A 41,407-nucleotide genomic window follows, 5' to 3' on the forward strand; every position below is an offset into this window, starting at 1 on the left:
GATAAAAGACAATCCAATGGATTGTCTTTTTTTACGTGTATAAACAGTAAAGAGTCTTCTTCGAATAAGTCGATGGTAACGCTATGAGTAAACTTCTTCGAAAACTCATCATGTCCCCCTGTAAGACGATCTGTTTCTTTTCGTACTACATGAGTTGTTTCCGAGAAAGCGACGTGACTATCATCCCAGGACGTTGCCAGGCACCTTAAAGCAATCCATAATGGAGTTTTTTTCTTTCTATACATACAAAAAAAGTAGAATGCATCATGTTAAGTACCATAGCTACCCAATAGTAAGTCGACATCATCGACAAAATACGGATGGGGACACTATTTTTATTTAGTGTGCTTGGAGTGTCTACTATTAGAAACTATAATAGATCATTAACCATTTTAGCAAAAATGAATATATTGTATCCTGCAACAGGTAAACTACAATAATTGCTAAAAAGGAGTAAAGATGATACGTAAACTATTTTATGTTTTCATATACTTTACTTTCGTTGTAATGATTATGGTAGGGTTGTTATTGATTTGGGATTTCGATACAGATGAAACGATAGTTGCTGTATTGGATACAGGAGTCAATGCTGAGCATAAAGATTTAAAAGGGAATATGATTGAAGGTTACAATTTTTTGGATTTCAATAATGATACTACTGATGATGATGGGCATGGAACAGCAATGGCTGGGTCTATAGTTCAACGTGATAATAATATCAAGATCCTTCCTGTCAAAATGTTAGAGGAGGAGACGGAGAATCATGTTATATCTATATCAATTCTTTATGCAATAGTTAAGGGTGCAGATGTGGTTAACATGAGCTTTTCAACAAACACTCTTGAAAGTATATTCATTCGTCCGGTTATATGGTTAGGACAACAGAAAGGTGTTATATTTGTTGGTGCCACTGGAAACAACAGTAAAGATAAAGTTGCTTTTCCTGCATCTGTAGAAGGTGTGTTTGCCATAGGTAATGTAGATCCTTATGGAAGATTTGCAGAAAAAAGTAATTACGGAAAAAGAACCGATTTTGTAAAAGATGGACAATATGCTACCTTGCCTAGGCACGATGATAATAAAAAATATACGAATATGAAGGGAACTAGTGTAGCAAGCGCCAGGTTTTCTGGGAATATTGCTTATTTATTAAACATGGACCCTCTTTTAAATAAAAAGCAAATAGAACAAATAATGTCTGAATGCTCTCAGTCGGTTTCATATAAAGAGAGGGAATTTAGATTTGTGAAAATGAGATCGTTACATTTATGTAAAAAAGGTTCAGGATATGTCTATTAAGACAAGTAGGTAGTAAGAAAACAGTGAATCTAATCCTGTTGCTTCTCCCACTTATACGGTGGGTAAATGATAGTAAAGTTGGGTCGGGGGGACAGGTACCTCGGCCCACTTTTTTGCGTATATCATCGTCTCAATTGGGCTCACGTTGCGTAATCGTTAATCAATGTTTCAGTCTCAAAATAAGTGCTAAAGAAACTTGAATACTCAACACCTTACTTTTGATATATTCTCTTGATTTAAATCCAAGTGGCCTCTCGCTCCATTAATTAGCCATCGTAAAAGAAGCAGAGATTTCTCGCCGCTCCTATCTATATAGAGGAACTCACAAAGAGCGATGGCCCTGCGCAACAGGGAATTGTCTATTAATTTATGTAATTTCTCTATTTATTAGCCAAACTTTGTTATGATAGATAGTACATAAATCAAATCGAAGGAGGTATTAGTCATGACAGAGAGTGCGCTAACTCGAAACAATGTGACCATTATTGGAAAAGGGAAGCAGCCAGTGATTTTTGCATCAGGTTTTGGCTTTGATCAAAAAGTATGGGCGACTATTGCTGAATCATTTGAAGAGGATTATCAAGTGATTTTATTTGATTATGTTGGGTTCGGGAATTCAGATGTAACGGCTTATGATCCGGAGAAATATCGTACCATTTCTGGTTATGTAGAGGACGTACTTGAAATTTGTAACGAGTTAGATTTAGTTAATGCGATCTTTGTGGGGCATTCAGTTGGAGGTATGATCGGACTGCTTGCGTCTATCCAACAGCCCGCTACGATTTCAACATTGGTCATGATTGGATCTTCCCCTTCTTTTTTGAATGAACCCAACTATCATGGAGGTTTTGAAAAAGAGGAACTAGATGCTTTATTAGAGCTAATGGAGAAAAATTATTTTGAGTGGACGACGTTGATTGCTGAAACTATTATGAACGGGTCGAATCAACCTGAGATGAAGACAGGGATAGAGGAACAGTTTCGCTTCAATGCCGCGGATATTACATACGAATTTGCCAAAGTCTGTTTTTTTACAGACTACCGTGAATACTTACAAGACAACACCGTACCAACTTTACTTATACATAGTCATAACGATCTTTTTGTTCCAGAGGAAGTTTCTCAATACATGAAAGAGAAGCTACCAAATAGTACGATTTCCTACTTACCCACGACCGGTCACTGTCCGCATATTAGTCATCCAAAAGAAATTTTGGATACAATGAAAAGGTTTTTAAATGAACAATCGAAAAGTGTTATAAAAAGTACAGGTGCTCTATATGGAAAGTAATTTAAATACTTTACCTGGTGGCCTTTTAACGCTTTCGAAGGATTATGAGATTCTATCAATTAATCAAACATTATTAGATATGCTTCACTATGATAAAGAACAATTAATGGGGAAAAGTGTCCGTTCCATCCTATATAAATCTACTCAAGCATTCTTCCAATTTATTTTTCATCCACTTTTCATTCAAAAGCAAGAAGTAGAAGAGTTGCATTTACAGTTTATGTCTCAAAAAGGGGAAGAAGTACCGGTACTCATGTATGCTTCGGCTAAAGAGGATGAAAGCATCTCATGTGTGGTTGTCTCCAACAAGAAAAGAAATAATTACGAAAATCAATTGCTTGAAGCAAAAAGGATTGCAGAAGAGAGATTAGTAGAAAAAGAACAGCTTAATGCTGAATTAAAGCGAGTTCTAGAATATTTAGAAAAAAAGCAAGAAGAAATTCTAAGAATTAATAAACAAAATCACCAATATAAAATGGATACCCAAAAGGAACTGAAACTAGCTAAAAAAATACAAGAGACGATCTTAACAGAAGCAATTGATAATGAGCATCTTCAAATTGAGTCCTTCTATCAGGCTTCTAATGAATTGTCAGGTGATATTTATGGATTTTACCAAATAAATGAGAATCAGTATGGAATAATCTTGTTAGATGTTATGGGACATGGGATCTCTTCATCTCTTATTACGATGTCACTTGTTACTTTGTTTCAGCGATTAATATCAAAAGGAGTTCCATCAAATCAAATAATGAAAGAATTAGATGATCAAATGCATCATTTCTTTGAAAGTGACGATGATGCCTGGCATTATTGTACAGCTATTTACATTCTCATTGATACAAAAGAACAAACGGTTGAATACATTAATGCAGGTCACCCGCCTGCTATTTATCGAGATTCTACGGGGGTACAAAAAGAGCTGAAAACTCAAGGGCCACCTATTGGGTCATTCAAAGGGATCAATTTCAAATCTTCTCAATTCTCATACACAAGAGGAGCAAGGATTCTCCTATATACTGATGGGGTTTCCGATCCTCTTGAACAAGATTATTTGAGTTCATGGATAGACCAACATGCTTTTGATTCTTTACATGGATGTAAAGAAAAACTGTCGAAAACGCTACAAGAAGAGAGAAACAGTTATTATCGAAGCGATGACCAATGTTTTATTTTAATTGATTTGAAATAATAATGGTAATGGCTGCAATAGCATTGAAATTATGGGTCGGAGGACAGATACCTCGGCCCACTTTTTTTATGGAGACAGCATCCCAAGTGGACATGTGGGTCGCGGGGACAGGTTCCTTGACCCACTTAAAACCAGGGTTGAAACCAAATGATTTCTATTATTTTTGTTTTGGGAGATTTTTGAAGGGGAAGTAGTTGACCTGTTTTGTGAGTATATGGTATTATTAAAAATTTGTTAAAAATAATATCTGTGTTATACTTAAGTAGGTTGTACTATATGGAGGTGGATTTTTTGTTTCAAATTGGCGATAACATTTTTTATCCCATGCACGGAGTAGGTATAATAAAAGCCATAGAAGAAAAGGAAATCTCAGGGGAAAAACAACAGTATTATGTCATGGAAATGTTAATCAGTCATATGCAAGTCATGATTCCTACGAGTAAAGTATCGAGTTTAAATATAAGACCAGTTACGGACATAATTGAATTAAAAAACATCATTCACGTTTTTCAGCACGGAGAAACAGACGCATTGCTGCCGTGGAAACAAAGGTATAAACTGAACACGGACAAAATGAAAACGGGTAAGATACAAGAAGGTGCAGAAGTTGTACGTGATTTAAGGCGTATGAAGAAAGAGAAAGCACTTAATTCAAGCGAAAAAAAAATGTTCGATAACGCGCAAGAATTTTTGATTAGTGAACTGAGATTAATTAAAGGGATCACTGAAAATCAAATAAACAGTTTTTGTTAAGTATAGATAAGCATCACATCTTTTATGAGACTGGTATTTATTTCAAATTATGCACAGTTTGCTTTTCTGGAAATGATCTGTTAGTCTTAAGAAGAATTATTTTTGTTCGATCTCTAGGAATGAATAAGTGCTTAAACTTTTCGCCTTTGATAACTGAACATCTATAGTAATAAATTGGTGGACATCATCCGCCGTAGGAGGAAACAAACATGCAAGAAGGTACAGTAAAATGGTTTAACGCAGAAAAAGGATTCGGTTTCATCGAAGTTGAAGGTGGAGATGATGTATTCGTACATTTCTCAGCTATCCAAGGCGAAGGATTTAAATCTTTAGATGAAGGCCAAAAAGTTACATTTGATGTTGAGCAAGGTCAACGTGGACCTCAAGCTGTAAATGTAAACAAGGCATAATAAAGGAAAAAGGACTCTAGATTAGAGTCCTTTTTTTTGTGCAAAAAAGACAATACAAGAAAGGGCGGACTACTCTATAGTGCCCCTTTACAGCAGTTATTTTCTGTCTCGACTCAACATTATACCTTTGCAATAAATAATGACGGGCTATAGCAAATTATCGATGATATAGCTTTTAGTTATAGCTACCTATTAATTATAGCAGTTACGCTATACCCCAGCTCCGATGCTATGATACATATACAAAATAGCATACAGATAAAGGGAGATGAAGAGAATGACCGTAAAAACAAAAGTGCCGTTTCGTGCTGATCATGTAGGTAGTTTCTTAAGACCTGAACGTTTAAAAGAAGCGCGGTTAAAAAAGCAAAGAAATGAAATAACAGCTGAGCAGCTTCGAGCGATTGAAGATGAGGAAATTATTCGCTTAGTTGAGAAACAAAAGGAAGTTGGATTACAGGCAGTCACAGACGGGGAGCTAAGACGTGCATGGTGGCACTTTGATTTTCTTTCGGAACTAGAGGGTGTGGAGCTATTCGAGACAGATTCTGGTATTCAATTTAAAGGAGTTCAAACAAAGGCCCATGGTATCAAGGTCTCTGGAAAAGTGGACTTTACAAATCATCCAATGATTGAAGACTATAAGTTTTTACATAGTATTGCTGGTGAACATGTAGCGAAATATACAATCCCAAGTCCGAACATGTTATTTTTCAGAGGTCAAATTGAAGAATCTGCTTACACAGATGACGCTCAATTATTTGACGATTTAATTGTAACCTATCAAAAAGCCATTCAAGCCTTTTATGATGCAGGGTGCCGTTACCTTCAATTAGACGATACATCATGGTCTGTCTTCTTTTCTGAAGAGGGGCAAAAATTGATTGCGGCTAAGGGACATAAGCCTGAAACACTCGCTACATTATTTGCTCGAGCGATTAATGATCTATTGCTAAAAAGCCAGACGATATGGTGATTACGATGCATATTTGTCGTGGGAACTTTAAATCAACTTATGTGGCAAGCGGTGGTTATGATAATGTCGCTGAAATCATTTTTGGGGGTTTGAATGTTGATGGACTGTTCTTAGAGTTTGATGATGAGCGTTCAGGCGGATTTGAACCGTTACGTTTTGTAAAACGTGATGACCTTCAGCTTGTACTTGGCCTTATCACATCTAAATTTGGTGATTTAGAAAACCCTGAACATGTAAAAGCTCGAATTAAGGAAGCAGCTGAATATGTTGGTTTAGATCAAATTTGTTTAAGCCCGCAATGCGGTTTTGCTTCAACGGAAGAAGGTAACCTTCTAACAGAAGAGCAACAATGGGAAAAGGTTCGTCACGTTGTTCAGATCGCAGAGGATGTTTGGAAGTAAAAGAAAAAAGGGACTTCCTAGTCAATAGGAGGTTCCTTAACTAATAACCTTGAAAATTACGTTTAACTTGGAGAGTTAACAACCGAAATTATACATATACACGTATACCTATTATAAAAGCTTGGATTCAAAGCTGAATCCCAAATGGAGGGGAAAATCATGACGAAGTTCACTGATTTAGGGAAAAATTATATTAATGGGGAGTGGGTCGAGGGATTAAGTGAACGGACGTATCAAAATGTGAATCCATACAATCAAACGGTTATTGCTGCTATTCCTGTGGCGACCATTGATCAGGTTAGAGAAGCGTATCAAGCAGCAAGTACTGCTCAAAAAGAGTGGGCCAAGTCCACCCCTGAACGAAGAAAAGAAGTACTAGAGAAGGCAGCGCAATACATCAAAGATCATGCAGACGACATTGTTAACATGATTATAGAAGAATCAGGTGGGACCATTTTAAAAGGACGTGTCGAGGTGAAATTGGCTCTTGAGGAGCTAGAGGAAGCAACAAATATGGTTAATGAGATTTATACCTATCAAGAAGTTTCCTCGCATACACCAGGGAAAAGTAATCGTGTTTATCGACTTCCACTTGGAGTTATCACATGTATTACACCATTTAACTTCCATATGAATCTAGCATGCGAACAATTGCTCCGGCCATTGCATTAGGGAATGCTCTCGTTCATAAGGCTGACATTCAAACAGGGATTACAGGGGGCTCAATTATTGCAAAAGCATTTGAAGAAGCCGGATTGCCAAAGGGAGTATTCAATTCAATTCTAACAGACGTTGAGGAAGTGGGAGATGAGTTCTTAACCAATCCTCATTCGGACTTTATCAGCTTTACGGGTTCAACACCAGTAGGAAGATATATTGCTGGAATTGCAGGGCAACAATTAAAACGAGTTGCATTAGAATTAGGTGGAAACAGTCCGTTTGTTGTCCTTAGTGATGCAGATGTAGACCAGGCTGTAGATGCGGCTGTTTTTGGGAAGTTTGTTCATAATGGACAGATTTGCATGAGTATTAATCGGATCATTGTACAGAAAGACTGTTACGATGAATTTGTATCAAAATTTGTAGACCGTGTCAAAGCATTGCAGGTAGGAGATCCCAAAGATCCAGAAACTGTTATTGGACCAGTTATTAATGAAAAGCAAGCAGATAAAATTAATAACTTAATTACTCAAGCAAAACAAGAGGGGCTAAAAGTAGCTCTAGAGGGTGAGCGTAGAGGAAATGTAATCCCACCGCATATTTTTGTTGATGTGCCAAATGACTCAACCCTTGCACAAACTGAGCTTTTTGGACCAGTGGCTCAAATTGTTCCTGCCGAGACGGACGAAGAGGCCATTCAACTAGCAAGTGAAACTGAATATGGATTATCATCCGCTATTTTCACAAGGGATGTAAAAAAGGGAGAACAGTTTGCTCAAAAAATCGAAGCAGGAATGACTCATATTAATGATCAAACGGTAAATGATCAGGCAAATGTCATGTTTGGAGGAACTAAAGCAAGCGGCATAGGCCGTTTCGGAAATCCGTGGATTGTCGAAGAACTAACCATTAGTAAATGGGTTTCGGTACAGAGTGAGTATAGAACATTTCCGTTTTAGGAGGAGGCGCTATTTTTAGTAGCAGCTGGAGAAGGGCAAGGTCAACGTGGACCTCAAGCTGTAAAATGTAAACAAGACAGAATCATGGAAAAAGGACTCTAGATTAGAGTCCTTTTTTGTGTGCAAAAAAGGCTAACTAAGGAATGCCTGACCTCTTAACAAATCCGATAGCTAAACCCTATGGTACAAGTCTATATTTTCGAATTGTCGGTTCTGGCATTTACACGTAGTCAGCCTCGGGGCAAACATGATACAAGTGGTAAATGGTTAGATGAAGCATAACACACAATACGTAGAATACCTAATTTCATTATCATGAGTCTTCTTACGCATAAATATGGGTCAAGGAACCTGTCCCCATGACCCAAAAGAGAAGGAATGGTGCCCTTTTTGAGGAGGGTAGCATGAAAAAGGGAACGAAAGAGAAGGAATGGTGCCCTTTTTGAGGAGGGTAGCATGAAAAAGGGAACGAAAGAGAAGGAATGGTGCCCTTTTTGAGGAGAGCAGCATATAGAGAATCGCGGGCTGTGCTCACCCGCTTTTTTATTGAGGAACAGTGCTGTTTCATACTACAACGATTCTACTGGAATAATATCTGAAATGAGCGGAGAATTTAGTGAGAAAAGACAATACAAGTCAGGCCCTTCATTTTGTGCTTTGCCATTTTTTATGACAAAACCTTCATACCCCTCACGAATAAGGCTGTTACGGAAGTTTTCATTGGCTTCCTCCATATTTAAAAGAATTGCCTCATCTTTCCAGGTGAAGTTCGATTTTCTTGCATGAATATATTCACAATAATTATCGCGGTCATTCATAAACAGTTCATAAGGGGAAACGGTATGAGAATTATATATTTTAAGATGCGGTTCATCTAGAAATATTTTGTAAATAAAGCCAATTACCGGCTGATCAACTTGAATAACCTTAGGTGCTCCATCTTCCCAAAATTCTGTTTCAGACTTTTGAGTAACTTTTTTTGTTCCTATTGCATAAGGCTTAGCAGACGGAATGTCAGATGTAAGCCAAAAGCCAATTGTACCAATTACGTTATCGACGTTTTGAACCTTTGCTGTATTCGTAAAATCTTCTATTTTCTGCATAGCACCGAAATAAGCAATCATGTTCAGCACCTCCCATTTTTAAAATACCCAATTCTGATTTGAACATTAATGAAAAAAGTTAATTTAAAAATATTAGAGGCCCCGCTTGTCATTTAACACCCGTATCATCCAGTCGGAAAAGTAGGGTGAAGGGTTCAACGCTATTTGCGAAAGCTTTTTACTCGGTCGCTTCGGGCTAAATCATATGATTTAAAAAAAAGGATAAACTGAAGAAGAAACGAAGAAAGGAGTTGTGAAAAGATGACCAAAAAGTACAACAAAGGCGGTAGCCGTAATCAAAATGCACCAGAATTACACGGCAAAGAACCAGCTAGCGGTGATAACAATAAAGGAAATAAAAAGAGATAAGGTTGAAGTGGGTCATGGGGACAGGTACCTTGACCCACTTTTTGGTAAGTGGACACACGTTCCACTATTTCGTGATGAAGAGATGTCAAAATGGTGATTTTTAGCAAATAGTGGATTATGGAAAAGGGACTCTAGATTAGAGTTCTATTTTTGTACAAACAACCAATACAAACAAGGCTGACTAAATGAATGCCTGACCTTTTAACAAATTGGATAAATAAACTTATGGTATAAGTCTATCTCTATTCTCGAATTCGCGGTCTGGCATTTTCCTTAGTCAGCCTCATATGAATACGTAGAATACCCAATTTCATTATCACACTCTTATCCCACAAAAAGAGGTGGAACCTGTCCCCCTGACCCACTATTAATTAGATAAATTCTTTTTATTTATTGGTTGAGGGGGTTCTTCTAACCAGCTCTGGCCAATCATAATATTTATACCATCATTAGCATAGGTAGTGACTTCTGCTGTTAAACGCACGTATGTTGTCACGATATCGGTTCTTAAACTGGCTGCAGCCGCTGTTGAGTAGTTTGAGGTACTTGATTGTATCAGCAGTGCTGTATGGAACATGATTAGCTTGTCCGAGAATGGTGCAGTTGTTGAGTTAGACACTGTAAGGTCTGATGGCATCGGTACAGGAATGTAATCGTCTGTTAAAATGTTGGAGAACTGTTCAATATGTTTGGTAGCTATTTCTTTTCCTCTATTGCAATATTTACGTACTTCTTTTGCCTTGGCTACTTGGGCAAGTCCGGATAATAATATTTGTCCTACTAAATTGGTTTCAATATTGGCATAAACATGAGTTATTTCAATAACATTTATCGTTCTAGGATTCATCGTTAAAAGACCACGTTTATAATTTTTTTGATCAATAAAGTCTATTTCGTTATCCGTAATAACATAAGGTGGCCTGATAAATAAACCCTTCGACAATAGGGCATCACTTGTTTTGTTGTACATCTCTGTTGATGTTTGAATGGCTTTGCTTAGCCAATCACGCACACTTGTCTTTGCTGAAGTAGCTAGAGCCACACCGTAAACCGACAAACCTACCTTTGCCATATTCTTGATGTAGTTTAGGTAATATGTATCTGAATAAAGACGAGGAGCATTTACATTCACATCCTCATCTGAAAACCCAACAGGAATTGACTGTTTATCTTCTTTAAGAATTCTTTGCGATTCTTGCAAGTTTTCTTCTGACGTATGTAGTGCGTATGTGACCACTGATTTGATATCTTCATCTTCCACATGTTCTAGAAAGTATTTAAACACACAGATGGCCATGCTATTGTTTTGACAACTACTCCAAAGTGTTGCAATTTCAGATGCTGTTAATCTAGTTTGATGCTCCTTCATAAGACCCTCTCCTTATACCATATTAGTTATTATGATATACGCCTTTTTAATTCTCATCCTTATTTAGAATAAAAATTATTCAATGGGTCATGGGGACAGGTACCTTGACCCATTTATAGCGGATCATCTCAGTAAGTGAACTCGTTCAGAATGTTTAGGTTAAGGGTGGCAATGAAAAATTGCACCCTTATTAATCATTTTACAGATCTAACATTATTTTGAGGATTTTGTTACCTTAACCGTTGTTGTAGTTGTTTGTTGAGGGGAGCTACTATTTTGTAATTGTTGTGATACCTGTTGCTGTGCTTGTTGAAGCTGATTGTTTGTCTGTTGTAGTTCTTGAGTTCCAGATTGAAGTTGTTGCTGAGCTTGTAACAGAGATTGTTGAGCCTGTTGAATTTGTTGCGGATCTGCTGATGCCTGAGCAGCAGTAAGAGCTTGTTCTGCTTGTTGTAAAGCTTGTTGAAGTTGTTGTTGATTCATAAAATAAAACCTCCAAAATGATATTTAGGCTTAATCGCCCATTGATATAGTTCTCTAATGAGGTTAACTATATGTTGCTAGTTTAAATTTCCAAATTAGGAAGTGGATCAGAACTGGAGGCATCGTCTCAAGCGGATTTATGTCAGGAAATAAAAAGCTTTTTGTTTTGGTAGAAATTCCAAATGAATCACAGTTTGCTTTTCTGGAAATGATCTGTTATTCTAAAGAAGAATTATTTTTGTTCGATCTGTAGGAATGAATAAGTGGTTTAAACTTTTCGCCTTTGATACCTGAACATCTATAGTAATAAATGGTGGACGTATCCACCGCAGGAGGAAACAAACATGCAAGAAGGTACAGTAAAATGGTTTAACGCAGAAAAAGGATTCGGTTTCATCGAAGTTGAAGGTGGAGATGATGTATTCGTACATTTCTCAGCTATCCAAGGCGAAGGATTTAAATCTTTAGATGAAGGCCAAAAAGTTACATTTGATGTAGAGCAAGGTCAACGCGGACCTCAAGCTGTAAATGTAAACAAGGCATAATCATGGAAAAAGGACTCTAGATTAGAGTCCTTTTTTTGTGCAAAAAACCAATATAAAAAAGGCTGACTAATGAAGTCAGCCTCGGGGCAAACATGATACTGGTGGTAAAATGGTTAGATGAAGCATAACACACAATGCCTAGAATACCTAATGTTTCTTAAAATTTATCTTAATATGCCTCTCTCATAATCGTTAAAGGATTGTAGGGTGGAAACCTAAAACGTTATGTCGGTATTATTTTAATGTGGCTGACCTGAGTTTTTTGTAAAGGATGATATTTACTGAATGGGCATAAAGAATTAAGAGGAACAACTATACATATCGATTTTATAGCTACAGTTAAGAAGGAAGTGAACGTTCGTGATCAATATAACGATTCCAACACCGAATGTAACGATTGCTAAACAGGACCATCCAGAACTAAGTAATATCTATGGATTTACTGATTTTCATCTAATCCCTAGAGATAAGGGTGGCATTTTTATGTTTTATAATGAGAAGAAAGAGTTATTGTTCGTCGGTAAGGCAAGGAAGTTAAGACAAAGAATCAAAAAACATTTTGAAGATACGGTAGCGCCAATCAAAACGAATAGAGATGAAGTGACGAAAATTGAGGTTTGTGTAATCGAAGACCCTGTACATAGAGAAATCTATGAGACGTTTATGATTAATGAACTCAAGGCAAAGTACAATGTAGACAAAGTGTTCTTTAGATGATATTTGAATGGGTCAGGGGGACAGGTACCTTGACCCACCCTTGTTGGGCCAAGTGGCCTCACGCTTTCCGTGTTTAAGATGTTATAGTTGCATACAAAAAGGATTTGTCGTGGACAAATCCTTTTTTGCTGCTGATTCCTTAATGTTGCTTATGCGGTAATTTCTTTTCAGGATGTCCGTTTCCTTGACGCTTTCTATTTTGTTCATCCTTTTGTTGCTTGTCATGTAGTTTGTCGATAAATTGTTTTGTATCGTCCATCATGCATCGTCCTTCCTGATTTTATTTGCTTTACTAGGGTTTCCGGTGGAGGGGAAAACATGTATGGATTTGAGTTGAACTTGCAGCAAAGAAGAAGTGCTAAAAGTAATAACTGTAAGTCCTATTGGAGATAACTATCCTGAAACTCATGCAGCTTATATACTCCAAAAAAGGAATTAGGTGAAACCATATGGAGGTTCTAAAAGAGTCAGCAATTATATTAGTGAGAATTATTACGATCTTCCCGTTATTTTTATTAATCACACAGTATATGGGCAAACGATCCATTGGAGAAATGCCTATTTTTGATTTTCTGATTATTATGACCTTAGCCAATGTTGTAGGAGCTGACATTGCTGATCCAGAAGTGGATCATGCTTATACTTATTTAGCCATTATCGTTATTCCCCTGGTACAAAGATTAACTGCTTACTTATCCATTACGAATCGAAAAATAGGGAAAAAAATAACGTTTGAACCTACGCTAGTCATTCAAGATGGGAAAATCTTAGCGGGAAACTTAAAAAAGATTAGGTATAGCATTGATAACGTGTTGCAAATGTTACGACAAAAAAATATTTTTGATATAAGTGATGTGAAAATTGCCATTATCGAAGCAAATGGACAAATAAGTGTGTTAAAAAAAGAAAATAAATTGGGAGTAACCATTGAGGATATAGATGCAAAAAAGAAAAGCAAAAGTTTGTCTTATCCATTAATTATGGAAGGGAAAATTTACGAAGATATATTAAACTATTTAGGCTTAAATCGACAATGGTTAATGGCTGAATTACACAGAAGACAGGTTGCGCAACTAAATCGCGTCTTCTTCGCTTCCATTAATGATGACCGGGAACTTCACGTTTCCCTAAAAACTGAACAACAACAAATGCCACCTATTTACAATTAACGAAGGGTTTGTTTTAAAATCGTTGTAATGGCTACCTATGTTGAAAAGGTCAATGAATATTACTAAGTCATTTGCTACACTGTACAATGACACTGTTGAAAAATTATGGAGACGATGACGCTACTTAAGCGGTCGTCTCTTCGTCGTATTTTACCTAACGAGTTTCAAACTAGATTCTTATGTCAAAGTATAACTGGCTTTGTATGATTTTACGTAAAGTAAAAGGAGCAGGATTCTTTAATAAGAAAACGATTTGCACACGGATGCAACCTTTCAACTAAGTCATTTCATTTTAAAAACGTGTATTCTCCCTGTTATGATAAGAAGAAATTATGATCCAACAAAGTAAAGCTAAAAGAAAGAAGTGTATATTCCATGCCCATAACTAGACCAGCAAATTCCATCAACGATATATCTTTTTCCGTTCTTGATCTTGCATCGATCGTGCAAGGGGGGACGGCTAGCCAATCCTTTCAACATTCGATAGAGTTAGCTCAGTTAACGGAAAAACTAGGCTTTAAACGGTACTGGTTAGCGGAGCACCATAATATGCCCGGCATCGCAAGCTCTGCAACATCGGTCGTCATCGGTCATGTAGCAGCACATACGTCTACGATTCGTGTAGCTCGGGTGGAATCATGCTTCCCAACCATTCGCCACTTGTAATCGCGGAGCAATTCGGAACGCTCGAAGCGATGTTTCCAGGCCGAATTGATTTAGGATTAGGACGTGCACCGGGAACGGACCAACGAACAGCTCATGCGCTGCGTGGGGCAAACTACACGAATGGCGATGATTTTCCGGAGCAATTAGAGCAACTGCAAGCGTACTTCCAAGGTACGGCAGCGGTAAAAGCCATCCCTGGTGAAGGGGCGAATATCCCTATTTGGCTGTTGGGTTCAAGCGGCTTTAGCGCCAGATTATCAGCACAACTAGGAATGCCGTTTGCTTTCGCTAGTCACTTTTCACCAGAAAACACACTGCCAGCTTTGCAATTGTATTATGAGAATTTCCAACCGTCGGAGGAATATAAAGAGCCTTACGCCATGGTAGCAGTAAATGTCATCGCGGCAGATACAGATGAGGATGCAGAATTTCTAGCGACTTCCATCAAACAAAGCTTCCTAAACATGATGAGGAACACACCATCACAGCTGCAACCACCAATAAAGAATTTGAATGAGCTCATGACCCCATATGAAAAGGCAGTCCTAGAAAAACAACTAGCTTCCACCATCATCGGAAGTCCGAACAAAGTAAAGAAAGAGTTGGAATTGTTCTTAGAGGAGACAAGAGCAGACGAGATTATGGTGAGCACCATGGTCTATGACCACAAAGCCCGACTCTACTCCCACCAACTCGTTGCAGAAATCATGGGGTTATAGGAAGTGGGTCACGGGGACAGGTAGAGGCCATTGAAAAAGGTAAAAACCAACCTTTTTCAGTGACTTTTATTTAAGTAGGAATGGCTCCGCACGTTGCGCGCTTGTTATGAGAAACCCACTCATACCAAGCTTTTTCAAAAGACTGCAACGGCTTCGCGCATTCCTTCGAGGGCACTGAAAAAGGTGAAAGTCGACCTTTTTCAGTGCCCTCGGACAGGTACCTTGACCCACTTCCTAGCGGGACGAGGTGCCATCATGATCCCAGGCGGACTCACGTTCCGTTATCTGTGACAAAAACAGTGATTTTCGAGTGTTCGCGGACAGAGGTTCCGCTATTTCATCTTTGAGAGGTGTGAGGAAGGCGATTTTCAGGAAATAGCGGATTCTCTGTCCGCGAAACCTTTCAAAATGCTAGTTTTTGGTGAAATAGCGGAACCAGTGTCCGCTTACTTGGTATAAGTAGTGACAGGCACTAGTAGTTAGTTTTTAACCTAAACCTTTCGTTAGTCGATGACTTTTATTAATTCAATTTCATCGCGGATAGGGATCCCATCATTACCGATGAAGGGAATCTCTGGTTTGATCTTTCTTGCTTTCTCAACAGCGTTATTAATAACTTTGGACATGAAAAAACCTCGTTTTTGATAAAACTTTAATGCTACTAAATTATCGTTAGTTGTTATGAGTTTGACGAGTTTACATTTTCTTTGAAGAGCAAGATTTTCTACCTCTTGAACTAAGGTTGTCCCTATCCCTCTTCCTTCTTCGATACTATCTAGTGAAATGATTTCGCATTCGTTATCTTTAATGATGTAAGTAATTAAGCCAATCATTTTCTCTTCTTCATTTAGGATAGTAAAACCATCTAATGTACTGCAATCATAGGTTCCAGTAGATATAACCATTTCTGAACTACCCCAATGCAATTGGAGAAATTCTATTATCTTATTTTTAGACAACGCCTCAGTAGAGTAGATTTTCATGATATAGACACCACAATTTTAATATAGTTTTTGTTCCACTTTTTACAAGAATATTCCATATGAACATTCTTAATGTTAACATAAAAAATGGGTCACGGGGACAGGTAGAGGCCACTGAAAAAGGTAAAAACCAACCTTTTTCAGTGACTTTTATTTAAGTAGGAATGGCTCCGCACGTTGCGCGCTTGGTATGAGAAACCCACTCATACCAAGCTTTTTCAAAAGACTGCAACGGCTTCGCGCATTCCTTCGAGGGCACTAAAAAAGGTGAAAGTCGACCTTTTTCAGTGCCCTCGGACAGGTACCTTGACCCACTTTTTTTGCGGGTGCGTAGCAGAAAGTGCGTCGCGTCTAGTCTAGTGCTAACCATTAAACACGGAGGTCATGATGTATTTACTAGTATCCATTATTCTTAGTGTAATAGGATGTTCAATTTTACTTATGCTGCTCGGTCCACTTTTAGGTGGAATCATAGCTTTCGGGATTGTTGCTGGTTGTGTCTTTAGGGGGTTCTTTTTACTCTTAGACATACACAAACATCTTGTGCCAGAAAAAAACAAAGTTCAAGATGCTTACGATAATTATGTAAAAGAGAGGAATAAAACTTCCTGAAATAAGGTGTTGCTTTGGAAGAGCAATGGCCGTAAGTGGAAGATTACGTAACGGAAAATCAACATAAAGAGGTGAAAAGTTTGGGTCTGAGTTATCAAGAGCATGGAAATAAGAACGCTCCATTAATCGTGTTTTTACACGGAGGTGGAGTGAGCAGCTGGATGTGGGATAAACAAATTGAATATTTTCGTCATTATCATTGCCTTACAATCGACCTTCCTGAACAAGGAGCAAGTGAAGACACAGATCCATTTTCAATGCTAGTAAGTGCCCAAGAAGCAAATGAGCTTATAGAAAAAATAGCAAACGGTAAAAGCGTCACGGTTGTTGGATTTTCTTTAGGTGCACAAGTCACGATTCAACTGTTGAGTCTGAATCCCGATTTAGCTGACTATGCGATGATTAACAGTGCATTAGTAAGACCAAACTCCATTCTAAGAAAAATGATCAGACCGTCGATCAAATTGTCTTTTCCCTTAGTAAAAATCAAATCATTCTCAAAACTCCAAGCGAAAACACTCTATATCGGAGAAGAATATTTTGATACATATTACAAAGAAAGTTTTAAAATGAAACCCGATACACTCATTAGAATATTAGAAGAAAATCTGTCATTTACAATACCGGAAAATTTTAAAAAAGCTAAAGCTAAAATATTGGTGACTGTTGGAGAAAAGGAAAAAGCAGTAATGAAAAAGTCAGCGGTCGATTTAGTTTCAACCCATTCTAATTGTAAGGGGATTATCATTCCTCAAGTCGGCCACGGAGTCAGCTTACAAAACCCTATTTACTTTAATCAAATGTTAGAGAATTGGATAGAAGAAGGGATTTTACCTAAAAATGTAACAGTGTTATAGAGAATGAGTAGGGAAAAAGCGGAAGTGGCTAATGGCTTTATATGTCCCTTACGCAAAAGGATAAGTCCGTGCAGGTTAGGCAAGTGCCTGTCATGACCCGAGGGATGTCGAGATTAAATGTAATGTATTTTTACTGTAAAGTAGACAGATACTGCGCAAAAAAGAAACCCTAAAATGGGCCTCTTCTATGTTGAATGATTGGAAATGGAGGTGGCCAAAATGGCGGACGAGGTGGAAGTCCCCAGTAAGGTGGATAAAACCAAAAAGGTGGTGGATAGACATGGGGACCAGGAAATCTTCTGTCGTAAGGGTACATCTCAAACCCTCCTTTACTAGTTCTATTTTAAAATATGCAAGCTTTACACTTTGGTGAGATTTGTCCGAAAAAATAATAATCATGCACAGAACACCGTTATTTGCAATGAATCAAGTAATAAGGAGAAATACATATAAAGCATTCGTCTTTCTTATTTATTTTCTTGAATAGATGAATGGAGTAGTAGGCTCTCTGTTTTCTCTCGCTAATCAATTAGTGATATGATCATACTAAAAGGAGGGCTATGAGAATGGATACAATCATTTTTGATGTCGATGATACACTGTATGACCAGGCACAATCTTTTCATAAAACGGTGAGAAAGCTTTTTCAAGAGCCTTTTTCAGACGAAGAAATGGACCAATTCTATAAAGCAAGTCGTAAATATAGCGAGATTTTATTTGATCAAAGTGAAGCGGGTGAAATATCCGAATTTGAATGGCAAACGGGACGGATTATACATGCCTGTGAGGATTTTAACATCCCTATCGATACGGAAAAAGCGACTCTTTTTCATGAAACGTATGTGATCGAACAAAAAAACATTACCTTGTTTCCCGAAGTCGAAGAATTACTAAATGTGCTTTACAAAGAGAGAAAACAGCTTGGAATTCTGACAAATGGGGAAGAAACACATCAAGCAATGAAAATTAAACAGTTGGGTCTTAGTCGTTGGATTCCGGCAGAACTGACGTTTATTTCTGGAACGATTGGTCATGCAAAACCGAAAAGAGAAGTCTTTGATTTTATTGAACAGAAAATGAACCTAGACCAAACGAACACCGTGTATATCGGGGATAACTTTGAAAAAGATATAATCGGAGCGAAACAAGCAGGCTGGCAAGCAATCTGGATGAATCATCGTAAGAAAGATTTACCAGCTGATTCTCCCTATCAACCAGATAAAGAAGTGCATAGTGCCAAAGAGTTATTAGAGTTATTTGTGAAAAAGGCTTAGGTCATTATGATAGGAATCAGCGATTGTCATCCTGGTTCCTTTTTAATGTGGAAAATGTCAGGAAAAGGGATGTTTCTATATGAGGAAAATTTATGAATATATGTCTACAGATGATAAAGTTAGAGCATTAGAATTAGTAAGAGAAGAAATCATCGAATTAAAACAGGAATTGCAAAACGAGTATTCAAGGGTAGTTAAAGAGGCTATTTCAGAAGCCTTGAATAGATATCAAGCAGAAGAAGAATGGTTAAAAAATGAAGTTGATGAGAAATCGAGTTGTTGAAGTGAAGGGAGCGTTTCTTCCAAATAACAAACTAAAAAGGAAAAATATGTTAAAATTAATGCGATGGAAACTGAGGTCCACCCGATCAATGGAGGGGTCTTTTTGCATCATGCAATCATTTGGTTTGAGAACATAATTGAGTAGATGTCGATTTGACAAATTCTTATTAGGGGGGATGTAGATGAAATTATGGATGAAGATCATAACAACCATTTTAGCGGTTACGGTCATCTCTTTATCAGCTTACAGTCTAATAACGGGTGAACATGGAATGATGCCCCATACGCTATTACTCATAGGGATGATGCTTATTTTTATTGGAATTACTGAATTACAAGAGCAACGAAAAGTAACAGGAATTTTTTCGTTTCTTTCTTCTGGATTTGTGTTATTTGTTGGTATAAATGGTTTGATAAGCTAAGATAGATCCAAGTGGCTGTGCGTTAAGAAGGTTATTCACCTTAATTTGTCTAATGACGATTTAAAATACTTACTTCATACATAAAAAGTGGGTCAAGGAACCTGTCCCCATGACCCATTAATGAACAATGATGCTTTTGGGTGAGAATCAAGTATAATACTAAAGGATAGATTGAAATAGAGGAAGAGAGTGAGTTAAATGCTTTTAGCCATTATCAGTGGTGTCATTTTGTACATGGTAAGTGGAATGATTTATTATTCAATAGTAGGAAATCGTTGGATCGACTGGTTGAATATTAAACCTGAACAGCCGAATTATGGTTTGCTTTCTTTGGTTACACTCCTAACGTCTATCGTGTTGTATGGGTTTCTTTATCTATCACAGGCAGAATCCTTGCTAGATGGAGCATTAACCGGTGGGGCAGTTGGAGTCATTGTAGCTCTAGCATATGCGAAAGATTTTATTTTCGGCTTAGGAACAAACAGTAAAAAACCTGTATCCATTTATTTTATTGCTGTAGGATATCATATATTGGCATTAACGATTATTGGAGCAGTGATGATGTTTTTTATTTAGGTAATAAAGGTAAGGGACCTTCGAATGTTAAAATAGAAGGTTCTTTTCTGTTCATCTCCGCAAAGTCTGGTGTTTCTTAAATATTTTTATTTTTTCAGAAAATGATGTACGAAAACAAATTTCTATGTTATATTTACCAAAATTGCATATCGTGTAAGAGTTGGTGCCAAGCTGCGGTTTGGCTTAAAAGGGAAGAACGGTGTAATTCCGTCGCTGTCCCGCAACTGTAAGTCGGAGTGAATCACAAATGCCACTGTCGTTTGACGGGAAGGTGTGAGGAGCGTTGATGATAAGCCAGGAGACCTGCCAATTTCTAGTACACACCAAATACCTACGTGGAAATAGGTGGTGACATTCATTGTACGACAAACGAGTTATAAGTAACGGTGCTTTTGCACGTTTTTTAGTCATACCTTTAACTTGATTGTAAAGCCATTTCCTTTTCACGGATTTGGCTTTTTTGTATTTGGTCATTTGCAATGTAAAAGGAGGAGAAGAAAATGAATGTAGTGAGTACAGCCATTGGTTATCCGTACATTGGTGAAAATCGGGAATGGAAGCGTTGTGTTGAATCTTTTTGGAAAAAGAAAATTTCAGAAGAGCAATTTCGTTTAGAAATGAAGACGATTCGCTTGGATCACATGAAGCGCCAGCAATCATTAGGCTTAGAGCTTTTAACGGTTGGTGACTTTACATATTATGATCGGATGCTTGATCTGGCAGCGATGTTTGGATTGGTTCCAACTCGTTATAGCTGGACAGGTGGGGAGGTAGATTTATCTACGTATTACTCAATGGCCCGTGGGGCAAACGATGTAGTTGCTTGTGAAATGACAAAGTGGTTTAACACAAACTATCACTACATCGTGCCAGAGTATGAAGATCAGCCACTAACATTAACAAAAAACTACATCTTAGATTATTTTCTAGAAGCGAAAGAAGAGTTAGGTCTTATAACAAAGCCTACAATCATCGGGCCATTTACTTTTATCCAATTAGCGAAAGGATATGACGCCAAATCGAAAGCGTTGTTTATTTTAAAGCTTTTGCCATTATATGCACAAGCACTACAGCAACTCGTAGATGCAGGAGCAACGTGGATTCAAGTCGAAGAACCTGCATTCGTTCTTTCCTTATCAACGGAAGATGTGAAATTAGTACAAGAAATGTACAAACAATTGGCAGAAGAAGTACCAGATGCTCAAATTATGTTACAAACGTATTTCGAAGGGCTATCTGCCTATGAAGAGTTATCTCAATTACCTGTTGCAGGGATTGGCCTTGATTTTGTACATGGTAAAGAAGAGAACCTGGACTCCCTTCGTACATACGGTTTCCCGCCGGATAAAGTACTAGGAGTCGGAGTGGTGAATGGACGTGATATATGGATTGCAAATTTAGCTGAAAAAGCGGCTGATGTAAAAGCGATATTATCATTAAGTGGTGCAGAAGAAGTCTGGATTCAATCCTCGTGTAGTTTGCAGCATGTACCGGTCACAACAAAGTCTGAAACAAACTTAGATAGCACGTTAAGAAATGCTTTAGCCTTTGCGGATGAGAAAATTGTGGAGATCACACATATCACATCATATGTACGCGATGAGGACTGGGCAGGAAATAAAAGTGTGTCAAAAAGCATGCTCGCAACCGAAGCATTGGTCAATCACGAAGCTAGGCAAAACAGACGTGTGAAGGAGCTAGTATCGCAAGTTAAGCCAGAGCATTTTTTACGTCCAATTCCGTTTAAACAACGGCAAACGTTACAAAAAGAAGTATTGAAATTGCCAGATTATCCAACTACAACCATTGGGAGTTTCCCTCAATCAGATGAAGTGAAACGCACACGTACAGCCTGGCGCAAAAAGGAAATCACAGACTCTGCCTACGCAGAATTTGTAAAAATGGAAACGGCCCGTTGGATTCAGATTCAAGAAGAAATTGGGTTGGACGTTTTGGTACATGGTGAATTTGAGCGCACAGACATGGTAGAGTACTTTGGTGAGAAGTTAAATGGGTTTGCCTTTACCGAAAAAGCATGGGTAGTATCATACGGATCACGCTGCGTGAAACCGCCTATTATCTATGGCGATGTAGAGTGGACTGCCCCCATGACGGTAAAGGAAGTAGAAGAGGCGCAGCAATTAACGTCTAAGCATGTGAAGGGGATGTTAACAGGTCCGGTCACGATTTTAAATTGGTCCTTTGTCCGTGATGACATCTCACGTGAGCAAGTTGCCAACCAAATAGCTCTAGCGTTAAGAGAAGAGATTCAAGCGTTAGAAGATGCGGGGATTTCCATCATTCAAGTCGATGAACCAGCCTTGCGTGAAGGTTTGCCTTTACGTAAAGAAAATTGGAATGAATATTTATCATGGGCAGTCAATGCCTTTAAATTAGCGACTTCAAGTGTAAAGAATGAAACGCAAATTCATACCCATATGTGCTATTGCGAGTTTAATGACTTTATTGAACCCATTCGTGCCCTTGACGCAGATGTTATTTCAATTGAAACATCTAGAAGCCACGGAGAACTCATTCAATCACTAAAGAAAAATCCATATGAACTTGGTATTGGGTTAGGAGTGTATGATATTCATAGTCCGCGTGTACCGAGTATGGAAGAGATTGATACCATTTTAAATGAAAGCCTAGAAGTCATTGCAAAAGAACAGTTCTGGGTGAATCCTGATTGTGGGTTAAAAACACGACATGAAGAAGAAACCATCGCTTCTCTACGAAACATGGTCGCTGCCACTCAGAAACTACGCGAACAACACGAACTTACTAGATCAAATTAACGAATGTCGTTTTACATTAGATGACTTCATTCTTTTAAAGCTTTGTCTCGCTAATCACTTAAAATCAATAACGACACGAATTTGCAAAAGGCGTTATTCCTCTTTATAGGGATAACGTCTTTCTTTGAAATGAAAGGAAATAGGATTTGTTTAATGATTTTTTATACCATTATTGATCGGTATAAAGGGAAGATTGACTTTACTCGTAAAGAAGGAAAAGGAGTAACGTTTACATTCCATTACCTTTGATTAGTTGAGCAAAAAAAGAGATTCATAGAGGAATTGCAGATCACTCGTATATATGGGGTATGTATGTTACCATTTTACATATATCTGTTCATTATTCAAAAAGTGAAAAGCAGGTAGGGGGGGTAAACGATGATTCTAAAGAATTCAGAAGATTTTACTGAGGATGTTTGGCAACAAATGGATGCTGGATCTCATATTCTATACATATTCAATGAAAAGGATAAATATATTGAAAATGCTATTAGCTTCATCATGAATGGCTTATTAAAGAATGAAGTGATTTTATTTGTTGAAACGAAAGAAACGTTCGATCAAGTTCTAGATCAACTAAAAGCAAGAGACGATCATTCTATAGACTACCAAAAGCTACTTTTTGTTGATAGTGCAGAAACTTATCTTGTTGGAGATCAATTCCATCTCGAAAAAACAGGAAGTTTAATAGATATGCTAAATCCTTATTTGGATGAAGGATTTAGTTTGCGAACGTGGGGACATGTTCTCTTGACAGATGATGTATGTACTGTAGATAGACTTCGAATATATGAACATAATAGTGACCAGTTTATCCAAAAGAATAACTTGGTCTCAGTTTGTGCTTATAATGGCTTAACCCTCCCTGCCTACCTTCAAAATGAGTTAATGAGGATACACACGCATTTTATGACAGATCGTGAATTTATTACATCTCCTCTTTATGATAAAAGTTTTCTTGAAATCCCATCAATAGAAAAGAATGAACAGCTTCGGAAGTTTGCAAAAGAAAACAAAGAACATCGTGATCAGACGAATCGTCTAGAAAATGAGAAGAGAATCAGCGAAGTGATTACGGAAAGTCAGCAAAATTTCCAAACTGTTATCGAGCAATTACCGTATCCGATGATTATAAGAAGAGGTACGACAATCCTTTTCATCAACAACAAAGCGAGGGAACAATTTTTAAACAATGTTCAGAAAAATACGAACTATAATGATCACTTGCTTTTATTCTTTGAAAAGTATGATAGAGACCCGGTTGGAAAAAAGCAGTATCAAACACATGAATTCCCATTAAGTAATGAGAAGAAAAAATATTACATTGTCAATTCCATTGAGCTGTTATATGAGGGGGAGTCATCGACCTTACATTCCTTTATTGATATTAGCCAGGAGAAGGAAAATGAAAGATTGCTTATTCGTACAGAGAAACTGAACACTGCTGGGGAACTCGCTGCCGGAATTGCTCACGAAATTCGCAATCCGTTAACAGCAATCAAGGGGTTCTTTCAAATGATCAAACAAGAAGGCCATGCAAACAATTTTTATTATAGTGTAATTGATAGTGAGCTTTCTCGAGTTGAACAAATAACAAGTGAATTATTAGCACTAGCTAAACCTCACTCTGAAAATCGTCAAGATCTTAATATGGTTCAACTAATGGAGGAAGTTACATTGTTGCTTACCTCGGAAGCTAACAATAAAAGCATTGAGATGACCTTGCAAGCTACAAAAAAAGAGATTTACATAAGCTGTGAAGAAACCAAAATCAAGCAGGTTTTTATTAACTTGGTTAAAAACGCAATAGAAGCGATGGAAAATGGTGGACAAATTCAGATAAAAATCAGTGAGATGGATGGTAATATTGTCGTTCAATTGATTGATCAAGGATTTGGGATGCCGAAAGAAGTGTTAGAAAAAATTGGTGAACCTTTCTACACGACAAAAGAAAAAGGGACAGGTATTGGTTTAATGGTATGCTTTCAAATCATTGAAGGTCATGAAGGCACAATTCAAGTAGATAGCGAGAGCGGGGTCGGTACAACATTTACGATTGCCTTACCTTTATCAAAGCGACCGTTCCCTTCTTAGAATTTTGTTACTCGTAAACCAATAGATAAAAACGAACCGATGACAAGTTTATATGATTCGCAAATGCGATCAGAAACCTAATTACTCATAAACTACGAGAATTAGGTTTAATTCTATTGGTTCTATGAACGATTGTACTTAAAGTAATGGAGAAGGATACGAAAAAAGAGATATATTTTTTGATTGTATGTAATAAAGTGAGTAGTTTGATTGAGGGGGAGAAATAAAATGAGTAATTATTGGGTCATGGGGACATGGGTCATGGGGACAGGTACCGTGACCCACTTTTTGCTGGGAAATTCAGAGGCTCAAGCGGACTCACGTTCCGTTAACTGTGACAAAAACAGTGATTTTCCGGTGTTCGCGGACAGAGGTTCCGCTATTTCGTGTTTGAAGGGTGTTAGGACGGTGATTTTGTGCAAATAGCGGATTCTGTGTCCTCGAAGCTCTTCGATATGCTCGTATTTGAGGAAATAGCGGAACTGGTGTCCGCTTAGATTCAGTGCCTGTACGTTTAAAAGTGAATAACCTGTATAAAGAGGAATTTTTTGTTCTTATTTCACACCTCAAACAAACTGGGTCAAGGAACCTGTCCCCATGACCCATGTCCCCATGACCCACAAAAAACGAATTACTTGCTATTTTGAAACCGTTAACATATACTTAGTTCAATCGATAAACAAAGTGTGTAGAATTACTAGATGCTTACCATTTAGGAAGCACAGAGAGTCACGTTTTGTTATAGAATAGGGAGGGTTTGAAATGCAAAAGGTTGTCATAACAGGTGGAAGTGGGCTGCTTGGAACAGCAGTCATACAAGAATTTTTAGAACATGGTTACGAAGTCATCAATGCAGATATGAAACATCCAAAAGAAGCACTTTGCAAAACAGTTATTACTGACTTAACGAATTTAGGTGAAGTGTATGGGGTATTAGCAGGTGCGGATGCAGTTGTCCATCTTGCCGCAATTCCGGTAGCCTATTCTCATCCGAACGAAGTAACCTTTCAAAATAATACGATGTCCACGTATAACATTTTAGAAGCAGCAGGGAATTTAGGAATTAAAAAAGCGGTTATATCTTCAAGTGAGTCTTCCTATGGGATATGTTTTTCAAAGCAAGATTTACAACCGCAATATGTACCAATTGATGAGGATCATCCGCAATTACCGGAAGAAAGCTATGGTTTATCGAAGATTGTTAATGAGAAAACCGCTGATATGATTCACCGTAGAACGGGGATGCAGGTCGTATCATTCAGATTGGGAAATGTGATATCTCCTGAAATGTACAAGAATTTTCCTAGATTCATCCATAACCCTGAAGAGCGAAAACCAATTTTGTGGAGTTATATTGATACACGAGATGCAGCAAGTGCATATCGATTAGCCGTTGAGGCAGAGGGACTGGGATCTGTTGCGCTTAATATTGGAGCCGATGAAACAAGTATGGATATTGAGAGCAAACAACTTATGGAAACATGCTTTACGAGTGTTTTAGACTTTAGAAAAGAGTTAACTGGTTTCGCCCCGCTGTTAAATAATGAAAAGGCTAAGAAACTCTTAAACTGGAAGCCGGTTCATAAGTGGAGAAACTACGTAAATCTATAAATTTGTGTGGGTCATGGGGACAGGTTCCATGACCCACTTTTTTATAGGGAGGGAAGGTCAGCGCCTCAAGCGGACTCACGTTCCGTTATTTGTGACAAAAACAGTGATTCTCCGGTGTTCGAGGACTGAGGTTCCGTTATTTCGTGTTTGAAGGTGTCAGGACGGTGGTTTTGGGCAAATAGCGGATTCTGTGTCCTCGAAGCTCTTCAAAATGCTCGTTTTTGAGGAAATAGCGGAACTGGTGTCCGCATAGATTAAGTGCCTGCCACGATCCGAAGTATGTCTAATCTAAGACAACATCCGGGTGGTGGCAGGCACAATTAATTATTTGACTTTCACTTCTTTCACAGATTCAACAGAAGAGACGATCTCCTGTTCTTTCGCCATCTGCTTGACAACTTTTGGTGCACTCCATAGTGGTGGAAGGAGCAAGATCGATACGGGTACGGCTGTTACAACAATAAAGTTTTGTAATGCTGGATACTTCCTTCACCAATGGTGAGGAGAACGACCGATAAGATCCCGAATAGAACGACCCAAAAGACCCTCATCCATTTTTGTGGATGTTCTGTTCCTTGTAAGGTTACGGCTACTGTATAGGAAATGGAATCAACTGTCGTCGATACAAACACAATACTAACAATTAAGAATCCAATAGCCAACCATAATCCCATTGGTAGTTGGTCCATAATGGCCATTACGGTCGCGGGCATGCCGCCATCACTTAATGGTCCTGAAATGGAACCAGGATCATTAAGTTCATGAGATAAACCAGTGCCACCAACAACTGTAAACCAGAAATTACTAACCAATGGAGCGATAATCGACACGGCTACAATAAGCTCTCTAATCGTGCGACCACGCGATATTCTACTAATGAAAATAGCAACCATTGGTGCATATCCTAGGAACCAACCCCAGAAAAAGACAGTCCAATAACCAAGCCAAGCTTGATCTCCGCGATATAAATTCATTTCGAAAAAATGCTGTAATTGAAAAGCTTGAGCACCAATAAAAGAATCGATTAAAAACATGGTTGGGCCCATAATGAGAATGATAGCCGCTAATAAGACAACAAATATCACATTTAACCGACTTAAGAATTGAATTCCTTTGTCAACCCCACTTGCTACAGATATAGCTGCAATCAAGATGAGTGCTCCAACAACGATTATGTTTGTAGCTAACGTATTTGGAACATCAAATAAAACATGAATACCATATCCAATTTGCAAACCTAAAAATCCGATAGGCCCCATTGTCCCTGCAGCAACCGCAATAATGGAAACAATATCAGCCGTTGAACCAATGATACTTTTACCAAATATTTTTTCACCAAAAATAGGATATAAAATGGCACGTGGTTTAAGGGGATATCCTTTATGATAATGTGCATACATGAGGACAATGGTAGTTAACGTACCTAAACAAGCCCAAGCTAGGAAGCCCCAGTGAACAAAGCTTTGGGATAAAGCTGGTATAATTGCCTCTAGCGGTGTCATCCCATCATTAGCAAACAACGGTGGAGTTGTCACAAAATGATAGATTGGCTCTGATGCAGCCCAAAATACACCACCACTAGCTAGAAGAATACATAAAATCATCGAAATCCAACGGAAATACCCATTCTCGGGTTTCTCCATTTTACCTAACTTCAGATTTCCATATCTCGAAAAAGCTAATATCAGCCCTATCACAAAATTTCCTAATAATAATAACTGCCAATAAGCACCAAAAAAGGTGACCGACCAATTGAAGGATTCCGTTACCCACCCCTCAACCATATGAATGTCAATAAGTGCAAACATGACAAAGAGGAGTAAAAACCCTCCACTAACCGCAAATGTAGTCCAATCCGTTTTCAAATTCTTTCTTGTTTTCATTCTTTTCCTCCATAACGTATAACGAAGCGAGATCGTTATTGTAATCTTTTATTGATGATTTCTTCTTGATGTCTGGAGAAAAAGACTACGGAACAGAAGGGCCACTTGCTCTCTTTCTTAACTGTATACACCTATAATAGTCGTCTAGGATAATTTCACCTACCTTTCTACTCATTCATTTAATTCTAAAAAACCCATTAGCCGAATGTTAATAGTTTAATATTATAGTAATAAAATTTTACATAGTCAACTGGGTCATGGGGACAGGTTCCTTGACCCAGCTCTAATAAATGCTTACCTGACATGGCCAACAAAGAACGATGATAAATAAGGTAAAAGCTACAGTAATCATGTTACAATCTATTCTAATTCCATTTCTTCCATGAGATCTTACATCTGTAACAGGTTTCTTTAAAGGAAAGAGTTTGATTGAACTATGACACAAAACGGGTGAAAGAAAAAAAGGGTTACAAGACAGTAGCATTCTATTTCACTACGGTAAGAAAGAAGATGTAGGAGGAAAAATTTAATTGAGAAGATTAAACGGATTGGCTACTATATGTAAGGAATAGTCAAATCGTTTAAATAATTTAGGAAGTAGGTATTTGTTTGCTGAAAAGAAAATTAACTTTACGCAAAATTATTATTTGCCTCATTTTTATCGTTGTTCTCTTTTCTTTGCTTCTTACAGACCTTCTAGTTAGTAAATCCATTAATGAAAATAGTATAAGCAAGGAAGAAGAGAAGGCATTAGCCATTGCTCGAATTGTTGCGCAATCCGAAGTTGTACAAGTTGGTTTAAAGGAAGGCGAGTCTGAGGAAATTCAGCATTATGCTAATGAAGTTCGTGAATTAGCTGAAGTTCTTTTTGTTGTTGTTATGGATATGAATGGGATTCGATATTCTCACCCGAATAGAGAGTATGTAGGAAAGCCTTTATGGGAGGAGATGAAACGTTAGCTTTGGAAGGGAATGAATATAGTTCAATCTCTGAAGGGACGTTAACGACTTCACTTAGGTCTTTTACTCCTGTCATAAACGATAGAAATGAGCAAATTGGAGCGGTAGCTGTAGGGATTTCCTTAGAAAATCTTCAAGATATTATTAATCAAAATCATAAAAACATTGTTTTAGGATCCATTCTAGGTCTTCTTCTTGGATTAATCGGAGCCGTATTGATTGCTAACTATATAAAAAAGACATTATACGGTCTTGAGCCATCTGCCATTGCGAAGATATTGGAAGAGCGAAGTGCCATGCTTCAATCTGTTCATGAAGGGATTGTAGCAGTTGATAAAGATGGGAAAATTACGCTAGTCAATAAATCCGCTAAAAAAATGTTTAAAAAGGCAGGCTTGCCTGAAGAGCCGACTGGAATGGAAGTGAATAAATATTTACCTATGACAGGATTAGAACGAGTGTTAAAAACAGGAAAGCCAGAACTTGGTGCAGAGCTTTCCATTAATGGAATGACCTTTTTAGTGAATCGTGTTCCGCTCATAGTAGATGATCAAATTATCGGTGCAATCTCTACGATTCGAGATAAAACGGAGGTAAAAGAATTAGCCAAGCAATTAACTGGAGTGAAATTATATGTGGATGCATTGCGTGCACAATCACATGAAGTAAAAAATAATCTTCATGTCATTTTGGGAATGGTTCGAATCGGTGCTTATGAACAGTTAAAATCATTTATTCTTCAACTAGTCAATCATAAAAATCATGAAATTAGTCAAGTAACGGATATTAAAGACGCTGTTTTATCAGGTTTTTTATTAGGCAAATTAAGTTACGCGAGAGAATGCGATGTGAATTTAACAATCAAAAGTGAAAATGTTGTTCCGGAAACCAATTCAGCGGACACGATTCATGAAGTTATTACAATTATTGGGAATTTGGTTAACAATGCAATTGAAGCGACTGAAAATACGACCTTTAAAAAAGTAGATGTGCGTTTGTCGTTTGATCGGAATTTGCTGAAAATAGAAGTGAAGGATACAGGACCAGGTATTAAGTCAGAGGACATGGCTGATATTTTTGAAAAAGGATTTTCAACGAAGGGAAAAGATCGGGGATATGGCTTAGTGCTTGTAAAAAAGAGCATTGATCATCTAGGTGGAAATCTAACAATTGATACATTAAAAGGGTTAGGAACGACGGTTACCGTTGAAATTCCATATGAGGCAGAGGTGGATTCTATTGATTAACGTTTTGATTATTGAAGATGACCCAATGGTAGCAGAATTCAATAAGCGATATTTAAACGAAATCGAAGGGTTTCATTTAACGGGAATAGCCAAATCCTTTGATGAAGCCATTGAACTGTTAGGAAAAGAAGAAGTTGATTTACTTTTATTAGATATATTCATGGCAGGCAAAAATGGGCTGGAGTTAATACAATATATTAGGAACGTAAATAAATGGAAGGTCGATGTGATACTCATTACAGCAGCCGATGATGTTGATTCGATACAAATAGCTCTTAGGTGCGGTGCCGTTGATTATATGATTAAACCATTTGAGTTTGAGCGTTTTAATCAGTCATTAACGACTTATCGAGAAAAGCATAGGTTACTCAAAAAGCAACATTCATTAAATCAAGAAGAATTGGACCGTAAAATCTTTGCCCAGAATGAAAATCAATTTGTATCCCTACCGAAGGGCTTAACAGCCAATACACTACAGTTGATTACGGAAGCCATCTTGGAGAAGGGAGAACATCCTTTTTCAACGGATGAACTAGCGGCTGAAGTACAGATCTCAAGGGTTTCTGTTAGAAAATATATTAAATTTCTGAAGGAAATAGGGGTTCTTGCTGAGAGGATGACGTATGGCGCAGTAGGAAGGCCGGTCTATTTATACATCAATAAAGAGTTAACAAAATCAACCTTTCAACATTTTTATTAAGCGACTATACGTCGCTTTTTTTAATTACAAAACCTTTCATTAATTTCATAACCTATCACAATTTAGTCAAATTTAATAAAATTCAATTAGATAAATGAAAACGTTTTCTGTTAAGGGGGATATAGAGTGAGTAGAAATAAGTTCAAAAGGGAAGCGGTGAACTTACACCGTCAGCATGGTAGGAAAATTGAAGTAGTCAGCAAGGTAGAGACTAACAATGAAGCGGGTACTTTTTTGAAAGCGCTACATCCATCAGTCCCCGATATACATGTAGAGGATATTTCTTAAACCGTTTCATTTCGTGATTGCAAGCATGATACCTAAAACTGAGCTCAAACCAACGTATCCAATCGTAAAGCGAAATAGAAGTAGATCAAGTAGTTTTAACTATGAATGAATGAAAACCAGACAGAGATGTTAAAAGGAGAGTGATTAAAATGGGGCAATCAGAACAAACAGCGAGGAAATTGGAAGAGTCCATTGAGGAGAAAGACGTGATATATAAATTAAATCAGAAAAAGGAAATAAAGATTTTAGGACTGCCTATTTTTTGGTTTATGACATTTTTAACGTTAACCATTGTAACCGTTTATACGGGGAATTTACCTGCAGGAATGATTGGTAGTTTACTTGTGATGGTTGTGTTTGGCGAAGCCCTTGGTTGGATTGGTGATCGCTTACCCATCGTAAAAAGTTATTTAGGTGGCGGAGCGATTGTCGCTATTTTTGGTTCTGCTTATATGGTGTACAGCGGAATTCTTCCAGAAACAGTAGCAACCTCTGTAAGCGATTTTATGACAACGGGTGGTTTTCTTGATTTCTACATTGCTGCCTTAATTACCGGGAGTATTTTGGGAATGAATTCCAAAGTTCTCATGAAAATTGGGGTTCGTTATTTTGTTCCTATTTTCGGAGCGGTAATAGGTGCCATGTTGATTGCGGTCATCGTAGCGTTTTTTATTGGGTTCTCTCTTCAAGAAGCCGTACTAGTCATTACGTTACCGATCCTTGGTGGTGGAATGGGGGCAGGCGCTATTCCGATGGCGCAAGTCTATTCTGAGTTTTTAGGTAACCCACCGAGCTATTATATTTCAATTCTTGTACCTGCATTAGCTCTTGGTAATGTTTTTGCCATTGTATTTGCAAGTTTGTTAAACAGCCTTGGAAAGAAAGTACCATCATTAACAGGTAACGGCCAACTTATTCCTGGATTCAAAATGGAAGAGCAGAAGTCGAAATTTGATATTTCTAAAATGGGAATTGGTTTGCTTGCAGCTTTGTTATTCTTTGCTTGTGGTCACTTACTAGGGGCCATCATTCCTCTTCATCCATATGCATTAATGATTATTCTAGTAGCTATTGCTAAAATCGCAAATGTCATTCCGGCGAATGTGGTGGAAGGTGCTAGTCAGTGGTATCAATTTGTAGCAAAAACGTGGACGCTTGCTTTGCTTTTTGGGATTGGTGTCGCTTTTACCGATTTAAATGCCGTTTTAGCTGCTTTAAGCGTACAATATATTCTTCTTGTTGCAGGCGTTGTATGTGGAGCGGTGTTAGGTGCAGCCTTATTTGGAAAAATAGTTGGGTTTTATCCAATTGAATCAGCTATTTCTGCAGGTCTTTGTATGGCAAATATGGGAGGTACCGGAGATGTTGCTGTATTATCAGCTTCAAAGCGAATGCAGTTAATGCCTTTTGCTCAAATTGCTTCAAGGCTAGGCGGAGCTCTTATTCTCCTATTAGCTGGTTTGCTAATGCCATTTTTCTTATGATTCATAAGCCGATGTTTGATGAGAGGATCGGCGATAATTTTAACAATATCGTGGGAGTAAAGTTGGGTTGAATACTTGGATTTTCGCCATCTTCTTCTACTAACTAGGAACAATTAGGAACATTTTTTGAGAAAAGGGGTCATGTGGAAATGAAGACGTTAGAAAAGGTGAGAACGATCGTCCGTTATAAGTGTGGAGATAACGTGTCTTATGGAATCGTTGACGGAGATGAAATCATACAATTGTCGAATGATTTTGCGGAAGTTGCTAACAATGAGTTCACCTATGAGGGTGAAAGGGTTAAATATAGTGAAGTTGAGATTTTAGCACCAGTAGCTCCATCAAAAATCGTTAATTTTGGTTGGACATATGCTGCACACGCAAAAGAGACTGGAGGAGAGGCGAATCGAGCTGAACCTTTTCTGTTTTTAAAACCCACTTCCTCCATTATTTCCGATCAAGAGGAAATCGTCCTTCCGCCGACTACTCTAACGAAACAGGTAGAGTTGGAAGGGGAAGTAGCACTTGTTATTGGGAAACGTGGGAAAAATATAAAAGAAGAAGATGCTTTAGATTATGTTTTTGGATGTACGATTTTCAATGATGTGACCGCAAGAGATCTTACTAAATTAGATCCACAGTTTACGAGAGGAAAAGGCTTCGATACGTTTGGTCCATTGGGCCCTTGTATTGTGACAGGTCTTGATCCAATGAACTTGAAGATTGTAACGACTTTAAACGGGAACGTTGTGCAAGAAGGAAATACGAATGAAATGTCATTATCCATTCCTTTTCTCATTAGTTGGGTGTCACAGATTATGACCCTTGAACCAGGCGATGTTCTAGCTACTGGTTCACCATCAGGCAGTTGTCCAATGAAGTCGGGTGATGTTGTAGAAGTGGATGTGGAGCATATTGGGAAGCTTTGCAACTATGTGAAGTGAGTTTAGATGCCTATCACCACAACGTTTTGTCGAAGTGATTTTGACAAAACGTGTGTGGTGATAGGTACTTTTTTATAAGTAGAAAACGGCTAACGGTTGTCCCCTTAAAATTGAAAAGTGTTCCTTGCAGAGTTCGAAGTTTTGTTGAACTGTAAGGTGTGAGCATGAATGGAACTATTATTTAAATTCTCTTTCATTTGATAAAAAGTCCTTTTGCGTGGTATAAGAATAAAAGGAAAAGAAATAAGCAACAAGTTTGCTTTTTAAATTTGGGAATTTTGATGTCCCATTGTGAGAGGGTTTTGATGATGACAAATAATTTTTGGCTAGATTTACCACGGCCGTTTTTTATATTAGCACCAATGGAAGAAGTGACGGATGTTGTTTTCCGACATGTCGTAAGCGCGGCAGCTAGACCTGACGTGTTTTTTACAGAGTTCGCAAACACGGTCAGTTATTGTCATCCGGAGGGCAACCACAGTGTGCGTGGGCGTTTGACTTTTACAGAAGATGAACAACCGATTGTGGCACATATATGGGGGATGAACCCGAGCACTTTCGGCAAATGAGCATTGGCATGGCGAAAGAAGGGTTTCGCGGTGTGGATATTAATATGGGCTGTCCTGCTCCCAATGTCGTATCAAACGGGAAAGGATGCGGTTTGATTCGACGCCCAGACGTTGCAGCTGAGTTGATTCAAGCTGCGAAAGCAGGAGGTTTGCCTGTAAGTGTGAAGACACGGCTTGGCTACTCAAAGGTTGATGAATGGCGCGACTGGCTAACACACATATTGAAACAAGATATCGCTAATCTCTCTATTCACTTACGAACAAAAAAGGAAATGAGTAAAGTAGCGGCCCATTGGGAATTGATTCCTGAGATTAAAAAACTTCGTGATGAAGTGGCACCACATACGCTTTTGACGATTAATGGCGATATTCTTGACCGTGAAATGGGCTTGGAGCTCGTAGAAAAGTACGGGGTCGATGGGGTGATGATCGGGCGTGGAATTTTTAAAAATCCATTCGCCTTTGAAAAGGAACCAAAAGAGCATAGCAGCAAGGAATTGCTCGATCTCTTAAGATTGCATCTGGACCTTTATGATCACTATTCTAAAGAATACATCACACGTCCATTCAAGTCGCTTCATCGTTTCTTTAAAATCTATGTTAGTGGATTTCGAGGAGCGAGCGAATTAAGAAATCAATTAATGAACACATCATCAACCGATGAAGTCCGGGCATTGCTTGATGAATTTGAATCTCAACAATAAGAAAAGTGGGTCGGGGGGACAGGTACCTTGACCCATTTTTTTGCGAGGGGGTATCATCATCTTTAAGCGGACTCACGTTCCGTTATCTGTGACAAAAACAGTGATTTTGTGGTGTTGGCGGACTGAGGTTCCGCTATTTCGTGTTTAACGGCTATCAGGATGAGGATTTTCGGCAAATAGCCGATCCAGTGTCCGCGAACCCTTTAAATATGCTAGTTTTGGAGGAAATAGCGGAACTGGTGTCCGTTTGGGGTTATAAAAAAGAGAATAAGGAAAAGAGCTGTCAGAATCGGCAGCTCTTTTTCCTTATTCGTTTTTCTATGCAAATTCCTAGGTTTGGGCGGATAGGCAAGCTACCAAAATACACTTTAGGCAATAAGTTACTTGTATAAGCCGAAGGGGGTGAGTGAATGGGTAGGCGAATCAAACATACGGAGCGTGACGTGGATTCTTTAGCAAGGCTCATGCTGGCAGAGGCGATCGGTGAAGGTGCTGAAGGGATGGATCTGGTAGGAACGGTTGTGGCCAATCGGGTCGAGGCGGACTGTGAGCCGGACTTTAGAAATTTGCGCACGATCAATCATGCTATTTATCAAACGATACCAGGAACGGGCATTCCTCACTTCGAGCCAGTTCTAAATGGAGCGTTGTATACACAGCGTCCCAACGAAGAAGATCTTCAAAGAGCCAGAGATTTATTGCATGGTCATAGGAATCCTCGAGCAAGACAGAATTTGTGGTTTTTTAATCCGAGTCCAGGGCAAGCTTACCGAGATCCTTGTACCCCTACGATGCCAAGATCCCCTATGACCCAGTTCGATTTTGCACACAAAAATCATTGTTTCTATGTCGCTATACCGGGCTATTGCCCTGAATTTTATAGATAAAAAAAAAGGAGATGATTTTCTCATGACTTGTGGAAACTCTAGTTATTATCCTGGATTTAATCCAAATCCCATGATGAGGTTCAATGCCACACAACAACCAAACGGCTTTATGGCAGGGATGCTTCTGGACCGGCATATTCTACGCCAGTTATGCCACTGGGGACGGGACAGCAACTGCCGACAGGTGTGATAGAAGAATCGTTTATTGAAAATATCCTGCGCTTCAATAAAGGAAAAATTGGTACATTCTACTTTACTTACCAAGGTAACAGCAGATGGAATTCAATGGTCTATCAAGGTCGCGTTGAAACGGCTGGCCGTGACCATATCATCATTAGCGATCCAGCTAGCGGCAAACGCTACTTGCTCATGATGGCAAATCTCGACTGGGTCGAATTTGGAGAACAAATTAACTACCCTCATACAGAAATTAGCCCGGCTATGCAGGCATCATTAGAAACATCCAGCTGATGCAGCAGAGTGGGTCATGGGGACAGGTACCTTGACCCACTTCTTTTTAGGGTCAAACAAATGGACTCACGTTCCGTTATCTGTGACAAAAACAGTGACTTTTCGGTGTTGGTGGACTGAGGTTCCGCTATTTTATGTTTGTAGGGTGCCAGAGTGGCTATATTCAGCAACTAGCGGATTCTGTGTCCTCTGAACCTCTTGAAATGCTCTTTTGTGAGAAAATAGCGGAACTGGTGTCCGTCGAAGAAAGCAAGGGGGATGATTACCCTTCTTTCTAATAGTAGCAAAGCCTAATTCCCGTTTTGAGATAAGGAGGAATTAGGCTTTTTCATTTCGGTTAGAAAGAAACAAGGCATTTCATTTTTTATAAAAAAGAGGTTCTTCAGGCGTTTGCCGTCTAAAGTATAGGCTAATATGCTAATAGATTTAAAGTCTGTTCAATTATTGACAATTAAAGGAAACAACTTTATATTTATATTGTTAACTTTTGTTATTATTAGGTTTACATATCGAGTATTTTCAGTAGGTGAACTCAGCCGATAGGGTTCAAAATTATAAACATGGAGGGGACGAGATGAATCAATGGTCTGAACTTGCAACAAAGGTGTTGGATGGTGCTAGTATTACAAATGATGAGGCGCTTTCTATTTTGGAATGTCCTGATGAGGATGTTCTTTTGCTGATGCATGCGTCATTTCAAATTAGAAAGAGGTACTTTGGAAAAAAAGTAAAACTAAATATGATCATGAATGCAAAATCTGGTCTCTGTCCTGAGAATTGTGGCTACTGTTCTCAATCCTCTATTTCCAATGCACCCGTTGAGACATACAAAATGATAGATAAAGAGAATTTAGTAAAAGGAGCAAAACGTGCCTACGATTTGAACATTGGTACATATTGTATTGTGGCAAGTGGTCGTGGTCCTTCTAATAAAGAAATCGATCGAGTAGTAGACGCAGTTAAAGAAATTAAAGAAACATATGGGATAAAAATCTGTGCATGCCTTGGCTTGTTAAAGCCGGAACAGGCGTTACGACTGAAAGAAGCTGGAGTTGATCGGTACAACCATAACATTAATACTTCAGAAAGAAATCATTCGACCATAACAACGTCACATACATATGATGATCGCGTAAATACAGTGGAGACAGCGAAAAATGCGGGAATGTCTCCTTGCTCAGGTGTTATCGTTGGAATGAAAGAATCAAAGCAGGACGTCATCGATATGGCAAATAGTTTAAAAGTGCTAGATGCGGATTCAATCCCTGTTAACTTTTTACATGCCATTGATGGTACTCCATTAGAAGGAGTAAATGAATTAAATCCACTGTATTGCTTAAAGGTATTAGCTCTTTTCCGCTTTGTTAACCCAACAAAGGAAATTCGCATCTCCGGTGGGAGAGAGGTCAATCTACGTTCATTGCAACCTATTGGTTTATACGCAGCAAATTCTATTTTTGTTGGGGACTATTTAACAACTGCAGGTCAAGAGAACACCGAGGATGAGAAAATGCTGATCGACTTAGGCTTTGAGGTTGAGAGTGTAGAAGAAATGAAAGCGAGCATAGGTGGGTCATAGGGACAGGTTGAGACCACTGAAAAAGGTACAAACCAACCTTTTTCAATGCCTCGATTAAGTAGCAATGGCTTCGCACACTGCGCGCCTGCTATGAGAAACCTACTCATAGCAGGCTTTACAAAAAGAGGGCAGTGGCTCCGCACATTGCTTGGAGGGCACTGAAAAAGGAAAATCCAACTTTTTCAGTGCCCTCGGACAGGTTCCTTGACCCACTAATTACCGGGAGCAACCGGCATTTTTAGTGGACTCATATTCCGTTATCTGTGACAAAAACAGCGATTTTCCGTTGTTGGAGGACTGAGGTTCCGCTATTTCGTGTTTGAAGGGTGTCAGAGAGGTGATTTTTAGTAATTAGCGGATTCTGTGTCCTCCAAACCTCTCAAATTACTAGATTTTGAGAAAATAGCGGAACTGGTGTCCCTTTGGTACCTGGCCCCTCAGACAAGGTCTTCTTTGTGCCTTCTGGGGGAACCTTGTCTATACTATATTAACTAGATTCAACCACATGCATCCGATAGGGGTGTTCTTTTTTTGTAGCTTTACTGAAAATCTCAACGATAGCGCACAAGGCGCATTAGTCGTACGCGTATAGTTAATCAGTAAGTGTTATTTTTGCTTCACCTATAGTATGATCAACTGTAATGAACTGAATTGATCTTCTTTTTTGTGATTCAAACAAGCTCGGTATTATTTTTCTGAATGTTTAGATAGAATCCGTGCAAGAGATTCCAGCTTAATGTATGAAGGGGGGATTTTATGAAACGGGGATCTTGGAGAGCGTTACTATGGATTGGGTTAGCGGTACTATTCTCATTAAGCTTGTGGTTCAGTGCATCGGTTATTGCCTTTGAATTCATTCAAATGTGGAATCTTAGCTCCCATTTAGAAGTCTGGTTGTCTACAGCGGTTCCAATGGGGTTTGTCTTGGGAGCATTGGTGAGTTCGTATTTTGGTTTAGCTGATCGTTATAATCCCCGAAAAATTTTTGCTATATCAGCGCTACTGGGGGCAATACTGAATGCTTTGCTATTACTTGCTGGTCATTTTTCCATCGGTCTATTACTTAGAATTTTAAATGGAGTCACTCTAGCTGGGGTTTATCCAATAGCCGTTAAAATGTTATCACAATGGTTTCCGAAAAGAAGGGGGCTTGCTATTGGTATCTTAATTGCAGCGTTAACTCTAGGATCATCTTTGCCTCATGTTGTTATGATGTTCTTCTCTTCATTAAATTGGAAGGTCGTTATCATCATTACGTCCGTATTAGCAGGATTAGCAGCAGCCATTGTATATTGGGTTTTAGAAGATGCCCCAGGAACTTCAAACAAATCTTCTTTTTCATTTAAATTAATCAAAAAGGTTGTAAAAAATAAACCGGTGATGTTAGCCAACTACGGCTATTTCGGACACATGTGGGAACTGTATGCGATGTGGACGTGGCTTCCTGCGTTTTTGGCTGCTAGTTTTATAAGTTATTCACCTGAAACTTCCTATTGGTTTATTGCCTTAGCATCCTTTCTTTCAATAGGAATTGCTGGTGGCATTGGATGTGTATTGGGTGGTGTCATCTCAGATAAAGTCGGAAGGTCGAACTTAACGATTTACTCCATGGTCATCAGTGCTACCTGTGCGGTGTTAATCGGGCTAACATATGGCCATTTTATTTGGTTGACACTCATTCTTTCTTTTATTTGGGGGATGTCTGTTATATCAGACTCTGCCCAGTTTTCCGCAGCTGTTTCGGAGGTAGCAGAAGTGGAATATGTAGGGACAGCCCTCACTTTTCAAATGTGTATTGGCTTTTTAATCACGATTTTTTCTATCAATCTCATTCCCTTGATTCAGAGATATGTTGGTTGGGAATGGGTTTTTGCCTTATTGGCCATTGGACCGATTCTTGGAATTTTGTCTATGGTGAAGTACAAACAATACGAGTTTAAGCATGTAAAATAAAGGTGGGTCACGGGGACATGGGTCACGGGGACAGGTACCTTGACCCACTTTTAATGGATTATCGGGTTTTGTCGTTGACAAAGCCAGTGAATTTCCTGTTTTTGCGGACTGTGCTATGGTTACATACAGCTTGATAAACAAAGTTGCCTCATTTTCACTCAGTGATTAAATTATATACCTCATCGATCACTTCTTCATCTTGTACATCAAATTCTACAAACAGACTATGTCTAATCATCGTTTTATTGACGGATCCTTCGGTAATATGAACAGCATTTGTTTTGATCCAATCGGCCATTTGTTGAATTTGTTTATTTGATTGACTCATCTCTTGCATTCTCCTTCCAAAAAAACCTTTCTTCCTAGGGTTTTCTAAATGATGATTTCTATACTTTAGTAATTAAGAAGAAAGAGGGCGTTGAAAAAGGAGAAATCGACTTTTTCAGTGAACGCGGAAGAAGATTAACGGAGATCAAAGTTTTAAATGGATGGAAACGGATGAAAGATTATAGGGAACTGTTGTTGCATCAAGTTCAAAATACCGTCCCTCGTTTTGATCGGTTGTATGGTTGTCGACTACAGGGGATGAACTTGGTCAGTTAGGAAGCTTACATTTGCTTTAGGGGAATGTGCCTCTGCTTCCTTTCTTCCTTATTATAATAGAAAGGACGACAAAATCGTTTTGGTGCTTCAGTAACTTCTAGGTGATGGAGAAGTAGAAATTGAGGTTTTAGAAAAGAAAACTGTGGTAAAAGGAGAGTAGGGAGTAAATGTTGCTATGCATGCCGATTTGTGATAGATTATTATATCTAGCCGCAAAAATTAAATTTTAATTAGTTATTGCGCAGAATTATTATTTGTGATAAATTAATACTTGTCGCCACAAAAGATTGAATGTTTTAGTGGTGGTTGCGAAAAAACTTTTTGAAAAAAGTATTGCGCAGAACAAAATGTTATGTTATTATAATAAATGTCGCTGAGGAAAACAACGACAAACGAGTTCTTTGAAAACTGAACAAAAGCCAAGCGAAATAGAGATACATGATATCTCGTCAATTTTTTCTTATCGTTTTATTAAAAACGATAAAGTATCGTTAGCGATACATTTTGAGCTATGTTCCATCACTAACGTGATGAAACTCAAACAC

Annotated in this window: 33 protein-coding genes, 4 pseudogenes and 1 riboswitch; of the genes and pseudogenes, 30 read left to right on the forward strand and 7 right to left on the reverse strand. The window is 38.4% G+C overall.

Annotated features, from left to right (window positions below):
- Positions 1-459: 459 nt before the first annotated feature.
- From JCM9140_RS12730 to JCM9140_RS12760, 7 genes and pseudogenes are all read left to right on the forward strand, one after another.
- Positions 460-1,299, forward strand: a complete 840-nt coding sequence (locus JCM9140_RS12730; RefSeq protein WP_034747019.1) for a S8 family peptidase — start codon at positions 460-462, stop codon at positions 1,297-1,299.
- Between the two features lie 445 nt (positions 1,300-1,744).
- Positions 1,745-2,590 (forward strand): alpha/beta fold hydrolase, encoded by an 846-nt coding sequence (locus tag JCM9140_RS12735; RefSeq protein ID WP_034747021.1) that lies wholly within the window; start codon positions 1,745-1,747, stop codon positions 2,588-2,590.
- Positions 2,580-3,782, forward strand: a complete 1,203-nt coding sequence (locus tag JCM9140_RS12740) for a SpoIIE family protein phosphatase (protein ID WP_034747023.1) — start codon at positions 2,580-2,582, stop codon at positions 3,780-3,782. The genes JCM9140_RS12735 and JCM9140_RS12740 overlap by 11 nt, the downstream gene beginning before the upstream one ends.
- Positions 3,783-4,058: 276 nt before the next feature.
- Positions 4,059-4,535, forward strand: a complete 477-nt coding sequence (locus JCM9140_RS12745) for a CarD family transcriptional regulator (RefSeq protein ID WP_034747025.1) — start codon at positions 4,059-4,061, stop codon at positions 4,533-4,535.
- 209 nt (positions 4,536-4,744) lie between these two features.
- The gene (locus JCM9140_RS12750) at positions 4,745-4,945 is read left to right on the forward strand and encodes a cold-shock protein (protein WP_034747027.1); all 201 of its coding nucleotides are present in this window, start codon (positions 4,745-4,747) and stop codon (positions 4,943-4,945) included.
- 277 nt (positions 4,946-5,222) lie between these two features.
- Positions 5,223-6,322, forward strand: a pseudogene (locus tag JCM9140_RS12755) (5-methyltetrahydropteroyltriglutamate--homocysteine S-methyltransferase).
- Between the two features lie 159 nt (positions 6,323-6,481).
- Positions 6,482-7,941: pseudogene (locus JCM9140_RS12760) on the forward strand (aldehyde dehydrogenase family protein).
- 569 nt (positions 7,942-8,510) lie between these two features.
- On the opposite strand, the gene JCM9140_RS12765 reads toward JCM9140_RS12760, so the two are convergent.
- The 3 genes from JCM9140_RS12765 to JCM9140_RS12775 form a co-directional block, all read right to left on the reverse strand.
- Positions 8,511-9,065, reverse strand: coding sequence for a hypothetical protein (locus JCM9140_RS12765; protein ID WP_034747030.1), 555 nt, complete (start codon positions 9,063-9,065; stop codon positions 8,511-8,513).
- Positions 9,066-9,780: 715 nt separating this feature from the next.
- The gene (locus JCM9140_RS12770) at positions 9,781-10,782 is read right to left on the reverse strand and encodes a DUF3231 family protein (RefSeq protein ID WP_034747033.1); all 1,002 of its coding nucleotides are present in this window, start codon (positions 10,780-10,782) and stop codon (positions 9,781-9,783) included.
- 213 nt (positions 10,783-10,995) lie between these two features.
- The gene (locus tag JCM9140_RS12775) at positions 10,996-11,265 is read right to left on the reverse strand and encodes a hypothetical protein (RefSeq protein ID WP_052002247.1); all 270 of its coding nucleotides are present in this window, start codon (positions 11,263-11,265) and stop codon (positions 10,996-10,998) included.
- 344 nt (positions 11,266-11,609) lie between these two features.
- Between JCM9140_RS12775 and JCM9140_RS12780 the strand changes: the two genes are divergently transcribed.
- Both JCM9140_RS12780 and JCM9140_RS12785 read left to right on the forward strand, forming a co-directional pair.
- On the forward strand, positions 11,610-11,810 hold the full coding sequence (locus JCM9140_RS12780) for a cold-shock protein (protein WP_034747027.1): 201 nt from the start codon (positions 11,610-11,612) through the stop codon (positions 11,808-11,810).
- Positions 11,811-12,170: 360 nt separating this feature from the next.
- A complete protein-coding gene (locus JCM9140_RS12785) occupies positions 12,171-12,527 on the forward strand; it encodes a nucleotide excision repair endonuclease (RefSeq protein ID WP_034747036.1) in 357 nt (118 codons plus the stop codon).
- A gap of 139 nt (positions 12,528-12,666) precedes the next feature.
- Here JCM9140_RS12785 and JCM9140_RS12790 read toward each other — a convergent pair whose 3' ends face one another.
- Positions 12,667-12,789, reverse strand: coding sequence for a DUF4023 domain-containing protein (locus tag JCM9140_RS12790; protein ID WP_439644296.1), 123 nt, complete (start codon positions 12,787-12,789; stop codon positions 12,667-12,669).
- Between the two features lie 187 nt (positions 12,790-12,976).
- On the opposite strand from JCM9140_RS12790, the gene JCM9140_RS12795 reads away from it, so the two are divergent.
- Positions 12,977-13,696 carry a DUF421 domain-containing protein gene (locus JCM9140_RS12795; RefSeq protein ID WP_034747039.1) on the forward strand — a complete coding sequence of 240 codons (720 nt, stop codon included), beginning with the start codon at positions 12,977-12,979 and terminating at the stop codon, positions 13,694-13,696.
- A gap of 375 nt (positions 13,697-14,071) precedes the next feature.
- Positions 14,072-15,081, forward strand: a pseudogene (locus JCM9140_RS12800) (LLM class flavin-dependent oxidoreductase).
- Positions 15,082-15,584: 503 nt separating this feature from the next.
- On the opposite strand, the gene JCM9140_RS12805 reads toward JCM9140_RS12800, so the two are convergent.
- On the reverse strand, positions 15,585-16,064 hold the full coding sequence (locus tag JCM9140_RS12805; RefSeq protein WP_034747041.1) for a GNAT family N-acetyltransferase: 480 nt from the start codon (positions 16,062-16,064) through the stop codon (positions 15,585-15,587).
- A gap of 692 nt (positions 16,065-16,756) precedes the next feature.
- Between JCM9140_RS12805 and JCM9140_RS12815 the strand changes: the two genes are divergently transcribed.
- From JCM9140_RS12815 to JCM9140_RS12855, 9 genes are all read left to right on the forward strand, one after another.
- Positions 16,757-17,533 carry an alpha/beta fold hydrolase gene (locus JCM9140_RS12815; protein ID WP_034747086.1) on the forward strand — a complete coding sequence of 259 codons (777 nt, stop codon included), beginning with the start codon at positions 16,757-16,759 and terminating at the stop codon, positions 17,531-17,533.
- Between the two features lie 566 nt (positions 17,534-18,099).
- Positions 18,100-18,807 (forward strand): HAD family hydrolase, encoded by a 708-nt coding sequence (locus JCM9140_RS12820; RefSeq protein ID WP_034747047.1) that lies wholly within the window; start codon positions 18,100-18,102, stop codon positions 18,805-18,807.
- A 79-nt stretch (positions 18,808-18,886) separates the two neighbouring features.
- Positions 18,887-19,090 carry a hypothetical protein gene (locus JCM9140_RS12825; RefSeq protein ID WP_034747050.1) on the forward strand — a complete coding sequence of 68 codons (204 nt, stop codon included), beginning with the start codon at positions 18,887-18,889 and terminating at the stop codon, positions 19,088-19,090.
- Positions 19,091-19,271: 181 nt separating this feature from the next.
- Complete coding sequence (locus tag JCM9140_RS12830) at positions 19,272-19,511, forward strand: YczI family protein (RefSeq protein WP_052002248.1); 240 nt, start codon at positions 19,272-19,274, stop codon at positions 19,509-19,511.
- A gap of 198 nt (positions 19,512-19,709) precedes the next feature.
- Positions 19,710-20,087, forward strand: a complete 378-nt coding sequence (locus JCM9140_RS12835) for a DUF1761 domain-containing protein (RefSeq protein WP_034747053.1) — start codon at positions 19,710-19,712, stop codon at positions 20,085-20,087.
- A gap of 144 nt (positions 20,088-20,231) precedes the next feature.
- A riboswitch (cobalamin riboswitch) is annotated at positions 20,232-20,412 on the forward strand.
- Between the two features lie 175 nt (positions 20,413-20,587).
- Complete coding sequence (gene metE / locus JCM9140_RS12840) at positions 20,588-22,885, forward strand: 5-methyltetrahydropteroyltriglutamate--homocysteine S-methyltransferase (RefSeq protein WP_034747054.1); 2,298 nt, start codon at positions 20,588-20,590, stop codon at positions 22,883-22,885.
- Positions 22,886-23,038: 153 nt separating this feature from the next.
- A complete protein-coding gene (locus JCM9140_RS24915; RefSeq protein ID WP_162232198.1) occupies positions 23,039-23,134 on the forward strand; it encodes a HAMP domain-containing histidine kinase in 96 nt (31 codons plus the stop codon).
- Positions 23,135-23,263: 129 nt separating this feature from the next.
- Complete coding sequence (locus JCM9140_RS22600) at positions 23,264-24,979, forward strand: ATP-binding protein (protein WP_052002249.1); 1,716 nt, start codon at positions 23,264-23,266, stop codon at positions 24,977-24,979.
- Between the two features lie 762 nt (positions 24,980-25,741).
- Positions 25,742-26,590 (forward strand): NAD-dependent epimerase/dehydratase family protein, encoded by an 849-nt coding sequence (locus tag JCM9140_RS12855; RefSeq protein ID WP_034747059.1) that lies wholly within the window; start codon positions 25,742-25,744, stop codon positions 26,588-26,590.
- Between the two features lie 452 nt (positions 26,591-27,042).
- Here the strand turns inward: JCM9140_RS12855 and JCM9140_RS12860 are convergent, their stop codons facing one another.
- Positions 27,043-28,473: a BCCT family transporter gene (locus tag JCM9140_RS12860; protein ID WP_369384424.1), complete on the reverse strand. Its 1,431-nt coding sequence runs from the start codon at positions 28,471-28,473 to the stop codon at positions 27,043-27,045.
- A 609-nt stretch (positions 28,474-29,082) separates the two neighbouring features.
- Here JCM9140_RS12860 and JCM9140_RS25215 point away from each other — a divergent pair.
- The 10 genes and pseudogenes from JCM9140_RS25215 (at position 29,083) to JCM9140_RS12910 (ending at position 40,259) form a co-directional block, all read left to right on the forward strand.
- Entirely contained in the window at positions 29,083-29,433 is a 351-nt protein-coding gene (locus JCM9140_RS25215) for a sensor histidine kinase (protein WP_369384425.1), read from the forward strand.
- On the forward strand, positions 29,412-30,680 hold the full coding sequence (gene dcuS / locus JCM9140_RS12865) for a DcuS/MalK family sensor histidine kinase (RefSeq protein WP_369384426.1): 1,269 nt from the start codon (positions 29,412-29,414) through the stop codon (positions 30,678-30,680). Before JCM9140_RS25215 ends, dcuS begins: the two co-directional genes overlap by 22 nt.
- On the forward strand, positions 30,673-31,380 hold the full coding sequence (locus tag JCM9140_RS12870; RefSeq protein ID WP_034747062.1) for a response regulator: 708 nt from the start codon (positions 30,673-30,675) through the stop codon (positions 31,378-31,380). Before dcuS ends, JCM9140_RS12870 begins: the two co-directional genes overlap by 8 nt.
- 437 nt (positions 31,381-31,817) lie before the next feature.
- Positions 31,818-33,152 (forward strand): 2-hydroxycarboxylate transporter family protein, encoded by a 1,335-nt coding sequence (locus tag JCM9140_RS12875; protein ID WP_034747065.1) that lies wholly within the window; start codon positions 31,818-31,820, stop codon positions 33,150-33,152.
- Between the two features lie 149 nt (positions 33,153-33,301).
- Positions 33,302-34,096 (forward strand): fumarylacetoacetate hydrolase family protein, encoded by a 795-nt coding sequence (locus tag JCM9140_RS12880; RefSeq protein WP_034747068.1) that lies wholly within the window; start codon positions 33,302-33,304, stop codon positions 34,094-34,096.
- A 308-nt stretch (positions 34,097-34,404) separates the two neighbouring features.
- Positions 34,405-35,369 (forward strand): annotated as a pseudogene (locus JCM9140_RS12885) (tRNA dihydrouridine synthase).
- A 410-nt stretch (positions 35,370-35,779) separates the two neighbouring features.
- Positions 35,780-36,256, forward strand: a complete 477-nt coding sequence (locus JCM9140_RS12895; RefSeq protein WP_034747073.1) for a cell wall hydrolase — start codon at positions 35,780-35,782, stop codon at positions 36,254-36,256.
- 186 nt (positions 36,257-36,442) lie between these two features.
- Positions 36,443-36,727: a spore coat protein GerQ gene (gene gerQ / locus JCM9140_RS12900; protein ID WP_439644297.1), complete on the forward strand. Its 285-nt coding sequence runs from the start codon at positions 36,443-36,445 to the stop codon at positions 36,725-36,727.
- Between the two features lie 574 nt (positions 36,728-37,301).
- A complete protein-coding gene (bioB, locus tag JCM9140_RS12905) occupies positions 37,302-38,306 on the forward strand; it encodes a biotin synthase BioB (protein ID WP_034747076.1) in 1,005 nt (334 codons plus the stop codon).
- Positions 38,307-39,062: 756 nt separating this feature from the next.
- Positions 39,063-40,259: an MFS transporter gene (locus JCM9140_RS12910; RefSeq protein ID WP_034747079.1), complete on the forward strand. Its 1,197-nt coding sequence runs from the start codon at positions 39,063-39,065 to the stop codon at positions 40,257-40,259.
- Between the two features lie 154 nt (positions 40,260-40,413).
- Here JCM9140_RS12910 and JCM9140_RS23800 read toward each other — a convergent pair whose 3' ends face one another.
- Positions 40,414-40,587, reverse strand: coding sequence for a hypothetical protein (locus JCM9140_RS23800; RefSeq protein WP_156314871.1), 174 nt, complete (start codon positions 40,585-40,587; stop codon positions 40,414-40,416).
- Positions 40,588-41,407: the final 820 nt, after the last annotated feature.

The organism is Halalkalibacter wakoensis JCM 9140, assembly GCF_000513095.1.
GTDB lineage: Bacteria > Bacillota > Bacilli > Bacillales > Bacillaceae_D > Halalkalibacter > Halalkalibacter wakoensis.

What these genes read in the sequence shown, in the direction of transcription:
- JCM9140_RS12730 (WP_034747019.1), top strand. Translation starts at nt 460, where the DNA reads ATGATACGTAAACTATTTTATGTTTTCATATACTTTACTTTCGTTGTA.
- JCM9140_RS12735 (WP_034747021.1), top strand. Translation starts at nt 1,745, where the DNA reads ATGACAGAGAGTGCGCTAACTCGAAACAATGTGACCATTATTGGAAAA.
- JCM9140_RS12740 (WP_034747023.1), top strand. Translation starts at nt 2,580, where the DNA reads ATGGAAAGTAATTTAAATACTTTACCTGGTGGCCTTTTAACGCTTTCG.
- JCM9140_RS12745 (WP_034747025.1), top strand. Translation starts at nt 4,059, where the DNA reads ATGGAGGTGGATTTTTTGTTTCAAATTGGCGATAACATTTTTTATCCC.
- JCM9140_RS12750 (WP_034747027.1), top strand. Translation starts at nt 4,745, where the DNA reads ATGCAAGAAGGTACAGTAAAATGGTTTAACGCAGAAAAAGGATTCGGT.
- JCM9140_RS12765 (WP_034747030.1), bottom strand. Translation starts at nt 9,065, where the DNA reads ATGATTGCTTATTTCGGTGCTATGCAGAAAATAGAAGATTTTACGAAT.
- JCM9140_RS12770 (WP_034747033.1), bottom strand. Translation starts at nt 10,782, where the DNA reads ATGAAGGAGCATCAAACTAGATTAACAGCATCTGAAATTGCAACACTT.
- JCM9140_RS12775 (WP_052002247.1), bottom strand. Translation starts at nt 11,265, where the DNA reads ATGAATCAACAACAACTTCAACAAGCTTTACAACAAGCAGAACAAGCT.
- JCM9140_RS12780 (WP_034747027.1), top strand. Translation starts at nt 11,610, where the DNA reads ATGCAAGAAGGTACAGTAAAATGGTTTAACGCAGAAAAAGGATTCGGT.
- JCM9140_RS12790 (WP_439644296.1), bottom strand. Translation starts at nt 12,789, where the DNA reads ATGATGGACGATACAAAACAATTTATCGACAAACTACATGACAAGCAA.
- JCM9140_RS12795 (WP_034747039.1), top strand. Translation starts at nt 12,977, where the DNA reads ATGGAGGTTCTAAAAGAGTCAGCAATTATATTAGTGAGAATTATTACG.
- JCM9140_RS12805 (WP_034747041.1), bottom strand. Translation starts at nt 16,064, where the DNA reads ATGAAAATCTACTCTACTGAGGCGTTGTCTAAAAATAAGATAATAGAA.
- JCM9140_RS12820 (WP_034747047.1), top strand. Translation starts at nt 18,100, where the DNA reads ATGGATACAATCATTTTTGATGTCGATGATACACTGTATGACCAGGCA.
- JCM9140_RS12825 (WP_034747050.1), top strand. Translation starts at nt 18,887, where the DNA reads ATGAGGAAAATTTATGAATATATGTCTACAGATGATAAAGTTAGAGCA.
- JCM9140_RS12830 (WP_052002248.1), top strand. Translation starts at nt 19,272, where the DNA reads ATGAAATTATGGATGAAGATCATAACAACCATTTTAGCGGTTACGGTC.
- JCM9140_RS12835 (WP_034747053.1), top strand. Translation starts at nt 19,710, where the DNA reads ATGCTTTTAGCCATTATCAGTGGTGTCATTTTGTACATGGTAAGTGGA.
- metE (WP_034747054.1), top strand. Translation starts at nt 20,588, where the DNA reads ATGAATGTAGTGAGTACAGCCATTGGTTATCCGTACATTGGTGAAAAT.
- JCM9140_RS24915 (WP_162232198.1), top strand. Translation starts at nt 23,039, where the DNA reads ATGATTTTTTATACCATTATTGATCGGTATAAAGGGAAGATTGACTTT.
- JCM9140_RS22600 (WP_052002249.1), top strand. Translation starts at nt 23,264, where the DNA reads ATGATTCTAAAGAATTCAGAAGATTTTACTGAGGATGTTTGGCAACAA.
- JCM9140_RS12855 (WP_034747059.1), top strand. Translation starts at nt 25,742, where the DNA reads ATGCAAAAGGTTGTCATAACAGGTGGAAGTGGGCTGCTTGGAACAGCA.
- JCM9140_RS12860 (WP_369384424.1), bottom strand. Translation starts at nt 28,473, where the DNA reads ATGAAAACAAGAAAGAATTTGAAAACGGATTGGACTACATTTGCGGTT.
- dcuS (WP_369384426.1), top strand. Translation starts at nt 29,412, where the DNA reads ATGGGAGGAGATGAAACGTTAGCTTTGGAAGGGAATGAATATAGTTCA.
- JCM9140_RS12875 (WP_034747065.1), top strand. Translation starts at nt 31,818, where the DNA reads ATGGGGCAATCAGAACAAACAGCGAGGAAATTGGAAGAGTCCATTGAG.
- JCM9140_RS12880 (WP_034747068.1), top strand. Translation starts at nt 33,302, where the DNA reads ATGAAGACGTTAGAAAAGGTGAGAACGATCGTCCGTTATAAGTGTGGA.
- JCM9140_RS12895 (WP_034747073.1), top strand. Translation starts at nt 35,780, where the DNA reads ATGGGTAGGCGAATCAAACATACGGAGCGTGACGTGGATTCTTTAGCA.
- bioB (WP_034747076.1), top strand. Translation starts at nt 37,302, where the DNA reads ATGAATCAATGGTCTGAACTTGCAACAAAGGTGTTGGATGGTGCTAGT.
- JCM9140_RS12910 (WP_034747079.1), top strand. Translation starts at nt 39,063, where the DNA reads ATGAAACGGGGATCTTGGAGAGCGTTACTATGGATTGGGTTAGCGGTA.
- JCM9140_RS23800 (WP_156314871.1), bottom strand. Translation starts at nt 40,587, where the DNA reads ATGAGTCAATCAAATAAACAAATTCAACAAATGGCCGATTGGATCAAA.